Source organism: Blautia sp. Marseille-P3201T (assembly GCF_900120295.1).
Lineage (GTDB): Bacteria > Bacillota > Clostridia > Lachnospirales > Lachnospiraceae > Blautia.
This window is the reverse complement of sequence record NZ_LT635470.1, coordinates 922747-980417: the sequence shown is the minus strand read 5'-3', so window position 1 is coordinate 980417 and position 57671 is coordinate 922747. Positions and strand designations below refer to the sequence as shown.

Annotated in this window: 44 protein-coding genes (2 of these 44 only partly in view); 41 read left to right on the top strand and 3 right to left on the bottom strand. The window is 37.9% G+C overall.

What is annotated here, in order from left to right; translation table 11 throughout:
• The 6 genes in view from BQ7352_RS13185 to aspS are tightly spaced (at most 32 nt apart) and all read left to right on the top strand, a layout consistent with a single transcriptional unit that may run on beyond the window.
• Positions 1 to 358: the 3' portion of an adenine phosphoribosyltransferase gene (locus BQ7352_RS13185; RefSeq protein ID WP_072449637.1), read on the top strand. The gene continues 182 nt to the left of window position 1, outside the view; the window shows 358 of its 540 coding nt (coding positions 183–540); the start codon falls outside the window, past its left edge; the stop codon is at positions 356 to 358.
• A gap of 32 nt (positions 359 to 390) precedes the next feature.
• Entirely contained in the window at positions 391 to 2700 is a 2310-nt protein-coding gene (locus tag BQ7352_RS13180) for a RelA/SpoT family protein (protein WP_072449636.1), read from the top strand.
• Between the two features lie 9 nt (positions 2701 to 2709).
• Positions 2710 to 3342, top strand: a complete 633-nt coding sequence (locus BQ7352_RS13175; protein ID WP_072449635.1) for an MBL fold metallo-hydrolase — start codon at positions 2710 to 2712, stop codon at positions 3340 to 3342.
• Positions 3343 to 3368: 26 nt separating this feature from the next.
• Positions 3369 to 4820: a coproporphyrinogen dehydrogenase HemZ gene (hemZ, locus tag BQ7352_RS13170; RefSeq protein WP_072449634.1), complete on the top strand. Its 1452-nt coding sequence runs from the start codon at positions 3369 to 3371 to the stop codon at positions 4818 to 4820.
• A 19-nt stretch (positions 4821 to 4839) separates the two neighbouring features.
• Complete coding sequence (gene hisS / locus BQ7352_RS13165) at positions 4840 to 6099, top strand: histidine--tRNA ligase (RefSeq protein ID WP_072449633.1); 1260 nt, start codon at positions 4840 to 4842, stop codon at positions 6097 to 6099.
• Positions 6100 to 6116: 17 nt separating this feature from the next.
• Positions 6117 to 7922 (top strand): aspartate--tRNA ligase, encoded by a 1806-nt coding sequence (aspS, locus tag BQ7352_RS13160; RefSeq protein ID WP_072449632.1) that lies wholly within the window; start codon positions 6117 to 6119, stop codon positions 7920 to 7922.
• A 150-nt stretch (positions 7923 to 8072) separates the two neighbouring features.
• Here aspS and BQ7352_RS13155 read toward each other — a convergent pair whose 3' ends face one another.
• The gene (locus BQ7352_RS13155; protein WP_072449631.1) at positions 8073 to 9158 is read right to left on the bottom strand and encodes a hypothetical protein; all 1086 of its coding nucleotides are present in this window, start codon (positions 9156 to 9158) and stop codon (positions 8073 to 8075) included.
• A gap of 232 nt (positions 9159 to 9390) precedes the next feature.
• Between BQ7352_RS13155 and BQ7352_RS13150 the strand changes: the two genes are divergently transcribed.
• From BQ7352_RS13150 to BQ7352_RS13095, 13 genes are all read left to right on the top strand, one after another.
• Positions 9391 to 10704: an efflux RND transporter periplasmic adaptor subunit gene (locus BQ7352_RS13150; RefSeq protein WP_072449630.1), complete on the top strand. Its 1314-nt coding sequence runs from the start codon at positions 9391 to 9393 to the stop codon at positions 10702 to 10704.
• Positions 10705 to 10717: 13 nt separating this feature from the next.
• The gene (locus BQ7352_RS13145; protein WP_072449629.1) at positions 10718 to 12448 is read left to right on the top strand and encodes a biotin/lipoyl-binding protein; all 1731 of its coding nucleotides are present in this window, start codon (positions 10718 to 10720) and stop codon (positions 12446 to 12448) included.
• Positions 12449 to 12465: 17 nt separating this feature from the next.
• Positions 12466 to 13719, top strand: a complete 1254-nt coding sequence (locus BQ7352_RS13140; protein WP_072449628.1) for an ABC transporter permease — start codon at positions 12466 to 12468, stop codon at positions 13717 to 13719.
• A gap of 125 nt (positions 13720 to 13844) precedes the next feature.
• Positions 13845 to 14726, top strand: coding sequence for a DegV family protein (locus tag BQ7352_RS13135; protein ID WP_330390475.1), 882 nt, complete (start codon positions 13845 to 13847; stop codon positions 14724 to 14726).
• 7 nt (positions 14727 to 14733) lie between these two features.
• The gene (gene argS, locus BQ7352_RS13130) at positions 14734 to 16500 is read left to right on the top strand and encodes an arginine--tRNA ligase (RefSeq protein ID WP_072449626.1); all 1767 of its coding nucleotides are present in this window, start codon (positions 14734 to 14736) and stop codon (positions 16498 to 16500) included.
• Between the two features lie 209 nt (positions 16501 to 16709).
• Positions 16710 to 23516, top strand: coding sequence for an endo-alpha-N-acetylgalactosaminidase family protein (locus tag BQ7352_RS13125; protein WP_072449625.1), 6807 nt, complete (start codon positions 16710 to 16712; stop codon positions 23514 to 23516).
• A gap of 118 nt (positions 23517 to 23634) precedes the next feature.
• Positions 23635 to 25587 (top strand): fructose-1,6-bisphosphatase, encoded by a 1953-nt coding sequence (locus BQ7352_RS13120; RefSeq protein WP_072449624.1) that lies wholly within the window; start codon positions 23635 to 23637, stop codon positions 25585 to 25587.
• Entirely contained in the window at positions 25584 to 26414 is an 831-nt protein-coding gene (locus BQ7352_RS13115) for an alpha/beta hydrolase (protein WP_072449623.1), read from the top strand. The genes BQ7352_RS13120 and BQ7352_RS13115 overlap by 4 nt, the downstream gene beginning before the upstream one ends.
• Positions 26415 to 26569: 155 nt before the next feature.
• A complete protein-coding gene (gene rpsB, locus BQ7352_RS13110; RefSeq protein ID WP_072449870.1) occupies positions 26570 to 27310 on the top strand; it encodes a 30S ribosomal protein S2 in 741 nt (246 codons plus the stop codon).
• Between the two features lie 99 nt (positions 27311 to 27409).
• Positions 27410 to 28348: a translation elongation factor Ts gene (gene tsf, locus BQ7352_RS13105; RefSeq protein WP_072449622.1), complete on the top strand. Its 939-nt coding sequence runs from the start codon at positions 27410 to 27412 to the stop codon at positions 28346 to 28348.
• Between the two features lie 195 nt (positions 28349 to 28543).
• On the top strand, positions 28544 to 28714 hold the full coding sequence (locus BQ7352_RS14670) for an antitoxin VbhA family protein (protein ID WP_200791385.1): 171 nt from the start codon (positions 28544 to 28546) through the stop codon (positions 28712 to 28714).
• A 10-nt stretch (positions 28715 to 28724) separates the two neighbouring features.
• Positions 28725 to 29510: a Fic/DOC family protein gene (locus tag BQ7352_RS13100; protein WP_072449621.1), complete on the top strand. Its 786-nt coding sequence runs from the start codon at positions 28725 to 28727 to the stop codon at positions 29508 to 29510.
• Positions 29507 to 30415 (top strand): hypothetical protein, encoded by a 909-nt coding sequence (locus tag BQ7352_RS13095; protein WP_072449620.1) that lies wholly within the window; start codon positions 29507 to 29509, stop codon positions 30413 to 30415. Before BQ7352_RS13100 ends, BQ7352_RS13095 begins: the two co-directional genes overlap by 4 nt.
• A gap of 333 nt (positions 30416 to 30748) precedes the next feature.
• On the opposite strand, the gene BQ7352_RS13090 is transcribed toward BQ7352_RS13095, so the two are convergent.
• Positions 30749 to 31597, bottom strand: a complete 849-nt coding sequence (locus BQ7352_RS13090; RefSeq protein WP_072449619.1) for a patatin-like phospholipase family protein — start codon at positions 31595 to 31597, stop codon at positions 30749 to 30751.
• A gap of 319 nt (positions 31598 to 31916) precedes the next feature.
• On the opposite strand from BQ7352_RS13090, the gene mraZ reads away from it, so the two are divergent.
• The 13 genes from mraZ to BQ7352_RS13025 all read left to right on the top strand — a co-directional run bounded on the left by mraZ (position 31917) and on the right by BQ7352_RS13025 (position 47898).
• Complete coding sequence (mraZ, locus tag BQ7352_RS13085; RefSeq protein ID WP_072449618.1) at positions 31917 to 32348, top strand: division/cell wall cluster transcriptional repressor MraZ; 432 nt, start codon at positions 31917 to 31919, stop codon at positions 32346 to 32348.
• Between the two features lie 18 nt (positions 32349 to 32366).
• Positions 32367 to 33308 (top strand): 16S rRNA (cytosine(1402)-N(4))-methyltransferase RsmH, encoded by a 942-nt coding sequence (rsmH, locus tag BQ7352_RS13080; protein ID WP_072449617.1) that lies wholly within the window; start codon positions 32367 to 32369, stop codon positions 33306 to 33308.
• A 29-nt stretch (positions 33309 to 33337) separates the two neighbouring features.
• A complete protein-coding gene (locus BQ7352_RS13075; protein WP_072449616.1) occupies positions 33338 to 33820 on the top strand; it encodes a hypothetical protein in 483 nt (160 codons plus the stop codon).
• 12 nt (positions 33821 to 33832) lie between these two features.
• Complete coding sequence (locus BQ7352_RS13070) at positions 33833 to 35986, top strand: peptidoglycan D,D-transpeptidase FtsI family protein (protein ID WP_242948587.1); 2154 nt, start codon at positions 33833 to 33835, stop codon at positions 35984 to 35986.
• Between the two features lie 141 nt (positions 35987 to 36127).
• The gene (locus BQ7352_RS13065) at positions 36128 to 37846 is read left to right on the top strand and encodes a peptidoglycan D,D-transpeptidase FtsI family protein (protein ID WP_072449868.1); all 1719 of its coding nucleotides are present in this window, start codon (positions 36128 to 36130) and stop codon (positions 37844 to 37846) included.
• Between the two features lie 61 nt (positions 37847 to 37907).
• On the top strand, positions 37908 to 38867 hold the full coding sequence (gene mraY, locus BQ7352_RS13060; protein WP_072449615.1) for a phospho-N-acetylmuramoyl-pentapeptide-transferase: 960 nt from the start codon (positions 37908 to 37910) through the stop codon (positions 38865 to 38867).
• A 3-nt stretch (positions 38868 to 38870) separates the two neighbouring features.
• Entirely contained in the window at positions 38871 to 40244 is a 1374-nt protein-coding gene (gene murD, locus BQ7352_RS13055) for a UDP-N-acetylmuramoyl-L-alanine--D-glutamate ligase (protein WP_072449614.1), read from the top strand.
• A 200-nt stretch (positions 40245 to 40444) separates the two neighbouring features.
• Positions 40445 to 41536: an FtsW/RodA/SpoVE family cell cycle protein gene (locus BQ7352_RS13050; RefSeq protein WP_200791394.1), complete on the top strand. Its 1092-nt coding sequence runs from the start codon at positions 40445 to 40447 to the stop codon at positions 41534 to 41536.
• A 72-nt stretch (positions 41537 to 41608) separates the two neighbouring features.
• Positions 41609 to 42856 (top strand): UDP-N-acetylglucosamine 1-carboxyvinyltransferase, encoded by a 1248-nt coding sequence (gene murA, locus BQ7352_RS13045; protein ID WP_072449612.1) that lies wholly within the window; start codon positions 41609 to 41611, stop codon positions 42854 to 42856.
• An 11-nt stretch (positions 42857 to 42867) separates the two neighbouring features.
• Positions 42868 to 43797: a cell division protein FtsQ/DivIB gene (locus BQ7352_RS13040; protein WP_072449611.1), complete on the top strand. Its 930-nt coding sequence runs from the start codon at positions 42868 to 42870 to the stop codon at positions 43795 to 43797.
• Positions 43798 to 43996: 199 nt separating this feature from the next.
• Positions 43997 to 45151 (top strand): cell division protein FtsZ, encoded by a 1155-nt coding sequence (ftsZ, locus tag BQ7352_RS13035; protein WP_072449867.1) that lies wholly within the window; start codon positions 43997 to 43999, stop codon positions 45149 to 45151.
• Between the two features lie 141 nt (positions 45152 to 45292).
• The gene (ald, locus tag BQ7352_RS13030; RefSeq protein WP_072449610.1) at positions 45293 to 46405 is read left to right on the top strand and encodes an alanine dehydrogenase; all 1113 of its coding nucleotides are present in this window, start codon (positions 45293 to 45295) and stop codon (positions 46403 to 46405) included.
• Positions 46406 to 46524: 119 nt separating this feature from the next.
• The gene (locus BQ7352_RS13025; protein WP_072449609.1) at positions 46525 to 47898 is read left to right on the top strand and encodes an alanine/glycine:cation symporter family protein; all 1374 of its coding nucleotides are present in this window, start codon (positions 46525 to 46527) and stop codon (positions 47896 to 47898) included.
• Positions 47899 to 48156: 258 nt separating this feature from the next.
• Here the strand turns inward: BQ7352_RS13025 and BQ7352_RS13020 are convergent, their stop codons facing one another.
• The gene (locus tag BQ7352_RS13020) at positions 48157 to 49026 is read right to left on the bottom strand and encodes a shikimate dehydrogenase (RefSeq protein ID WP_072449608.1); all 870 of its coding nucleotides are present in this window, start codon (positions 49024 to 49026) and stop codon (positions 48157 to 48159) included.
• Between the two features lie 115 nt (positions 49027 to 49141).
• Between BQ7352_RS13020 and aroD the strand changes: the two genes are divergently transcribed.
• The 9 genes from aroD to nagE all read left to right on the top strand — a co-directional run.
• The gene (gene aroD / locus BQ7352_RS13015; protein WP_072449607.1) at positions 49142 to 49903 is read left to right on the top strand and encodes a type I 3-dehydroquinate dehydratase; all 762 of its coding nucleotides are present in this window, start codon (positions 49142 to 49144) and stop codon (positions 49901 to 49903) included.
• Positions 49904 to 50070: 167 nt separating this feature from the next.
• Positions 50071 to 50943 carry a sigma-E processing peptidase SpoIIGA gene (locus BQ7352_RS13010; RefSeq protein WP_242948586.1) on the top strand — a complete coding sequence of 291 codons (873 nt, stop codon included), beginning with the start codon at positions 50071 to 50073 and terminating at the stop codon, positions 50941 to 50943.
• 19 nt (positions 50944 to 50962) lie between these two features.
• The gene (gene sigE / locus BQ7352_RS13005) at positions 50963 to 51688 is read left to right on the top strand and encodes an RNA polymerase sporulation sigma factor SigE (protein WP_072449605.1); all 726 of its coding nucleotides are present in this window, start codon (positions 50963 to 50965) and stop codon (positions 51686 to 51688) included.
• A 263-nt stretch (positions 51689 to 51951) separates the two neighbouring features.
• Positions 51952 to 52770, top strand: coding sequence for a PRD domain-containing protein (locus tag BQ7352_RS13000; RefSeq protein ID WP_072449604.1), 819 nt, complete (start codon positions 51952 to 51954; stop codon positions 52768 to 52770).
• A gap of 49 nt (positions 52771 to 52819) precedes the next feature.
• Positions 52820 to 53077, top strand: coding sequence for an HPr family phosphocarrier protein (locus BQ7352_RS12995; protein WP_072449603.1), 258 nt, complete (start codon positions 52820 to 52822; stop codon positions 53075 to 53077).
• An 18-nt stretch (positions 53078 to 53095) separates the two neighbouring features.
• The gene (ptsP, locus tag BQ7352_RS12990) at positions 53096 to 54715 is read left to right on the top strand and encodes a phosphoenolpyruvate--protein phosphotransferase (protein WP_072449602.1); all 1620 of its coding nucleotides are present in this window, start codon (positions 53096 to 53098) and stop codon (positions 54713 to 54715) included.
• A 5-nt stretch (positions 54716 to 54720) separates the two neighbouring features.
• Positions 54721 to 55761 (top strand): hypothetical protein, encoded by a 1041-nt coding sequence (locus BQ7352_RS12985; protein WP_072449601.1) that lies wholly within the window; start codon positions 54721 to 54723, stop codon positions 55759 to 55761.
• Between the two features lie 9 nt (positions 55762 to 55770).
• Positions 55771 to 56259 (top strand): PTS sugar transporter subunit IIA, encoded by a 489-nt coding sequence (locus tag BQ7352_RS12980; protein ID WP_072449600.1) that lies wholly within the window; start codon positions 55771 to 55773, stop codon positions 56257 to 56259.
• A 120-nt stretch (positions 56260 to 56379) separates the two neighbouring features.
• On the top strand, positions 56380 to 57671 hold the 5' portion of the coding sequence (gene nagE / locus BQ7352_RS12975; protein WP_083429906.1) for an N-acetylglucosamine-specific PTS transporter subunit IIBC. 151 nt of this gene lie beyond the right edge of the window; the window shows 1292 of its 1443 coding nt (coding positions 1–1292); it begins with the start codon at positions 56380 to 56382; its stop codon lies beyond the right edge, outside the window.

The following is a 57671-nucleotide window of genomic DNA, read 5'->3' as shown; positions in this document are numbered from 1 at the left end:
AGAATCAAGAGGATTTATTTTTGGAGCTCCTATCGCGTATAATTTACATAAACCTCTTGTGTTAGTGAGAAAAAAGGGAAAACTTCCATGTGAAACCGTAGAGCAGAGTTATGATTTAGAATATGGAAGCGCTGTAATTGAAATGCATAAGGACTCGATTAAACCGGGACAAAAAGTAGTAATTATTGATGATTTAATTGCTACAGGAGGGACCGTAGAGGCAGCGGCTAAACTCATTGAAAGTCTTGGGGGAGAAGTTGTAAAATTAGTCTTCCTTATGGAACTTGCAGGATTAAAAGGCAGAGAAAGATTAAAGAAATATGACGTTCAATCTGTAATTTGTTATGAAGGAAAATAAAATCAGGTGATGGATAAGAGGTGACGTTTTTTATGGAAGAAAAAAAAGAAGCTGCCTTAAAAGCAGAAGAAATTGAAAAAATTAAAAAGGCAGATGCCAGCGTGAAAACCATGGAGGATTTCACCAGTCCGGAAGTGCTCTATAAAGAGCTTATAAGCAGTGTTCGGAAATACCATCCATCTGCTGATATTTCCATGATTGACAAGGCATTCCAAATTGCCAACAATGCACATAAAGGACAGGTCAGAAAATCCGGTGAACCTTATATTATTCATCCTTTGTGCGTAGCAATTATTCTGGCAGACTTAGAGCTTGATAAAGAGACTATTGTAGCGGGACTGCTCCATGATGTGGTAGAGGATACCGTTATGACATCAGAGGAAATCCGTGAGGAATTCAGTGCAGAGGTAGAACTTTTAGTAGATGGTGTAACAAAGTTAGGACAGCTGAGCTATTCTGCTGATAAAGTGGAAGTTCAGGCTGAAAATTTAAGAAAAATGTTTCTGGCAATGGCCAAGGATATCCGTGTTATTTTGATTAAGCTGGCAGACCGTTTGCATAATATGCGAACTCTAAAGTATATGCCGCCTCATAAGCAGAAAGAAAAAGCCAGAGAAACTATGGACATTTATGCTCCCATTGCCCAACGTCTTGGTATTTCTAAGGTGAAGATTGAACTGGATGATTTATCTCTTAAATATCTGAAACCGGAAGTATATTATGATTTGGTAGAAAAGATAAATCTGAAAAAGAGTGAGCGTCAGGCATTTATTGACCAGATTGTAGGGGATGTGCGAAGTCATATTGAAAAGGCATCTATCAATGCTCAGATAGACGGAAGAATTAAGCATTTCTTCAGTATTTATAAGAAAATGGTAAATCAGGACAAAACACTGGATCAGATTTACGATTTATTTGCTGTACGAATTATTGTGGATACGGTGCGCGACTGTTATGCGGCGCTTGGTATTATCCATGAAATGTATAAACCAATTCCGGGACGGTTTAAAGATTATATTGCTATGCCTAAACCGAATATGTATCAGTCTTTGCATACAACTTTAATCGGACCAAGCGGACAGCCCTTTGAAATTCAGATAAGAACTTTTGAAATGCACAGAACAGCAGAGTATGGTATTGCCGCCCACTGGAAGTATAAAGAGGTTTCTAATAACGGAAAAGTCAGTGTTACACAATCAGAAGAAGAGAAGATGAGCTGGCTGCGCCAGATTTTGGAATGGCAGCGCGACATGTCTGATAATAAAGAGTTTTTAAGTCTTTTAAAAAGTGATTTGGATTTGTTTTCTGAAAGTGTATATTGTTTTACACCGGCAGGAGATGTAAAAACTTTGCCAAATGGCTCTACACCAATTGATTTTGCTTATAATGTTCACAGTGCAGTAGGAAATAAAATGGTAGGCGCCAGAGTAAACGGAAAGCTGGTTCCAATTGAATATGTGATTAAAAATGGTGACCGTGTAGAAATTATTACTTCTCAGAATTCCAAAGGCCCCAGCCGTGACTGGTTAAAAGTAGTGAAGAGTACACAGGCGAAAAATAAAATTAATCAGTGGTTTAAGCAGGAATTAAAAGAAGATAATATTTTAAAGGGTAAGGAAATGCTTATCCAGTATGCGAAAGTAAAGGCAATTTCTCTTGGAGAAATTCAGAAACCTAAATATCAGGAAGCTGTGATGAAGAAATATGGTTTCCGTGACTGGGAATCTGTTCTGGCTGCATTAGGACATGGCGGTCTGAAAGAAGGACAGATTATCAATAAGCTTCTGGAGGTTTATAATAAAGATCATAAAGCAGAGCTTACAGATGAAAAGGTATTGGAAGCAACAGCAGAGCATAAGGACAAACTGCACATCGGCAAATCGAAAGGCGGTATTGTCGTTAAGGGAATTCACGATGTGGCAGTACGTTTCTCAAAATGCTGTAATCCTATTCCCGGAGATGAAATTGTAGGATATGTTACCAGAGGACGAGGGGTAACCATTCATCGTACAGACTGCATCAATGTAATGAACATGTCGGCAGAGGACAGAAATCGTCTGATTGATGCAGAATGGCAGGTACCTGCTCATGAAAGCGCAGAGCGATATATGGCAGATATCAATGTATTCGCTTACAATCGTACGGGGTTAATTGTAGATATTTCTAAGATATTTACGGAGAGAAAAATTGACATTCTCGCTTTAAATACAAGGACTAATAAACAGGGAATGGCAACGATTAATATCTGCTTTGATGTAAGAAGTAAAGAAGAATTAAACAGTTTAATTGAAAAAATCAGACAGGTAGAGAGCGTGAAAGACATTGAGCGTACAGCCGGTTAAGGAGAATTTATGAAAAAAATGATGCTGAGAGGGATTGTAGTAGGTCCTGTACAGACAAATTGTTACTTTTTAAAAAATGAACAAACACAGGAAGTCTTAATCGTAGATCCAGGTGCAGAGCAGGAAAGGATTATTTATGCTTTGGAAAAGTTACAGGGGAAACCTGTTGGTATTTTACTGACACATGGTCATTACGACCATGTGTGTGCGGTAAATGAATTGAAAAAGCATTATCATATTCCGGTGTATGCGGCCAGAGAGGAAGAGATGCTTTTAGCTGATGCCAATCAAAATTTATCTGCAGCATGGTCAGGGGTTCCGTATAAAGTAAAAGCCGATTTCTGGCTGGAAGACGGAGAAGAAATTCAGGCTGCCGGATTTGAAATTACAACAATTCTCACACCGGGGCATACAATTGGTTCCTGCTGTTATTGGATTAAAGAAGAAGAAACTTGTTTCAGTGGAGATACTGTATTTTACGGAAACTGCGGCAGATGTGACCTTCCTACAGGAAGTATGAGCCAAATGCGTAAAAGTTTGAACAAAATTTTCAACATACTGCCGGAAAAAACAGTTATTTATCCGGGGCATGGGGAAGCTACGGATGCAGAGTTTGAAAAGAAAAATAATCCTTACTTATAAGAAAATATAGAAAGAGGAAGAACCTTATGATTGGAATTTCCTTTAATAAAAGAGAATTTGAATATGATGCCTACACTCTGGTAAAGGCCTTTTATCCGAAAGAGGATATCGAAATGTATTATACAGAGGAAGTAGAAGAGGAAAAAAGTTATGAGAAACTGATTTCTATTCTTTACGGAGAAAAGATACTTATTCGACTGTGCTTTGGTGATAAAGTGCGGGAAGGAGAGCAGGTATTTGATGAAAACGAAGACAGAAAAATCAGAAAAAATAAATTAAAACAGGTGTTGTATCAGCTTCTTGTAGAAGAAACCGGTCATACCCTTCCGTGGGGGAATTTGACAGGTATTCGTCCGACCAAGATTGCCATGGGACTTATTGAGTCAGGTATGAGTAATGCAGAAGCCGCAGATTATATGAGAAAAACATACTATACCAGTGATGAAAAGACAGCACTTTCGATTGCGATAGCTAACAGAGAAAGAGAAATTTTAAAAAACATAGATTATGAGAATGGATACAGCTTATATGTGGGAATTCCGTTTTGTCCAAGTATATGCCTGTATTGTTCTTTTAGTTCTTCGCCTTTAGAGAGGTGGCGTGATAAAGTTGATGATTATTTAGATGCACTGCTAAAAGAACTTGATTTTATTTCGGAAATCATGAAAGATAAGACTTTAGATACCATATATATAGGCGGAGGAACACCTACAACTCTTGAACCGGAGCAGCTTCGAAGATTATTGGGACATATTCAGGAGAAATTCCCTGTTGAACAGGTGAAAGAATATACCATTGAGGCAGGAAGACCGGACAGTATTACCAGAGAAAAGCTGGAAGCAATCAGAGAATACCCTGTTACCAGAATTTCTGTAAATCCTCAGACTATGAATGCAGAAACCTTAAAGATTATCGGAAGAAATCATACTGTGGAGGATACACGACACGCCTTCGCGCTGGCGAGGGAATGTGGATTTGATAATATTAATATGGATTTAATTGTAGGTCTTCCGGGAGAACATAAGGAAGACGTAGAGAATACGTTAAAAGAAATTGAGAAACTTGATCCTGACAGTCTTACCATACATTCGCTGGCTGTGAAACGAGCAGCAAGGCTTCGTATGTTTAAGGATCAATATGAAGAAATGGGATTTGAAAACAATCAGGAAATCATGGAAATGGCGATGGAATATGCCAGAAGCTGCCAGATGGGACCATATTATTTGTATCGGCAGAAAAATATGTGTGGAAATCTGGAAAATGTAGGCTATGCAAAAGTTGACAAAGCAGGAATTTACAATATACTTATAATGGAAGAGAAACAGACCATTATAGCTGCCGGAGCAGGGGCATCTACAAAGCTTGTTTCCGAAAAAGGACAGCGTATTGAACGTATAGAAAACGTGAAAGACGTTACCAATTATATTAATCGTATTGATGAAATGATCGCAAGAAAAAGAGATGGAATTGTAATATAAAAGATAGGAGAAGATGTGTATGAAGTTAAAGAAAAAACCGGTAACCGGTATGAAAGATATTTTACCTCAGGAAATGGAAATTCGTGATTATGTTATTGGGTTGATTAAAGATACTTATAAGCAGTTTGGTTTTACATCTATGGAGGCTCCTTGTGTAGAACATATTGAAAACCTTACAAGCAAACAGGGCGGAGATAACGAAAAACTGATTTTCCGTATTTTAAAAAGAGGTGAAAAACTGAAAATTGACGAAGCAAAGGAAGAAAATGATTTAGTAGACAGTGGATTACGCTATGATTTGACCGTTCCTCTTTGTCGTTTTTATTCTAACAATGCAAATGAACTGCCTCAGCCATTCAAAGCTCTTCATATTGGAAATGTATTCCGCGCAGATCGCCCTCAGAGAGGTCGTTTTCGTCAGTTTATGCAATGTGATATTGATATTTTAGGTGATCCTACATTTTTAGCAGAGATTGATGTTATTCTGGCTACATCTACTTTAGTAGGAAAACTTGATTTTGACAGTTTTACAATCCGTATTAATGACAGAAGAATTTTAAAAGCAATGGCAGCATACAGCGGATTTCCGGAAGAGTCCTTTACTCAGGTGTTTATTATTCTGGATAAAATGGATAAAATCGGCATGGATGGTGTGGCACAAGAATTAGAAGAGTCCGGTTTTGCAAAAGAAAGTGTAGAAAAATACATGGACTTATTTAAAGCAATGGGAAATGGCATTGATGGTGTTGCTTACTGTAAAGAGAAACTGGAAGGCTTTCTAGATGCAAAAGTAGCAGACGATTTAACAACGATTATTGAGAGTGTTATGCAGGCAAAAACAGCTAACTTTACTTTAGAGTTTGATCCTACTTTAGTGCGTGGAATGTCTTATTATACAGGACCAATTTTTGAAATTTCTATTGACGGTTTTGCAGGAAGCGTTGGCGGCGGCGGACGTTACGATGAAATGATTGGCAAATTTACAGGAACACCTACACCGGCAACAGGATTTTCTATTGGATTTGAACGTATTGTTATGTTGCTTATGGAAAGAGGATTTCAGGTTCCAGGAGCAAAAGAAAAGAAAGTCTATATGCTTGATAAGAAGCTTTCCAATGAAAAACTTCTTGAAGTAATGAAAAAAGCAGCTGAGGAACGCAGCGCCGGTCAGAGTGTTAATATTGCTTATGCAAAGAAAAATAAAAAATTCCAAAAAGAACAGTTGGAAAAAGAAGGATATGCTGTCATTACAGAAGTTTATAATGACACCGTATTATAAGAAGGAGAATTTATATCATGGCAGAATCAATGAAGGGGCTTAAGAGAAGCCACAGATGTACAGAAGTGACAAAGGCAGAGATTGGAAGTACTGTAACTTTAATGGGATGGGTACAGAAAAGCCGTAACAAAGGTGGAATTGTATTTGTAGATTTACGTGACCGTTCCGGTATCATGCAGATTATCTTTGAAAATGGAGATATTGACGAACAGGGATTTGAAAAAGCAGGACGTTTAAGAAGTGAATTTGTAATTGCTGTAAAAGGTCATGTGGAAGCACGTTCCGGTGCAGTGAACCCAAACCTTCCAACAGGAGAAATTGAGGTAAGAGCAACAGAACTGCGTATTTTATCTGAAGCAGAAACACCTCCATTCCCAATTGAAGAAAACAGCAAGACAAGAGATGAAGTTCGCTTAAAATATCGTTATCTGGATTTGAGAAGACCGGATTTACAGAGAAATATGATGCTTCGCTCACAAGTTTCTACATTGGTGCGCCAGTTCCTTGCAAAAGAAGGATTTCTTGAAATTGAAACACCAACTTTGATTAAGAGTACACCGGAAGGAGCAAGAGATTATCTTGTACCAAGCCGTGTACATCCGGGAAGCTTTTATGCGCTTCCTCAGTCACCACAGATTTTTAAACAGCTTTTAATGTGTTCTGGATATGATCGTTATTTCCAGATTGCAAGATGCTACAGGGATGAAGACTTACGTGCAGACCGTCAGCCGGAATTTACACAGATTGATATGGAATTATCCTTTGTAGATGTGGAAGATGTTTTAGATGTCAATGAAAGAATGTTAGCGTTCTTATTTAAAGAAGTATTAGGTGTAGAAGTACAGCTTCCAATTGAAAGAATGACATGGATTGATGCCATGAACCGCTTTGGCTCTGACAAACCGGATTTACGTTTTGGAATGGAACTTACAGATGTATCTGAAGTAGTGAAAGACTGTGAATTTGCGGTATTTAAAGGCGCTTTGGAAAATGGAGGAAGTGTTCGCGGTATCAATGCAAAAGGTCAGGGAGCTATGCCTCGTAAGAAAATTGACAAATTGGTAGAATTTGCAAAAGGTTATGGCGCAAAAGGCCTTGCGTATATTGCCATTGGTGAAGACGGAACAGTGAAATCTTCCTTTGCGAAATTTATGAAAGAGGAAGAAATGCAGAACTTAATTGCTGCCATGAAGGGTGAAAATGGGGATTTATTACTTTTCGCAGCAGATAAGACAAAACTGGTATGGGATGTGCTTGGAGCGCTTCGTCTGGAATTAGCAAAACAGATGGATTTATTAGACAAAAATGAATATCGTTTTGTGTGGATTACAGAGTTCCCACTTTTAGAGTGGTCTGAGGAAGACCAGAGATTTACAGCTATGCATCACCCGTTTACAATGCCAATGGAAGAAGACTTACAGTACATTGATACAGATCCGGGCAGAGTTCGTGCAAAAGCTTATGATATTGTATTAAACGGAAATGAAATCGGCGGAGGTTCTGTACGAATTTTCCAGGACGATGTTCAGGAAAAAATGTTTGAAGCTTTAGGATTTACAAAAGAAGAAGCACAGAAACAGTTTGGCTTCCTTCTGGATGCTTTCAAATATGGAGTACCGCCTCATGCAGGTCTGGCTTACGGATTGGATCGTTTGGTTATGCTTATGGCAAAGGTAGACTCTATTCGTGACGTTATTGCTTTTCCAAAAGTAAAAGATGCTTCCTGTCTCATGTCAGAAGCACCGGACATCGTAGATGAAAAACAGTTAGAAGAACTGGGAATTGCCATTGTGGCACAAAAAGAAGAAACAACAGAAGAATAGAAAAGCTATAAAAATTAAGAGGAGTTATTGGATAAGAAATCATTCAAAATATTTATACCTTTCAGCGAATTTGTCGAGCACGCTTTGAGATTACAAGCTCAAAGTGAGCGCAGACTGAGTGCAAAAGGTATAAATATTCTGGAGATGTGTTTAATCCAATAACTCCTTTTGTACGTTTCCGAATATAGCTTCGGCAATTTCTTCATTCATTTCTATTTTCCAGTTGACGCCGTCATTTATTAAAGGAATTTCCACATCATGGGAGACGGTGTTGTGATTATTTTCAATACAGAATAAGAGCAATTCCTGCTCTTTTTGCCTTCTGCCTTCAGAACCGGCAGAGAGAGCGTCTGAAGTTTTTACCCATTTTGATAATTCTTCTTTATAAGTTTCCATAATACTGTGAAAATTTGCACTTACAATTGATACTGTGACTACAGCCGTAGTATCTTCTTTCTTTTCATCTAATATTTTAAAGTCAAAGCAGGTGTTGATTTGCTGCGCAATGGCATGGGCAATGGAATTATTGTATGTATCTTCTGTGTCCAGAAGGGTATCTAAGGAAAGATAAATTTTCAGCTGTTCTGCATCAAATTGTTGGATGGTGCTAAAATGTGTCTTTACAATCTCTTTTGGACTTAATAAGTTACAGTCTGTTATATAAGATAAAAAATTTCCGGTTAAAAGTTCTTGAAGTTCTGGAGTGTGAAGCACTGTCCAAGTTTCTTTTTCTTTTGCCAGAGAAAGAATGGCAGTCACTTCTTTCGTCTTATAATTGTTCTTCTGCAAAAGTTTTTCTAACAGCAGATAAGAGTCATGAATGGAAAACTCCACCGCAGTAGGAGCAGCATCTTGTTCAATATGTTTTTTCAGGGAAGCTTTGCTAAAATCTTTTGCCAGTTTTTTTGTATCGAGGATAGAAAGTTTGACTTTTGCGGAAGCATTGTTTTTTGTTACCGTAATTTTTTCAGTCTTGTACTGGAAATTTTTATAAAATAAAGTAAAGATAGACGCAATATCTTCTTCCAGTTCCTCTGTATCACCATCATAAGGAAGAAGATCTTTGGCAGTGATACAATTTTGAATGGTTTTTATATCTGTGCTTTTTAATTGATTGAGTTCTTTTTCAACAGCATGCTGTACTGCTTTTTCTTCTTTGCTTAGACAGCCGGATAAAAGAAAAACAAAAAAGCAAAAGGAAAGAGCCAGAAATAGTTTTTGTGTTTGCTTATTCATAATTTTCTCCGATTTTCATTTTATATACAGAGAGTAGTTTAACAAAGACAGGGAGAAGTTGCAATATATTCTGTAATACATTGCAACAAAGTTGCAAGAAAAATGTAAAGAACACTGTAAAAATTAAGAAAAAATTCTGGGACAGACGATAAGTTTTCTGATATACTGATGTCATACAATATACTAAGAGGGTGGCTGTAAAATAAAAGTTGAAGAAGGGAAAGTGTAAAGTATGCAGAAAAAACAAAAAATTATAATTGGAGTTTGTACCGTATTATGTGTAGGAATAATTGGGGCAGGAGTTTTTTTTGCTCGTAATAAGGAGAAAGGGAATAAAGAGGAGATTGCTTATGTTATGAGTGTTTCTTCTATGAACAATATGGCAGGAACACAGAAACTGGCAGGAGTTGTGGAGTCTCAGAAGACTTTAGATATTCAAAAGGATACAGAAAGAGAAGTAAAAGAAGTTCTGGTAAAAACAGGAGATGAAGTTGATGTAGGTACTCCTTTGTTTACTTATGATACTGAGAAACTGGATACAGAGCTGCAGCAGGCAAATCTGGATCTGGAAAGAGCCGGTAATGATATTGAAAACCAAAAGGCGCAGGTTGCTCAGTTGGAGAAAGAAAAGAAAAATGCATCTGAGAAAGATAAGCTTTCTTATACTACACAGATACAGTCGGCGCAGATGGATTTAAAGAAAAGCGAATATGAGAAAAAAGCAAAAGAAGTGGAAATTAACCGATTAAAAAATCAGATTGAAAATTCCACAGTTACAAGTGAAATGAAAGGTGTAGTGAAATCTGTTAATAATTCTGCAAATGGTGAGAGTATGAACCCTTACGATGGCTCTCAACAGGCATTTATGACAATTTTAGCTACGGGAGAGTATCGGATTAAAGGAAAAGTAAATGAACAGAATATTACTCAAATTGTAGAGGGTGCACCTGCAATTATTCGTTCCAGAGTTGATAAAGACGCTGTTTGGAGAGGAACCTATACAGCAGTTGATACGAAAAATCCTAATAATAACAGCAACGAAGGCATGATGTTTGGCAGTGGTCAGGACCAGCAGATGACTTCCACTTCTTATCCTTTTTATGTGGATTTAGAGTCTTCAGAAGGGCTGCTTTTAGGTCAACACGTATATATTGAACAGGATATGGGATTAGAGGAAAGAGAAGCAGGAATTTGGCTGGACGAGGCATTTATTGCAGATGTGGACAAAAAACCTTATGTATGGGTAGAGTCCAGGAAAGGCACACTGGAGAAAAAGACAGTGGTGCTGGGTACTTATGATGAGAATATGATGCAGTATAAAATTGAGAGTGGATTGAAATCTTCTGATTATGTGGCTTATCCCCAGGATTTCTTTAAAGAAGGAGTAAAGACTACTCATGAAATGCCGGAAAATATGATGGGAATGCCTGAGGGAGATGGCGCAATACCGGAAGGCGATATGGAAATGCCGGAAGGAGAGATGATACCAGAAGAAGGTCAGGAGCCGGAAGCTTCTGTGTCCGAAGGTGAAGCAGCTGTGGAGTAAAGGAGGCGGAAAAATGCGAATAAATAAAAAAACAGCAAAGATTGCCGCAATCAGCACAGCAGGCGTTCTTCTTATGGGAGGCGGTATCTGGTTTGCAGCAGGGAAATTGAAAAAAGCAGAGATAAAAGTTTATTCTATGGAAGAGTTATCTCAGCAGATGTGGGGCGAAAGTAACAGTTTGGAAGGAGCAGTCTCTTCTAACGTATCGCAGGAAGTACGCCTGATGGATAAACAATTAGTTTCTCAAGTTCATGTACAGGAAGGGCAGGAAGTCAAGGAAGGGGATCCTTTACTGACTTATGATATGACATTGGTAAGTATTGACTTAGAGATGGAAAAATTAAATAAAGAGCAGATGAAGGTAAAGAAAACAGGTCTGGAAAATGAACTGAAAAACCTGAAGGATGATAAGAAAAATATGGCTTTTGGAAATAAACAATACAAAATTGAATTCCTTACTAATATTGAGGAGGAAGAGCCAAAGCCGGAGGAACCAAAGCCGGAGGAACCAAAGCCGGAAGAGCCGGAAACACCTCCAGAACAGGCACGGCCGTCAGGGGTATATAAAAGATTGTATCGAGATATAACGATTGACAAGACTGAATTTCCCAATGATGATGCCATTATAGAAAATGCAATTCCTTATTCCGGGAAAGGAACCAAAGAGGATCCTTATGTATATGTGTGTCAGAAAGGTGTTCTTATACAAGGAGAATTTTTAAATCAGCTGGCAGGTTTTGATGCCTCTGGAGCAAGAGTGAGAGATCCTTACTATTGTAAGCTGGAAGTCCGCAGTGAAAATAGTTTTGACGGTACTTTGCAAGCAGCCATGATATTAGATGGAAGTGCCATAGAAGCAGCTGTAGAACCAAGCACCTGGTTTCGTACCCGACTGGGTAAAAATGAGTGGGAGGAAATGCTTCCGGAAGAGGATGTTCCACAGGGAGAATTGCTGCCTGAACTTCCGGATGGAACAGGAGATGAAGTTCCAAATGATGAAATTATTGGAGGATATTCCAAGGAAGAATTAGAAAAAGCAATTAAAGATAAAGAAAAAGAAATTAAATCCATAGAGCTGGATATCAAAGAGGCAGATTTAAAAATAAAGAAAGTAGAGCAGGAATTACAGGGAGAAACAGTATCTAGCACGGTAAATGGTATTGTGAAAAAAGTAGGAGATCCTGCCAAGGGAGAAGTAGACGGAGAGCCTTTTATTGTAGTAGAAAGTAACGAGGGTGTTTATATTAAAGGCGTGGTGAGTGAAGCACTGCTGGAGAAGGTGCAGCCAGGTCAGCTTGTGACAGGCATGGCTTATGAGTCAGGTACTTTTTTTGAGGCAGAAGTAAAAGAAGTTTCTCCTTATCCGGCCAGTGGATATCAAAATTATGGGGGAAGAGAGTTGACGTATTATCCTTTTACTGCATTTATAGCAGATAGTACAGGGTTAAAAGATAATGAAATGGTTAATATGGAGCTGCCTGCAGAAGAAGGAAGTATGTCAGGAATGTTTATTGGCAAAGAGTACATTCGAAGTAAAGATGGAGAAGACTTTGTTTATAAAGAAGGGAAGAACGGAAAACTGGAAAAACAGCCGGTGCGTACAGGGCAGACTTTTTATGGTTCTGTAGTAGAAATTAAAGATGGTTTGACCATGGAGGATCATATCGCATTCCCTTATGGCAAAAAGGTAAAAGAAGGAGCAAAAGTAAAAAGAGCTTCTTTGGCAGAAGAAAATATGTTTTAGGAAAGGAAAGCAGCATAATGATTGAAAATATTAGATTGTCTTTTCAGGGAATTTGGGCTCATAAAATGCGTTCCTTTTTGACTATGTTGGGAATTATTATTGGTATTGCATCTTTAATATCCATTGTGTCTACAATTAAAGGAACAAATGAACAGATTAAGAAAAACCTCATTGGTGAAGGTGATAATGTGGTAGACGTTTATCTTAGCCAGGGAGGGAATGAATACGAAATGGAATATCAGGGGGTACCTGAAGGGGTACCTGTGATTACAAAAGAACAGAAAGAAAAAATTACAGAATTAGATGAAGTGACAAAAGTAACTTGCTATCAATCTCGAAAATATGCTGATAGTGTTTATTATCAGGATAAAACCATGAATGGCGGAAGTGTTTTTGGGATTGACGAAGATTATCTGGATACTTGCGGATATCAGATTATACGAGGACGAGGTTTTTCTGAAAGCGACTATGGAAAATTTCAGAAGGTAGTTCTTATTGATGAAATCACTTCCAGTAATTTCTTTGAAAAAGGTCAGGAAGTAGGTAAAGTAATAGAAATCAAAGGTGAACCATTTACTGTAGTAGGTGTTATTAAAAAAACAGAAGAATTTGAACCTGTGATTAATAACAGGGAAGAATACTATACTTACTATAATGAAAGCAGCGGAATGATATTGATGCCGGACAGTGTATGGCCTGTTGTGTATCAGTATGATGAACCACAGCTTGTATCAGTGAAAGCAACTTCTCCGGAAAGTATGAGTTCGGCAGGTAAGAAAACAGCAGAAATTTTAAATGAAAGTATTGTTTCTTCAAGTGGGGATATTCAATATAAAGCCCGTGACATGATGGAGAAAGCAAAGGGATTGCAACAGATTAGCGAAAGTACAAATCGTCAGTTGCTGTGGATTGCCAGTATTTCTCTCTTGGTAGGGGGTATTGGTGTTATGAATATTATGCTGGTATCTGTAACAGAAAGAACCGGGGAAATTGGTTTGAAAAAAGCCATAGGTGCGAATAAGCGAAGAATTTTAGGACAATTTCTTACAGAAGCAGCGGTACTTACCAGTATAGGTGGAATTCTAGGTGTTTTTGCAGGAATTGTTTTGGCAGCGGTTATTGCTAAAATGTCAGGAGCTCCTATGGTCATCAGTGTGCCGGCTGCAGCACTGGCAGTTATTTTCTCAACGATTATTGGATTGATTTTTGGTTTATTGCCATCTGTAAAAGCTGCAAATTTAAGCCCAATTGAAGCTTTAAGAAGAATGTAAAGTAAGAATGGAGCTGTTGTTTTATAAAACGACAGCTCTATTTTTGGAGAAAAAATGATTGTATTTGAATGGGCTGTATGGTATCATTAAAAACAATGACCTAAATTTAGGAAAAGGAGCTGAGAATGATGGGGAAAAAGAAAATTGCAATTATTACAGACAGCAATAGCGGTATTACTCAGAAAGAAGCACAGCAGCTTGGAATTACAGTTCTGGCAATGCCATTTTATATTGATGAACAGTTGTTTTTAGAGGATATTACCTTAACGCAGGAAGAATTTTATAAACGGTTGGCAGAAGATGCAAGTATTTCAACTTCTCAGCCCTCACCTGCAGATGTTATGGAAACATGGGAAAATCTTTTAGGAGAATATGACGAGATTGTACATATTCCTATGTCAAGTGGATTAAGTAATTCTTGCCAGACAGCTTTTGTACTGGCTAAGGAGTTTCATGATAGAGTACAGGTAGTAGATAATCAACGTATATCCGTTACCCAGCGCCAGTCAGTATTGGATGCTATGGAACTGGTAAAGGCGGGAAAAGATGCAAAACAAATAAAAGAAATTTTGGAAAAAGAGGCAGGAGAGTCCAGTATTTATATTACCCTGGAAACTTTAAAATACCTGAAAAAAGGAGGAAGAATTACACCGGCAGCAGCAGCTCTTGGTACGGTATTAAACTTAAAACCGGTGCTTCAAATTCAGGGGGACAAGTTAGATGCCTTTTCTAAGGCAAGAGGGAAGAAACAGGCAAAACGTACCATGCTCCAGGCTATGAAAGCAGATTTGGAAGGCAGATTTAAAGAATACGTGGATAAAGATTTACTTTGTCTTCAGGCAGCATATGCGGGAAATGAAGAGGAAGCTATGGAGTGGAAAAAGGAATTAGAAAGTCAATTTCCGGGAATGCCGGTGTATATGGCTCCGTTGTCTTTAAGCGTGGCATGCCATATCGGTCAGGGAGCTTTGGCAATAGCAGCATCAAAAAAAGTGGAAGTGGAGTAATAGACAGATGAAGAAAATTATAGAAAAAATTGAAGAAGTAGTAAAAGAAGCATTTACAGCTTCAGAATATGACGAAAAATTTGCAAAAGTGACAGTGTCTAATCGTCCTGACTTATGCGAATATCAGTGTAATGGCGCTATGGCAGCAGCAAAGACATATAAAAAAGCACCGATTATGATTGCCAATAGTGTAGTAGAAAGTTTAAAGAACAACGAAATGTTCGAAAGCGTAGAAGCGGTTAATCCGGGATTTATTAATATTAAATTGAATAAACAGTTTTTAGCAGATTACTTAAATGATATGCTGGCAGATGAAAAACTTTCTGTGGAGGAAGCAAAAAATCCAAAGACAATTGTTATTGATTATGGCGGTCCGAATGTGGCAAAGCCGCTTCATGTTGGTCATTTGCGCTCTGCAATTATTGGCGAAAGTATTAAGAGAATGGGACGCTTTTTAGGCCATAAAGTTATTGGGGATGTTCATTTAGGTGACTGGGGACTGCAGATGGGCTTAATTATTACAGAACTTTCCAAAAGACAGCCGGATTTAGTGTATTTTGATGAAAATTATGAAGGAGAATATCCAAAGGAGGCTCCCTTTACAGTAAGTGAGCTGGAGGAAATTTATCCTACAGCCAGCGGAAAATCCAAAGAAGATGAAGCATATAAAAATGAAGCACTGGAAGCAACTCTTCAGCTTCAGAAGGGAAGAAGAGGCTATCGTGCTTTGTGGCAGCACATTATGGAAGTTTCCGTAACAGATTTAAAGAAAAATTATGCAAAATTAAAAGTCGATTTTGATTTGTGGAAAGGTGAAGCCGATGCAGATGCCTATATTCCTGCTATGGTAGATTATTTAAAAGAAAATGGCTATGCATATTTAGATCAGGGCGCTCTTGTAGTAGATGTAAAAGAAGAAACAGACACAAAGGAAATTCCACCTTGTATGATTTTAAAATCAGATGGTGCTTCTCTGTATAATACAACAGATTTAGCTACTATTGTACAGCGTATGGAGGATTATAAGCCGGATGAAATTATTTATGTAGTAGATAAACGTCAGGAGCTGCATTTTGTTCAGGTATTCCGCTGTGCAAAGAAAGCAAAACTGGTAGATGAAAATACACAGTTATCCTTTGTTGGTTTTGGTACAATGAATGGAAAAGACGGAAAGCCGTTTAAGACAAGAGAAGGCGGTGTTATGCGATTAGAACGCCTGATTGCAGAAATTAACGAGGAAATGTTCAAGAAAATCACAGAAAACCGCAGTGTAAAAGATGAAAATGCAGAAAAAACAGCGCAGATGGTTGGCTTATCTGCGATTAAATACGGAGATTTGTCCAATCAGGCATCTAAGGATTATGTATTTGATATTGAGCGATTTACTTCCTTTGAAGGAAATACAGGTCCGTATATCTTGTATACGATTGTTCGTATTAAATCTATTTTAAGCCGTTATGCAGAAAGCGGAAAAAGCATAGATACGAAAATGATGAAAGCGGCAGCCAATGACAGCGAAAAGGCATTGATGTTAGAATTATCCCGCTTTAATTCAATTATTGCACCTGCATTTGAGGAAAAAGCACCTCATAGAATTTGCTCTTATATTTATGACCTGGCAAATGCTTTTAACAGTTTTTATCATGAAACAAAGATTTTATCAGAAGAAGACGAAGAAAAGAAAGCATCTTGGATTTCTTTGTTGACTTTAACGGAAAAAGTGCTGGAAACATGTATTGATTTATTAGGATTTGACGCACCAGACAGAATGTAAGGAACTCCCGCAAAGGAATATATAGACCTTTGCGGGTTTTTTTGTTATTTTGAACAATAGGATTTGTTTAGTTTGTATAATTGTTCGAAAAATGTGTACAAATAGAAAAAAATAAAAATAAATAATTGCGAAATGTCAAATATTATAGTATGATTACACAAAATATTTGTGCAGAGTGCATGAATGTTTGCTCTAGAAAGGAGAAAATCATGAAGAAAAGAAATATGAAGGTATTCAGTTTACTTTTGGCAGCCAGCATGACAGTTCCGCAGTTAGCAGATTATTCACAGCTTTCCGGACTTACCGTAGTACATGCGGCAGTTAACGATGAGGCTTCTCAAAAGGCAGTAACTGAAACATGGCATCACTTTAAAGCGGGGGCAACAAATGATAATGGACAAAAACCTGCTGTGTTGAAAAATACCAACGAAAATGCAATTGATCCTAAAGGAGGAGAAATCAGTCTTGTATTAAAAACTTCACAGGACGCTGCATTAAACAGATTACAGATTTGCCCATACTGGGTAGATGGAAATAACTTTTTAAGTGCAGCAGGGTTTGATGCAAGCAGCAAATGGTTCTTCGAGTATAAAGCAACGGATTTGCCAGGTAATTATCCGGAACTTGGTGTTTCTGAATGGAAAGCAAATGAAGAAGTTCCCATTGTAATTTCCTGGAAAGAAAATGTATATACCATTACAATTAACGGACAGAAATGTGCAGAACAGACTGTTCCGACAGAGACACTGGAAGCATTAAAAGGTGGAAGTTTTGCAATTAAGGCAGGTACTTTTGGTGAACAGGTAACAGATATTTATTTTAAAGATGTGCAGATTAAAAACAGTGCCGGAGAAGTAGTTGTAGAAAAAGGAGCTGACACATGGGTATTGGCTTCTGAAGAAAATGGTGAAACTTTCGAAGAAGGTAAAGAAGTTACAACAGTATCTTTAACAGGTAAAGTTGTAGACAAAGATAAAAATCCGGTTACAGGAGCCACAGTTACTGTTGGGGACAAGAGTACAACAACCGGTGAAGGCGGTACTTGGACAATAGAGGGTGTTGAAGCCGGAGAAGTTGAAATTGCAGTAAGTAAAGAGGGATATAAAAATTCAACAACAACAGTTACAGTAGCAAAAGAAGATTTAGTAATTGAGGATATTATTTTATCTACAGGAGAAGCGGTAGATTTTGAAGAAACAGCAGATGAAACCATTTCTTCTGATGAGATGAAAGTATCCATAGACAGTAAGTTTCCGAGAGTTGCAGGGTATGAAATCTTAAAAGGCAATGGAAAAGGCAAGAAAATGTATGGTCAGACAGAAAAGCTGGATACCATTGTGCTTAATCAGACAAAGGCTGACGATAAAACCGGTATTGCAGTAAAACCAGAAGTTACTTCCCAAAAAGACGGGGAAAACAAAATGGTTTACACTATGAAGGTGAATGATGATAAAAACAACATTCATGCAACTATTAAGGCAGAACTGGTAGTAGAAAAAAATACACTTGCCTTTAACATTAAATCTGTAGAAAGAGAAAAGGACTCAGAATTAGTAAAAACCATCAATATTCCAAACCACAATCTGGTATCCGTAAGAACCACACAGGCAGGTGCAAAATTTGATGGCGCAAATATGTCTAATGATACAAAGAAGAGCGGAGATACACATCAGAATGTTGCAGATATGAAAGCAGGCAAAACAGGATATATGTATGCTTTTGTATCATCTTCTGATTTAAGCGCAGGTCTTTGGAGTAATTCTGAAAATAATGTAAATGCTGACTGGCAGAGAGTTGTTGCCAACGCGGCAGAAAAAGATGGATATCATGAAACAGGTTTAAGCAGTAATTATTGGACATGGCAAAAAGGGAAAGGGTATAGAGAAGAAAGCAAAGATTATGAGCTTCCTTCCACAAAAGTTGCTATTACAGCAGATGAAAACAGTGATAAAAAAGTAGACTGGCAGGATGGAGCCATTGCATATCGTGATATTATGAATAACCCCAAAGGAAGTGAATTAGTACCTGACAGAACTGCCATCCGTATTGCAATGAACTTTTCCAGTCAGGCACAGAACCCATTCCTGATGACATTGGATAATGTTAAGAAAGTATACTTAAATACAGATGGTCTGGGACAGAGCGTTCTGTTAAAAGGCTATGGAAGTGAAGGACATGACTCCGGACACTTAAATTATGCAGATATTGGTACTCGAATTGGCGGCGCAGAAGACATGACAACTCTTATGAAAGAGGGTGCAAAATACGGAGCTACTTTCGGTATCCATGTAAATGCCAGTGAAACTTATCCAGAGTCTATTTACTTTGAAGAAAACAGACTGAAAAAAGATGACAGTGGAAAATATTCCTATGGTTGGAACTGGCTGGATCAGGGAATTAACATTAATGCGGATTATGACTTAAGAAACGGTCGTGAACAACGTTTCTTAGACTTGAAGAAGAAATTGGATGCGGCAGATCCAGATGGAAAGAATGATCTTGACTTTATCTATGTAGATGTATGGGGGAATGGTCAGTCCGGTGACAATGGAACATGGGCAAGCCGTCAGCTGGCAAAAGAAATCACAGAAACTTGCGACTGGAGATTAGCAGGTGAATGGGGACATGCAAATGAGTATGATTCTACTTTTCAGCATTGGGCAGCAGACCTTACCTATGGTGGAGCGACAAACAAAGGTATTAACAGTGCGATTACAAGATTTATCCGTAACCATCAGAAAGACTCCTGGGTTGGTGATTATCCAAGCTATGGCGGAGCAGCTGTAAATCCACTACTCGGCGGATATGACATGAAAGACTTTGAAGGATGGCAGGGAAGAAACGACTACAAAGGATATATTGAAAATCTCTTTGATGATGATGTATCTACAAAGTTCCTTCAGCATTATGAAGTTATGCAGTGGGTAGAGGGACAGCCTACAACTGTAGGAGGAGCACAGTGGACACCTGAAATGAAGGTTGTTCTTCAAGACAAGGAAAGAAAACAGACTGTTACAGTTGAAAGACAGTCTAATAATGGAAGCGATGTAGGATACAGCCTGAGAACTATGAAGTTTGATGATGGAAATGGCGAAAGAGTCATTATGGACGGCGAAAAATACTTAATTCCATGGTACTGGGATGCAAATGGTAAATCTTTAGGAGACAATTATAAGCTGTATCATTGGAACCAGGCAGGCGGAACTTCTACATGGACACTTCCGGCAGGATGGTCTAATGCAAAAGTATATGAACTTACAGAAAATGGTAAGAAAGAAGTTACAAATGCAACTGTATCCGGCGGTAAAATTACGATTAATGCAGAAGCAAAAACACCTTATGTTCTTTATAAAACAGAAGCAAAAAATCCGACAAATGCAGAGTTGAAATGGAGTGAGGGAACTCATCTTGTAGATACAGGATTTAACAGCGCTTCTTTAGAACAGTGGAAGATTACAGGTGAAAAAGATGCTGCACAGATTATTCACAGTGCAGGCTTTAACCCAATGCTGCGTCTGAACAATCAGTCTGATGAAGTGGTTCTGGAGCAGAAAGCCAAAGGTCTTGAAGCAGGAAAACAGTATGTAGCAATGGTAGGAGTTGATAACAGAAGTGATGCAAAAGCTTATCTGGAAGTTACATCTGGAGATAAAACAGCATCGAACTATACAACAAAATCTATTGCGAAGAACTACAGCCAGGCAGATGCTCATAATACAAATGAAAGTAATGCCACAATTGAAGGTCAGGGAAGTTACTTCCAGAACATGTATGTATTCTTCACAGCAGATGAAAACGGAGAAGCAACAATCCGATTGAAACGTGACAAAGGAGAAGGAGAAGTTTATTTTGATGACTTGAGAATTGTTCAGAATGACTCTGAAAACTTCCCATCTGAAGATAAATTCGTACAGAACTTTGAAACAGTTCCGCAGGGATTATGGCCATTCGTAGTAGGAGGAGCAGAAGGCGTTACAGATAACCGTACTCACTTATCTGAAAAGAATAAAAAGGATCCAAAATATACATCTGCAGGCTGGTATACAAAGAAACTGGATGATGTATTAGAAGGTGACTGGTCCTTAAAAACAAACGGCTTGACTCAGAGAGAAAAGCTGATTTATCAGACAATTCCACAGAACTTCCGTTTCGAAGAAGGCGTTACATATAATGTAAGTTTTGATTATCAGTGTGGTTCTGAGGGAACTTATGCATTGGCAGTAGGTAACGGAGATGTGGAAAATAAAGATGTAGAATACACACCATTAGAGTCCTCTATTCCAGATGGACAGAAAGCAGAAACAAAACACTGTAAATTCCGTATTACAGGTGCAAAAGGGGGACAGAGCTGGTTTGGTATCCAGTCTACAAGTACAGCTCCTGATCTTCAAAAGACTTCAGGTGGTGATGCAGACTTTGGTGGATATAAAGATTTCGTTTTAGATAATCTTGTAATTGAGAAATCAAAAGCTCAGAAAGCAAAACTGGAAACTTTAGTATCTGAAAATGAAGGACGTTATGAAGCGAATTACAGCGCTGAAACATGGAAAACATTTACAGAAGCTATGAAAGCAGCCAATGAAGCATTAGATAATTTTGATGCTGAGCAGGCAATTGTAGATAAAGCATACGAAAACTTAGATAAGGCGATTAAAGGTCTGGAAGTAATCGGTGCAACAATGTCCGGTACTATTACAGATGCAGAAAAACGACCAATTGAAAACATTACTGTAAGCGTGAAGATGAAGGATAAAACAATTAAGACTGTTACAAACAGCCGTGGTCAGTATGTCCTTCCAGGTGTTTTATTCGGCGAATGGACAGTAACAGCGGACAGTCCTGTTTATGCAAAAGCAACAGCAGATATTAAGGTTACAAAAGATAAGCTTGAATTTGCACAGGACTTCCAGTTAAAAGATACACAGTCTTCTGTAGAAGGTCATGTAACAGCAGCAGGTAAGAAAGTAGAAGGTGCAGTCGTATCTCTTACAGGAAAGAGCCAGCCGGAAGCAATCCAAACAGATGCAAATGGCGCATATCATTTTGACAAACTTTTAGCAGGAACTTATACCTTAAAGGTAGAAAAAGAAGGATATGATGTATATACAACAGAAATTACTGTGACAAAAGAAAAAGGATTTGTTCAGAACATTATGTTGCAGCCGGTATCTACTGCAGACTATGAAAATGATTATAGCGATGGCAAAAAAACATGGGATAACCTTGCAGGAAATACCTCAAGTACAACGATTAGCGTAGCTGAAGAAGCAACAAAGATTAAATTCCCGGGCGGTGGTCATGCTAACGTTTATGAAACAGCAGCGCCAACCTTCAAAAATGGTATGGTTGAAATGGATATTACACCGGAAAAGAGCGGCGTTCGCTTAGGAGTTCTTCTTCGTGCAAACGATATGAATAATCGTGTATATATTGGTGTGGGTGATGCAGAAGACAAGTGGTTTGCAGAATACTGGGGTAATGGTGGAAATTCATGGTCTGACATGTATTCCGGTCCAAAAGCATCAGCAGGTAAAACCTTACATCTGAAAGCAGAAATTATTGATAATACAATTTCTTTATGGGTAAATGATGAAGAAGTTATTAAAGGATTGAAAATGGATGGAATGCCAACGGCAGCAGGTGCTGTAGGTCTGAATACCAGAAATTCTAACAATGTAACTGTAGATAATGTAAAAGTAACTTCCTATGATATGCCGGAAGGTGATGTGGAAACTGTTTCCGGTCATGTAGCTGATAAAGACGGAAATCCAGTAGAAGGTGCTTCTGTAAATATTAAGAGTGCAGAAAAAGCAGAAGAGGCAGCTATTGACAAAACTACAAAGACAGACGCTCTTGGAAACTATAAGTTTAAAAATATTCCATTAGGAAATTATACTTTGACGGTGACACAGGGCGAAGAAACAAAGTCTGTACCTGTTGTAGTTACAGCTACCAATGATTATATTGTAGCTCCGGAAATTCATCTGGGAACAGAAAAAAATCCACAGGTTGATAAGAGTAACTTAAATGCGGCGATTGCAGAGGCAGAATTGAAATTAACAGGTGAAGCAGATTATACAGCAGACAGTTGGACTGTATTTAAAACTGCATTGGAAGAAGCCAAAGCAGTTGCAGCAGATAACACTGCAACCTTTAATCAGGTAAATGATGCAGAAGCAAAATTAACACAGGCTATGAACGGCTTAGTAAAAATTCCGACAAGAGATAAGTTAAAAGCAGCAATTGATGCAGCAAACGATAAGAACAAAGAAGATTATACAGCGGATAGCTGGGCTGTATTTGCAGAGGCATTAGCAAATGCAAATGAAGCTTATGATAATCCAGAGGTAACAGAACAGCAGCTGCAGGATGCTTTAAATGCACTGTTAAATGCTTCAGAAAATTTAAAACCTGTTGGAGAAAACCCAGAAAAACCATCAAAAGATGAGTTAAAAGCTACAATTGCAGAAGCAGAGAAGATACTGGGAGATAAAGATAAGTATACAGCAGAAAGCTGGAGAGCATTTACGGATGCACTTCTGAAAGCACGGGCGGTAGATGCTAATGCAAAAGCAACAGCAGAGGAAATTGCAGTTGCTGTGACAGAATTGAAAAATGCACAGAAAAATTTGGTAGAAGTACAGCCGCCAGTTCCTGAAAATGTAACAAAAGAAGAACTGCAGCAGATGCTGGATAAAGCATCTGCACTGAAAAAAGAAGACTATACAGCAGAAAGCTGGAATGTGTTTGCAGAAGCTATGAAACAGGCACAGGCAGTACTCAACAAGGAAGAGGCAACACAGGAAGAAATCAATGCAGCAGCAAAAACTTTGGCAGAAGCACAGGGTAAACTTGTAAAAGTTGATAAAACAAAACCAAGCAAGCCAAGTAAACCAAGCACAAGTAAGCCTACGAAGACAGCAGATACAGCTCCAATTCTTCCAATGGCAGGAACAGCAATGGCAGGTTTGGGAATTTTTGCAATGCTTCGCAGAAGAAGAAAAGAAGATAAATAATTCCTGCAAAATGTGGAGTGAGATTTTAAAATCTCGCTCCCTTTTTTTGGGTTTTATGTTAGAATGAAAGCAGCAGAAACAAAATGGGGAAAATTCCAAATATATTGGGGGAAAGAAAATGGAAAAAATGAAATTAAAGTATCTGGAAAAAATGGCAGAGCTGTATCCGACAATAGCAGAAGCATCTACAGAAATTATTAATTTACAGGCCATTTTAAATCTTCCGAAAGGAACGGAACATTTTATTACAGATATACATGGAGAATATGAAGCTTTTTCTCATGTATTAAAAAATGGTTCCGGCTCCATAAGAAGAAAAATTGATACAGTTTTTGGACACACTATGAACAGACAGGAAAAGAAAAGTCTTGCTACGTTAATTTATTATCCAAAAGAGAAGATAGAATTAATTAAAAAGCAGGAAACCGATATGGAAGAGTGGTATAAAATAACGCTTTATCGTTTGATTGAAGTGTGTAAAAAGGCTGCGTCAAAATATACACGTTCCAAGGTGAGAAAAGCACTTCCAAAAGATTTTGCCTATGTTATTGATGAACTGATTACAGAGCGGTGGGATGTTACTGACAAAGAGTCTTATTATGAACAGATTATATGTACGATTATTGAGATTGGTCGTGCAGAAGAGTTTATTATTGCTTTATCAGAACTTATCCAGAGACTGGTAGTAGATCATCTTCATATTCTGGGAGATATTTACGACCGAGGACCTGCACCTCATCGAATTATGGATAAACTGGAAACCTATCATTCTTTAGATATTCAGTGGGGAAATCATGATATTTTGTGGATGGGAGCGGCTGCCGGACAGGAGTGTTGTATAGCAACAGTAATTCGAATTTGTGCCCGTTATGGAAACCTGGATATTTTAGAAGATGGATATGGGATAAATCTGTTGCCGCTGGCAACATTTGCCCTGACATATTATAAAGAAGATCCATGTCAATGTTTTAAAATAAAAGGAAATCATCGTTTAAATCCCGTAGAACAGGATTTAAATATGAAAATGCATAAAGCAATTTCTATCATTCAGTTTAAATTAGAAGGTCAGCTTCTCATGCGAAGAAAAGAGTTTGGCATGGCAGACAGGGCGCTTTTAGACGATATTGATTATTCTGAAGGAACAATTCGTCTAAATGGAAAAGAATATAAACTTTTGGATAGTTATTTCCCAACAATCGACGGGGAAAATCCCTACGAATTATCAAGAGAAGAGAAGGAAGTAGTGGAAAGATTGACCGCAGCATTTGTGAGCTGTGAAAAGCTGCAAAGACATATGCAATTTTTGCTGAAAAAGGGAAGTATGTACAAGATCTTCAATGGAAACCTGCTGTATCATGGATGTATTCCCATGAACGAAGATGGCAGTTTCAAAGAAGTGCAGATTTATGAGAAAACTTATAAAGGAAAAGGCCTTTATGAGGTATTGGAAAGCTATGTTCGCAAAGCTTTTATGTCAAGAAACGGAAGGGAAAAAGAAAGAGGAAAAGATATGCTTTGGTATATCTGGATCAGCCCTAATTCTCCTCTGTTTGGGAAAAGCAAGATGGCAACTTTTGAACGTTATTTTTTAGAAGAAAAAGAGACTCATAAAGAGATAAAAAATCCTTACTATAATTTTTTGGAAAGCAATGAGGCAGCAGAGAAAATTTTTGCAGAATTTCAGGTACAGGGAGAAGAAAGACATATTGTAAACGGACATGTTCCGGTGCATCATACATCAGGGGAAAGTCCGATTAAGTGTAATGGGAAAATTCTTGTAATTGACGGAGGTTTTTCCAGAGCATATCAAAAAGAAACCGGCATAGCAGGATATACTTTAATTTATAATTCGTGGGGGATGATTTTGGCAGCTCATGAACCTTTTACCTCTACAGAGGATGCTATTACGAAAGAAAGTGATATTCTTTCCGATAGTATTCTGGTAAAAAGGGTGTCAGAGAGAAAAAACGTGGGAGCAACCGATACAGGTATAAAATTAAGAGAAAGGATAGCAGAACTTACAGAGCTCTTAGAAGCATATAGAAATGGACTGTTGGTAGAAAAATTATGATTTGCAAAAATATTAAAATTCAAGTAGCGGGTTCCGCTAAAGATACACATTTAGAAACTTATATTTTAGGAGATGTGATGGATGGAGCAAGAAATCGGAAGTCACCGCTTGTGCTTATTTGCCCGGGAGGCGGCTATGCCATGACATCTAACAGAGAAGCAGAGCCTATTGCACTGCAGTTTAACAGTATGGGATATCAGGCGGCAGTTTTACGGTATTCCTGTGCTCCGGCAATTTATCCGACTGCTCTTTGGGAAGTTGCTGAAAGTGTAAAACTGATTAAAGAGAACGCAGAAGAGTGGAATGTAGATACGGACAGAATTATTATTATGGGATTTTCAGCAGGCGGACATCTGGCAGCAAGTTATGGTGTATTCTGGAATGAGCCATGGCTTGCAGAGAAAATGCATTGCGATAAGGAATTATTAAGGCCTAATGGGTTGATTTTGTGTTATCCTGTAATCAGTTCAAAAGAAGAAATTGCACATAAAGACAGTATAAAAAATCTGTTAGGTGATTTTTACGAAGAATTAAAAGAGAAGATGTCTTTGGAAGATTGGGCTGGAAATCAGGTCCCAAAAACTTTTCTGTGGCATACTTTTACAGACAATGTAGTTCCTTTTTGGAATTCTTTCCGTTTTGCAGAAGCATTGGGAAGAGCAGGCGTTCCGATGGAATATCATTTATATCCAGAAGGGGGACATGGTTTATCTTTAGCAAAAGAACAGACAGCTAATATAGAAGGAAAAGGAGTAGAAGAGGGATGCCAGAGCTGGTTTTCTCTTCTGCAGTCCTGGCTTCTTCGCAATTTTGGACTTTATTCGTAAAAAAGCCTTGCAATTATAGAAAAATTTGTGATATAATATCCGCGTTGCTAAATGCAATGTAGAAAATAACCACGCCTGTGAATTCAACGGGGGGTGCTTAAAAAGTCCCGGAGGAGCAGAAGCAGGTGGAAGACAAAACCAAAGGAGAGAAAAAAATGAGCGTTATTTCAATGAAACAGTTACTTGAAGCAGGTGTTCATTTCGGACATCAGACAAGAAGATGGAACCCTAAAATGGCACCATACATCTACACAGAAAGAAATGGTATCTACATCATCGACTTACAGAAATCTGTAGGAATGGTTGACGATGCATACAAAGCAATCGCTGACATCGCTGCAGAAGGCGGCACAATCCTGTTCGTAGGAACAAAGAAACAGGCTCAGGATGCTATCAAAACAGAAGCTGAAAGATGTGGAATGTTCTATGTAAATGAAAGATGGTTAGGCGGTATGCTTACTAACTTCAAGACAATCCAGAGCAGAATTGCAAGATTAAAAGAAATCGAAGCTATGGAAGCTGATGGAACATTTGATGTTCTGCCTAAGAAAGAAGTAATCAACCTGAAAAAAGAACTGGAAAAATTACAGAAAAACCTTGGCGGAATTAAAGAAATGAAAAAACTTCCAGATGCTATCTTTATCGTAGATCCTAAGAAAGAAAGAATCTGTGTACAGGAAGCTCATACATTAGGTATTCCGTTAATTGGTATCGCTGATACAAACTGTGATCCAGAAGAATTAGATTATGTAATCCCAGGAAACGATGATGCTATCAGAGCTGTTAAATTAATCGTTTCTAAAATGGCTGACGCTGTTATCGAAGCAAACCAGGGCGAAGCTACTGATGCTGAAGAAATCTTCGTAGAAGAAACAGAAGAAGTTGTAGAAGAGTAATCTTTATTCAAAAAGGAATAAATGAAGCTGTCGTATAAAATCTGGTTTTATATGACAGCCTCATTCCGTATAAAAGGTATTATACAGGAGGAATTTAAAATGGCTATTACAGCAGGAATGGTAAAAGAATTAAGAGAAATGACAGGCGCTGGTATGATGGACTGTAAGAAAGCTCTTACAGCAACAGAAGGCGATATGGATAAAGCAGTTGAATTTTTAAGAGAAAAAGGTCTTGCAACAGCTCAGAAAAAAGCTGGACGTATTGCAGCAGAAGGTCTTTGCCAGACTTTAGTTTCCGCAGATGAAAAACACGCAGTTGTTGTTGAAGTAAATGCAGAAACAGACTTCGTTGCTAAGAACGATGTATTCCAGGGATATGTGGCTCAGGTTGCAGAAGCAGCTATGGAAACAGAAGCAGCTACAACAGAAGAATTCCTTGCTTCTCCATGGAAATTTGATACAACAAAAACTGTAAATGAAGCTTTAGCAGCACAGATCGCTGTTATCGGTGAAAACATGAACATCAGAAGATTTGCGAAAGCATCTGAAGAAAACGGATTTATCGCTTCCTATACACACATGGGCGGTAAAATCGGCGTTTTAGTTGATGTTGAAACAGACGTTGTAAATGATGCAGTAAGAGAAATGGCTAGAAACGTAGCAATGCAGATTGCTGCTTTAAAACCACAGTATACAAACAGCTCTGAAGTAAGTGAAGAATATATTGCACATGAAAAAGAAATTCTTCTTGCTCAGATTATGAACGACCCAAAAGAGTCCCAGAAACCGGAAAAAGTTATTCAGGGAATGATTAGCGGACGTATCAACAAAGAATTAAAAGAAATCTGTCTGTTAGATCAGGTTTATGTAAAAGCTGAAGACGGAAAACAGAACGTAGCTAAATATGTAGAAGAAGTTGCAAAAGCTAACGGTGCTAAAATTACTGTAAAAGGATTTGTTCGTTTTGAGACAGGCGAAGGAATTGAAAAGAAACAGGAAGATTTCGCTGCTGAAGTTGCTGCACAGATGGGAAACTAATCTGAACTTCATGTCAAATATTTAAGAACCACCCCTTGTAAATAATACATTTACAAGGGGTTTTTGCATAAAATGACACTAGAAGAAAAGTGCAAAAAATTCAGTAATAATTAGGTATAGCAATCGTATGGATTTTACCAATAAAATATGATATAATGATGAAAATAAAGATAGTATGGAAAGGAGTGCGGTATTATGTTAGTAAGTGCAGATAAAAAATGGGAGTATGCTCTCGGAATGATTAAAGTAGATGGCTTAGAACCGTCTCCGGAGTTCAAAAATTTAATTGCAAAAGAAAAGCGTGGAGAAATGACCACAGATGATATAAAGAAAGTTTTAGATAAAAAATATAAAATGAAGAAATAGAGGTGTTCTTATGAAGGATCCTTATGTGTATCCGCATACGAATATTTTGAAAAATTTAGCAAATATACAAGACGAGAAAGAATTATCTTGTATGGAAGCAGAATATACCAGTGTACGACTTGCAGAACTTGTAACAAAGGAATTTGCAAGTCGTTTTGATTTTGCAGCGCTTTGTGATGTTCATTATTATATTTTTCAAGATGTCTATGAATGGGCAGGAAAGGTAAGAGTCATTAATATTGAAAAATCGGAACCGGCGTTAGGGGGCATTTCCATAGAATATTCAGATTGCTTTGATATCGAAAAAGATACAAAAATTATTTTAGATAGAATGGAGCATTGCATTTGGGATAAAATATCAATTGAGGAGGCGGCAGTGACATTTTCAAGATACTTGGCTGAACTTTGGAAAGTACACCCATATCGAGAAGGAAACACACGTACAGTCATTACATTTTGCAGTCAGTTTATAGAGAGCAAAGGACTTTATATAGATAGTGATTTGTTCAAAGATAATGCACAATATGTGAGAACAGCTTTAGTTGCTGCAAGTGCAACATTTTCAGATTTAGGAGATAAGAGAAAGCCTGAGTATTTAGAGAAGATAGTTTTGGATGCTTTGGAAAGAGGTCAGGAGATGAAACAAAGAGTTTCAGATGTAATAAAAGAAGCCGGATTTATAGTGACGGAAAGCCAAATTCGTAAAATTGTATATTGGAACCGTTTAGAGAGATACGAACACAAAAAAGCAGATGTTAGATTATACTTATCGCAAAATGAGGAAATGAAAAAATGACTTATATAAAAAATCAAATATTACAGAACAATGCTCTTGAGGCATGGGCAATGTCAATTAGATATTGTGACTATATTTTAGAGGGAAAGGCAACCTTGGAATATCGTAAACATTTTGTATCGGCACTTCATAATGCTGTGGAATTATTTTTGAAACAGTTAATGCTAAATAATGTAGATTATCGTGTGATACAATTAAAAAATGGATGCAATTCAGATGGATTTCCAGCGAGAGACTTTTACAATTCTACAAATTTAAATGATTATTTTAGTAGTTTGGATAAAGAAACTATGAAAAAATTTTTTTCAATAGAATTTAATAAAATGATTGATATCACAAAAGAGTTATTTAGGGAATATTATGAAGAAAATAGTGGGATATCTGTAAAAGACGATTTGACATTACTGAATAAGTTGAGAAATAATGAGACGCACTTTTTTATTGATAAAGATACATTCCTTACAGAGAACGAATTTCAGCAACTTCATAATTTTATGATAACATTTTATGATATTCTGCATTTTTATTCACTATTACCATTTTGGGGAAGTGGTGAAAGATGGGAGTATACAAAATTACAATTTGATAGACAGGTACTGAATGATTTTATATATAAGGAAGCTGTGAGAAATGCGAAATTTGTTAAGCAGCTTAAAGAACAATTAGAATGTGAAATTTTCCTGAATAGTGAAGAGGAGTCTGCATACGATATTGCAGATAGCATTGCCTGTGTTTTTAATGAGTATCAGGGAAATAAGTTTGACGACTTATGGGTATATGTTGAAATGATGCTTGAATATAAAATATTGACTTATCATGATGAAGTAGAAGAATACGAAATAGAAGGACAATATGGAATGGGAAAAGAATGTAACATATATCGCCAATATTATATAAATGTTTAAATTTAGAGTTATATATTGTTTGTAATAGATTTTGATAGAGGAGCGTACAAGATTTTGGTATAAGTATTAAAAAACTTACTAGTAGTCACAAAGGACATAACATTACCGGAGAAACAGAAAGTTCTTCTGTAATGTTATTGGCCCTCTGGCATAGAGACATATTTTGGATGTTCTGTGTCTTGAGTTTTCAGAGTTGTCATAGCCGGTTCTGCGATACCTTTTTTTAATTATGCGTTATTACAATGCTTGCTTTATCACGGTAAAGTATAATGGCAAATATAACTTTCGTATTAAATAGACAACAAGAGAATTCAATAAAAAATAAGAAGAAATTCAAACTTTCAAATACACATCCAACGCATCCATTTTTTTCGTAGCATCTTCCTGCCCCAAATCATACATTTCCTGAATTTTCTCCAAATCTCTTTCAATACGTTTGATATCTACAAATCTGGAGGGTTTCAGCACAAAGATTTTCCCCGCAGCTTCCAAATCCTTTACCATATCCAACTGCTGATTATATATTCGATAGCGATTATTGATTGCTTCTGTCAGATACGGATATTTCCGATAATAAATTTTTGGAAAGAGTGCATTACTTTTCTTTTTTCGGTAGTCCTCCGGTCTTGTAAGAACCACAATATTTTTATTGCATCCCATATCCATAAGCTTCTCAATAGGAATACTGTCAGATATGCCGCCGTCTAAGTAACTCTTACCGTGTACAATCACAGGCTTTGACAAAAACGGCATAGAACCGGATGCACGCAGATATTCTATCTGGTCTTCCTTTTTCAAATCATCAATTTTTATATATTCTGCTTTGCCGGTTGTCATATTCGTTACTACTGCGTAAAAATCTTCTTTTCCGTTTTGATAGGTTTCAAAATCAACAGGGTCTAAGTCGTTGACAATTTTATTAAAACAGAAATCCTTATTCATAATATTTCCTGTGGTAATCAGTGAGTGAAACCCCATGTAATTTTTGCTGGAGGCAAATCTTTTATTATATCTCAAAACCCGTCCCATTTGTTTTGATTTGTAATTCATTCCAAATAAAGCTCCGGCAGAAACGCCGATTATAGTGTCTATGGAAATGTGATTTTGCATAAATACATCCAGTACACCGGCGGTGTACAATCCTCTCATAGCCCCACCTTCCAGCAGTAATCCGGTTGTCATAGTTGTTCAGCTCCTTCTTGCTTCTTTTGATTTCTAATTTTATACTTTTAAGAATTGTAAAGCAATAGTTTTAAAACCTTAAATGGAAAAAATTAGGATTTTATACGAAAAATCCTCTAAAATTAAGTGAAAAAAACGAAAAAGAATATATGTTTCCCCTTGCATAATTTATAGGATTAGTATAGAATGGACGTATAAGTGGTAGAAAGTGGTGAAAAGTGGTGCTAAATGGGTGGCTGGTGGCAGAAGTACCTGTTAGGTGCCATGGAGAATTGTAAAGGGGAGATTTACAGTTCTCACGAAAGAAGGTGACGTTCATATGTTCATGGGAGAGTATAGTCATACAATTGATGCAAAAGGAAGAATGATTATTCCGGCTAAGTTCAGAGAAGAGCTGGGAGAAGAATTCGTACTTACCAAAGGATTAGATGGTTGTTTGTCTATCTACCCCAATGATGAATGGAAAGCCTTTGAAGAAAAGCTGAAAGCTTTACCACTTAATGATAAAAATGCAAGAGCCTTCTTACGTTTCTTTGTAGCCAGTGCTACCATGTGTGAATTGGACAAGCAGGGGAGAATACTTGTACCGGGAACGTTGCGAGAATTTGCTGGTCTGAACAAAGATGTGGTATTAACTGGAAATCTTACAAGAATCGAAGTCTGGAGTAAGGAGAAGTGGTTGGAAAACAGCAATTACGAAGACATGGATGCCATTGCAGAAGGTATGCAGAGTATGGGTATTGTTATCTAAGTATGCTAGGAGAGAAAAATGGAATTTAAACACCAATCCGTATTACTGGAAGAAACCATAGAGAACTTGAAGGTAAAACCTGACGGAATTTATGTTGATGGAACACTGGGAGGCGGCGGACATTCTTATGCGATATGTCAGCAGTTATCTGCCAAGGGGAGCTTGATAGGTATAGATCAAGATGAAGCAGCAATAAATGCTGCGGGAAATAGGTTACAGGAGTTTAAAGAACAGGTAACGATTATCCGCAGCAATTATTGCAACATGAAAAGAGAATTACAAAAGATAGGAATTACATCAGTTGATGGAATTGTTTTAGATTTAGGGGTATCTTCTTATCAGTTGGACAATAGTGAGCGCGGCTTTACTTACAGAGAAGATGTCCCCCTTGATATGCGTATGGATCAGAGAAATCCTCGTACAGCTAAGAATATTGTGAATGAGTACAGTGAAAATGAACTTTACCGCATTATCCGTGATTATGGCGAGGACAAGTTTGCAAAGAATATTGCGAAACATATATGCATGGCAAGACAGGAAAAAGAAATAGAAACAACAGGTGAATTGATTGAGATTATTAAACGTGCAATTCCCATGAAGATGAGAGCAGTAGGCGGTCATCCGGCGAAGAAAACTTTTCAGGCAATTCGAATTGAGTTAAATCAGGAATTGGACGTATTAAGAAATTCTCTGGATGATATGATTGAATTGTTAAATGATGAAGGAAGAATTTGTATTATTACCTTCCACTCTTTAGAAGATCGTATTGTAAAAACGATTTTTAAAAGAAATGAAAATCCTTGTACATGTCCTCCGGGATTTCCTGTATGTGTATGTGGGAATAAATCCAAAGGAAAAGTGATTACAAGGAAACCCATTCTTCCAAGTGAAGAAGAACTGGAAATGAATAAACGCTCAAAAAGTGCAAAACTGAGAGTGTTTGAAAGAGTAAAGCAGTAAGTAAAATGACCTGACAAGGGGAGAGTTTCATGGCAAGTACAAGGAACCGAAATGAATATAACAACAGAAAAGTGCAAAGGCGCGGAGTCTATTTTGAAGATGGAAATGCAGCCCGCCGTTTAGATGAGGTACCTAGTCAGCCAAAGAAGAAACTAAGCAGGACTGCACAAAAGAACCGGGTGAAAAGTACAAATATGGGACGGGGATATATGGTATTTCTTTCTTTGATTTGTGCTTTGGCTACAGGTGCCTGTGTGCATTATATTAAACTGACTGCAGAATTAACAGCAAAGCGCAGTGCAGTAGCAGAAATGGAACTTCAGTTAAATGAACTGAAAGCTGAAAATGATGCATATTACAGTGATGTAATGACAAACGTAGACTTAAATGAGATTAAAGACAGAGCGATTAATGAACTGGGTATGCAGTATGCAACAGAAGAACAGATTAAATATTATACACCGGGAAATAACAACTATGTGCGGCAGTATCAAGATGTACCGGAAAAATAAGCAGGTGGAAGATTGAATAAACAAGAGTCTCAAAAAAGAAAACTTACAAAAAAGATGAAATTAAAGCTGGCGGGGGTATTTGGAATAGCTCTGCTGGCTTTAGTCAGTTTATTGGTAGGAATTACCGTTATCAATGCAAAATTCGGGAATAAGTATACGCAGCAGGTACTTTCTCAGTCACAGCAGCAGTATACCAATAAAACATTACCCTTTAAACGAGGCAGTATCACAGACAGAAACGGAACCATGCTGGCAAATAGTGTAAAAGTCTATAATCTTATTTTAGACTGTAAAGAAGTAAATGGACATGAAACTTATAAAGAACCTGTAAAGGAAGCGTTGGAAACGGCTTTTGGAATTGAAAATAGTGAAATTGAAAATCTTTTGGAAAATGAAGAAACAAAGGATAGCCAGTATCAGATTTTGAAAAAAGAAATTACTATGGAAGAGAAAAAAAGCTTTGAAGAAGCCAATAAAGTGCCGGATGATGAAGAAACCAGAAAGACACTGGGAGAGGATGAAATAAAAAGGCGTCAAAATGTGAAAGGAATTTATTTTGAAGACACCTATAAACGTGTATATCCTTTAGATAGCCTGGCATGCGATGTAATCGGTTTTACAGACGCGGGAAATACTGCAACATGGGGGCTTGAGGGATATTATAACAGTACCTTAAATGGAAGTAACGGACGAAAATTTGGATATTTAGATGAAAATGCTTCTCTGGAGCAGACCATTGTAGAGGCAGTAAATGGTAAAAATCTTACAACCACACTGGATGCCACTATTCAAAGTATTGTAGAAAAGTATATTACAGCCTTTGATCGTGCCTTGTCAGCAGGACCGAATAATAAAAAAGATGCAAAGAAAAAAGGTGCAGAAAACATTGCTGTTATTGTAGAAAATCCCAATAACGGGGAAATTCTGGCTATGGCAAGTTCAGGAACTTATGATTTAAATAATCCCAGAGATTTAACAGGAAGTTATACAGACAAAGAAATTGAAGCTATGGATGATGAACAGACCAAAGATGCTTTGTTTAATATGTGGAAAAACTACTGTGTCAGCCAGAACTTTGAGCCAGGTTCTACAGTAAAACCTATTGTAGTGGCCGGGGCTTTAGAGTCAGGAGCAATTACAGAAAACAGCCGTTTTATGTGTGATGGAGGCGAAGAAATCGGCGAAGATTTTGTGCGCTGTGCTGTTTATCCGGACAGCCACGGTGCGGAAAGCCTTGGAGAAGTAATCCAAAATTCCTGTAATGACGGCATGATGGCCATTGGAAGGAAAATGGGGGCTGCAAGATTTTTAGAGTATCAGCAGCGATTTAATTTTGGAACCAGAACAGGTATTGATTTGCCTAATGAAGAAACAGGTCTTTTATTTACAGAAGATAATATGTATGAGATGGAGTTATCGACTTCAGCTTTTGGTCAGGGATTTAACTGTACAATGATACAGGAGATTTCCGCTATGGCTGCTGCCATTAACGGAGGAATTTACTATCAGCCTCATCTTGTAAAAGAGATTACAGATGAAGATGGAAAAGTGATAAAGAGTATTCAGCCTAATGTTTTAAAGCAACCAATATCTGAGGAAGTTTCTGCGGATATCCGAGAATATATGGGGATGAGTGTAACAGATGGTACCAGTAAAAAGTCTAAGGTAAACGGTTATTCTATGGGGGGAAAAACAGGAACAGCAGAAAAGCTGAATGAGAAAGAAAAAGGAAATTACCTTGTTTCTTTTATTGGATTTGCCCCGCTGGATAATCCGGAAGTGCTGATTTATGTAGTTGTGGATACCCCAAATGTAGAGGACCAGGCATCCAGTTCCTACCCACAGTTTCTGGCTCAGGCAATTTTATCAGAAGTTCTTCCTTACATGAATATTTATATGGATGAACCTACAACAGAAGAAACTGTTTTATGGGAAGGTTTTTACGGAGTGCCAAAGCTTACAGATATTGAGAAAGACGGTGTTTCTAATCCTTATGGAACAATTTTAGATCAGGGATTTGGAGATGGAGATCCTCAGGATGTAGAGAAGAATAACGAATATTCTGACGGAATTACAAATGAAGATGCCGGAATAGAAGAAGATGATCCGGAGTATGAGGATGATCCTTACGGAATGGAAGAACTGGAGGATGACATCCGAAGATAAACGTATTTTAGGATATTGATACATTTTCCCTTAACATGCAGTTGGGAGATGTATCAATATTTCTGAAATACGTTTTTTTATTTTTTCATATAGAAAAAAGAGAAAACATATAGTGTAAGGATAATGGAAAAGGGCAGAATTATGAGGAAAAACAGAACGTATCATAAAAAGAAAACAGTATTGGTCTTTGCTGTATGTATTTTTCTTTTAGCAGGTCTTATGGGGCGAATGGTGTATTTGATGGTTATTCAGTCGGATTATTATGCTAAGAAAGCAGAGCAGCTTCATGAAAGAGAACGAGACATTAAGGCTGCCAGAGGGCGTATTTTAGATTGTAAAGGAGAAATTCTGGCGGATAATAAAGCGGTCTGCACAATTTCTGTTATTCACAGTCAGATAAAGGAACCGGAAAAGGTAGTGGAAATGCTTCATAAAGAGCTGGGAATTTCTGTGGAAGAGGCTCAAAAGCGAGTGAAGACAGTTTCTTCTATAGAAAGAGTAAAAACAAATGTGAATAAAAAGACAGGAGATAAAATACGAAGCTACGGATTAGAAGGGGTAAAAGTAGATGAAGATTTTAAACGCAGCTATCCTTATAATGAACTGGCTTCAAAAGTTTTAGGGTTTACAGGAGGAGATAATCAGGGAATTATTGGATTAGAGGTTATGTATGAGGAGGTTCTAAAAGGGATTAATGGGAAAATTCTCACTACTACTGATGCCAGAGGTATTGAATTGTCAGAGCTGGGGGAGAGCCGTGTAGAACCTGTGCCGGGCTACGATTTGTGCCTGAGTCTGGACAAAAACATTCAGATGTATGCGCAGCAGGCAGCAGAAAAAGTCATGGAGCAGAAACAGGCGGATGCTGTGTCGATTTTACTTTTAAATCCTCAAAATGGAGAAATTTATGCAAATGCCAATGTGCCGGAATTTAATTTAAATGAGCCTTTTCAGCTAAATACAGATACCACAGGAATGACAGAAAAAGAGAAGCAGGATGCCTGTAATCAGATGTGGAGAAATCTGACCATTAATGATACTTACGAGCCGGGTTCTACTTTTAAGATTATAACTATGGCAGCCGGACTTTCTCAGGGAGTCGTGCATCCGGATGACCAGTTTTCCTGTCCCGGTTTTAAAGTGGTAGAGGACAGGCGAATTCATTGTCATAAAAGGACAGGACATGGGGCAGAAAATTTTGTGCAGGGAGCCATGAATTCCTGTAACCCTGTATTTATTGAAGTAGGATTGCGCCTTGGAGTTGATAATTATTATCGGTATTTTCAACAGTTTGGATTGCTGAAAAAAACTGGGATAGACCTTCCGGGAGAGGCGGCTACGATTATGCATAAAAAAGAAAATATTGGTGAAGTAGAGCTGGCAACGATTTCTTTTGGTCAGTCCTTTCAGATTACACCTGTTCAGCTGGCAACAACTGTCAGTTCCATTATTAATGGCGGAAGAAGGATTAACCCCCATTTCGGAGTAAAGGTGGTAGATGAGAAAGGAAATCTGATAAAAGAATTAAAATACAAGGAAGAACCGGGAATTGTTTCAAAAGAAGTTTCAAAAGAAGTGTGCAGCATTCTGGAAAAAGTAGTGTCAGAAGGATCAGGGAAAAACGCTGCTATTGAGGGGAGAAGTATTGGGGGAAAAACAGCAACATCCCAGACACTTCCAAGAAGCGCCAATCGTTATATTTCTTCTTTTTTAGGGTTTACGCCTGCAGAAAATCCGCAGATTTTGGGGATTTGTGTTATTCATAATCCACAGGGAGTTTATTATGGAGGAACAATTGCAGCCCCGGTTATAAAAGAAGTTTTTGAGAATATACTGCCTTATATGGGGATTGAAGGTTGATAAATAGACGAAAAAGCATTATACTAGAAAGAGCAAAAATACATATTTAAAGAGGTGTACTATGACAGATTTTAAAATGGCTTTACCGGTACTATTGGCTTTTGCCATCAGTGTAATATTAGGTCCTATTGTCATCCCATATTTGAGAAAATTAAAAATGGGACAGACGGAGCGCGTAGAAGGTGTGCAGTCTCACTTAAAGAAAGCAGGGACGCCTACTATGGGAGGGATTATTTTCCTGCTTTCTACAACAGTGACTTCCTTGTTTTATGTAAAAGATTATCCAAAGATTATCCCCGTTTTATTTTTAACACTGGGATTTGGAATTATCGGTTTTCTGGATGATTATTTAAAAGTAGTTCTGAAGCGTTCTGACGGACTGATGCCGGCACAGAAAATGGCATGTCAGATTGTGGTAACTGCAATTTTTGCTTTTTATTTAGTGAAATTTACGGATGTAAGTTTAGCAATGAAAATTCCATTTTTCCCGGGACATGAAGTAGACTTTGGAATTTTGACCATTCCTATTTTGTTTGTAGCAGTGATTGGTGCAGTAAATGGAGTAAACTTTACAGATGGGCTGGACGGACTTGCATCTTCTGTGACAATTATGGTTGCTACCTTTTTCTCTGTAGTTGCGATTGGGACAAAGAGTGGTATTGAACCTATCACTTGTGCAGTTGTAGGTGCTTTAATGGGATTTTTACTGTTTAATGTATATCCGGCGAAAATTTTTATGGGAGATACCGGTTCATTGGCGCTTGGAGGTTTTGTGGCAGGTACAGCGTATATGCTGCAGATGCCGTTATTCCTTTTAATTGTAGGTTTGATTTATGTAGTGGAAGTGCTTTCTGTAATGATACAGGTAACCTATTTTAAAGCAACACATGGAAAGCGTTTCTTTAAAATGGCTCCTATTCATCATCATTTTGAATTATGTGGATGGTCAGAGACAAGAGTTGTAGCAGTATTTTCAATTATTACAGCGATTTTATGTCTGATTGCATTGATGGGGGTATAAAAATTGCAGAAAAAGAATTTGACAGAAAAAAAAGTATTAGTGTTTGGAACCGGAATTAGCGGAATTGGCGCTGCAAAGCTTTTGGAAAAAGTACAGGCAGAAGTCATTCTCTATGATGGCAATGAAAAGCTCTGTAAAGAGGAAATCAGAAAAAAACTTCCGGCTGACAGTAAATGTGAGATTGTGCTGGGAGAACTTTCAAGAGAACTTTTAAAAAGTCTGGATTTAGTAGTAATGAGTCCGGGCGTTCCTCTGGACATTCCGGCAGTAGAGCAGATAAAAGCAGCAGGAATTCCTATCTGGGGCGAGATAGAACTGGCATATCAGATGGGTGCAGGAACTGTACTGGCAATTACAGGAACCAATGGAAAAACAACCACAACTGCTCTTTTAGGAGAGATTATGAAGGCTTATGCGAATTCAGTGTTTGTGGTGGGAAACATTGGAAATCCGTATACAGAAGCAGCTCTTTCCATGGCAGAGGACAGTTACACAGTGGCAGAAATCAGCAGTTTTCAGCTGGAGACCATTGATACCTTTGCTCCGAAGGTTTCCGCTATTTTGAACATTACGGAAGACCACTTAAACCGACATCATACAATGGAAGAATACATCCGTGTAAAGGAGCTTATTACAGCAAATCAGACTAAAAAAGATTATTGTGTTTTAAATTATGAAGATGAAGTGCTTCGTGATTTTGGTGAGAAATGTCCTGCCCAGGTAGTATTTTTTTCCAGTGAGAGAAAACTGGAGAAAGGTGCGTTTTTAGATGGGGATGCTATCTGTCTGAAAACAGATACAGAGACTCTTGAAATTGTAAAAACAGGAGAGCTGAGAATTTTAGGAAAACACAATTATGAAAATGTAATGGCAGCTTCTGCAATGGCATATTATGCAGGTGTTCCGGTGGAAGTAATCCATAAAGCGGTAATGCAGTTTCGTGCAGTAGCTCACAGAATAGAGTTTGTAGATGAAGTAAATGGTATTGCATATTATAACGACTCAAAAGGGACAAATCCGGATGCTGCAATCAAAGGTATTCAGGCAATGAACCGTCCAACGCTTTTAATCGGAGGTGGTTATGACAAAGAGTCCTCTTATGAAGAATGGATACAATCCTTTGACGGAAAAGTAAAATATCTGGTATTAATTGGGCAGACAAGAGAAAAAATTCAGGAAGCAGCCCATAAATGTGGATTTATGAATACTATTTTAGCAGATAATTTAGAAGAAGCAGTTTCAATCTGTACACAAAAAGCAGAAGAGGGAGATGCTGTTTTGCTATCACCTGCTTGTGCAAGCTGGGGACAGTTTGATAACTATGAGCAAAGAGGCGATAAATTTAAAGAATATGTATATGCTTTAAAGAAAGCATAAGAAGTTCCTGCCCATAGTTATATTTCATGAAAAGGCAGAGGCATTTGCTTCGGAAATCGTGCAGACGGTCTGCGTAAATTGATTATTAGAAGATGTTGAGGTGTTAGCAAATTGCGGCACCTCATTTCTTTTTCAGTTCTGTGTGTTGTAATTATGTCATAGATTTAAAGAAACGGGAAAAGAAAGAGGAACAAGTGACAATGGAAGAAAAGAGTAAGGAAAAAGACTTTGATAAAATCCTCTTATGTTTGATTTTGATTTTGGTAGTCGTTGGTTTAGTCTTTCTTTACAGCACCAGTGCGTATAATGGAAGGGTGAAATTTCATGACTCTGCGTATTATTTTAAGAAGCAGCTATTTGCTACGTCTTTGGGACTTATGGGCATGTATTTGGTGTCCTGTATGGATTATCATCTGTTAGTAAGGTTTGCACCTTTTTTTTATGTGATTTCTCTGCTTTTATCGCTGGCAGTCTTATTGTTCGGAGATGAATATAACGGTTCAAAACGCTGGTTATCTATTGGCCCCCTCTCTTTTCAGCCTTCGGAATTTGCAAAAGTGGCAGTGATTTTACTTTTGACGTTTATTTTAATAAGAACAGATGAAAAGAAACAGGGAATTGGGTATATGATAAGAACTATGGCAATTCTCCTGCCTATTGTGGGGTTGGTGGGAACTAATAACTTGAGTACAGCAATTATCATTCTGGGAATTGGTGTGATTTTAATTTTTGTTTCTAATCCAAGGTATCTGCCATTTATTGGAATTGGAGCAGCAGGGATTATATTTATCGGTATTTTTTTGAGTATGGCAAGTTATCGTTTGGAAAGGCTGGCAATCTGGCGAAATCCGGAAGCTTATGAAAAGGGTTTTCAGACGATTCAAGGTTTGTATGCCATTGGAAGTGGGGGGATTTTTGGGAAGGGGCTGGGAAGCAGTCTGCAAAAGCTGGGGTTTGTCCCTGAAGCACAAAATGATATGATTTTTTCAATTATATGTGAGGAAACAGGGCTGGCAGGCTCATGGTTCCTGATTTTTTTATTTGCCATTTTAATATGGAGGCTGATGGTAATTGCTACTCACGCCCGCGATTTGTGTGGTGAACTGTTGGCAGCGGGAATAATGGGGCATATTGCCATGCAGGTGATTTTAAATATTGCTGTTGTAACGAATACCATACCAAATACAGGAATTACCTTGCCTTTTGTAAGTTATGGAGGGACTTCTGTGCTGTTTTTACTGGGAGAGATGGGGCTTGCCCTGGCTGTAAGCAGGGATAGTTACAGTGGATAAAGCACAGAAATGTAACATTTGCATAGCATATAGTATCAGAGAATTTTTAATCGAAAAAGAGGAGTGTATGGCTTGAAGGGAATAAAAGTTGTGGGCGGAGTTCCTTTAAACGGCGAAGTAAAAATACAGGGTTCCAAAAATGCGGCACTGCCACTTATGGCTGCCGCACTTTTAAATAAAGGAACTACTATTTTATATGATTGCCCCCAAATTGCAGACGTTTTTGTGATGGAGGAAATTTTACGGCTTTTAGGGGCGAAAACTGTCTGGAATAATCATACATTGGAAATAAATACAGAATTTATTGACAAAACCCAGGTAGATGAGGAGCAAGGGCGAAAAATGCGCTCGTCTATTATCCTTTTGGGAAGTCTTTTAGGAAGGTTTCAAGAAGGAGCAGTGCCTCATCCCGGAGGATGCGTCATAGGAAAACGCCCCATTGATTTGCATTTGAAGGCTTTGAGAGAAATGGGAGCAGAAATTTCGGAGATACAAGGAGAAATTTTTGCAAAGACAAGGGGATTAAGAGGAAGTAGAATACATTTTCCTTTTGTCAGTGTGGGAGCAACACAAAATGCAGTCTTAGCCTCTGTACTGGCAAAAGGCGATACGATTTTGGAAGGGTGTTCCAGAGAGCCGGAAGTCTGTACGCTATGCAGATTTTTAAAAAAGGCGGGAGCGAAAATCGAAGGCATTGGAACCTCTCGATTAATGGTTACCGGAGTGGAAAAGCTTCACGATGTAGTGTTTCAGGTTCCCAAGGATAGAATTGCAGCAGGAACTTATCTTTGCGCCAGCGCTATTACAAGAGGACAGTGTGTTCTTTTAGATGCACCTGTGGAAGAAATGGAGGCAGTGCTTCTAGCCTATAAGAAAATGGGTGGACAATACACCTGTAATAGTGGTAAACTGACTCTATGCAGTTTTCATGCAGATAAACCATTGGATAATTTGCAGACGCAGGTATATCCGGGCTTTCCCACAGATTTACAATCTGTTTTTATGGCTGCTTTAACTGTGGCAAGAGGAGAAAGCAGAATTACAGAAAATATTTTTGAAGATCGTTTTAAAACGGTTCCCCAATTACAGGCAATGGGAGCCAGAATTGAAATGGAAGGAAATACAGCCAGGATTTTACCGGGGGAATTAACAGGAACAGAAGTAATAGCATCAGAACTTCGTGGTGGAGCTGCGCTTTTGGTTGCAGGGCTTGCGGCAAAGGGAGAAACTTATGTAAAAAACTGCAGCTATATAGAGCGGGGATACGAAGATATTTGCAGGGATTTATGTATGTTGGGCGCACAGATTTATAGGGACTAAAGGGGAAATATATGAGCAGGAGAAAATTATACAGAATTCTCATAGAAGGAATTGTATGCGCAATATTGATTTTTGCACTTGTTTTTTTTGTGGGATTTCGTGTGACAAAAGTAGAAGTAAAGGGAAATGAATTCTATACAGATAAAGAAATCAAAAAGATGGTTTTAGATGCACCGATTGCTAAGAATACTATATTGGCAATGATGATTAAAACAGAAGAAAAAACAAAAGATGCCCAGTTAATTGAAAAAGTCACATTAAAAAGAGAAAATATGAATACGTTGGTTGTTCAGGTAAAAGAGAAAAAACTGATTGGCTATTTTGATTATGAAGGAAAATATGCGAATTTTGACAGACAGGGAGTTGTCCAGATTTTGACAGAAGAACCCATTAAGGATGTGCCATATATTGAGGGACTTGATGTAAAGAACGTCAAACAGGGAGAAAAATTAAAGGGAGTGAATACGAAAAAGCTGAACACTATTTTAAGTGTGGGAAAAATGTTGGAAAAAACAGAGCAAAAGCCGGACAAGCTGGTTTTTAATGAAATGAAACAGTTGGTTTTGTATTATGGGGAGATTGAAGTTCGTCTGGGCAGCGATGAAAATATGGACGAAAAGATGAACCGCCTGGTAGGAATTCTTCCCCAGCTGGAAGGAATGGAAGGAATTCTCCATTTAGAAAATATTACAGAGGATACCCAGGCAGTGGTGTTTGATGATACCCAAAAAAGTGAAACAGATACTTCAGAAGAAGATGGAGAAGAAACCGATCCAGAAGAAACCAATCCGGAAGAGACAACGGAAGACACAACAGAAGACACACAAGAAGACCCGGAAGCAGATGTAAAAGAAAATACAGATGAAAACACAGATGAAAATCAACTGGAATATAGTGATGGCGCAGATGCAGCGGATACTCGCTCCGGGAAAAGAGAATAAGAAAAAAATTCTAAAAAATACAGAAAAAATTAGGGAAATATGAATTTACCAGTTGATAAATTTTAAAAAAGCATTTATTATATATCTATATGTATTGTTGATACATACCGGATTTCCGGATATTGAAGAAGTGAACAAATGTAATATACATTTCAATCCATACAAGTGAGCTAAAGGAGGAAATACAGTGTTAGAAATCATGACAAACGAGGCTGAATCATCTGCAAAAATTATTGTTGTGGGTGTAGGCGGAGCTGGAAATAATGCAGTAAACAGAATGGTAGAGGAAGCAATCGGTGGAGTTGAATTCATCGGAGTAAATACAGATAAACAGGCTTTAACTTTATGTAAAGCACCTACAGTCATCCAGATTGGAGAAAAACTTACAAAAGGACTTGGTGCAGGAGCAAAACCGGAAATCGGTGAAAAAGCAGCAGAAGAAAGTATTGAAGAAATCCGTCAGGCAATTCAGGGTGCAGATATGGTATTTGTAACTTGTGGTATGGGCGGCGGAACAGGAACAGGTGCTGCTCCGGTTGTTGCAGGTGTTGCAAAGGAAATGGGAATTTTGACAGTTGGTGTTGTTACAAAACCTTTCCGTTTTGAAGCAAAAACACGTATGAGCAATGCTCTGGCAGGTATTGAAAAATTAAAAGAGAGTGTAGATACACTGATTATTATTCCAAATGACCGCCTTTTAGAAATTGTAGACCGCCGTACAACTATGCCGGAAGCACTGAAGAAAGCAGATGAAGTACTTCAGCAGGCAGTTCAGGGTATTACAGACTTAATTAACTTACCTGCACTGATTAACCTTGACTTTGCAGACGTTCAGACAGTTATGATTGATAAAGGCGTTGCACATATCGGTATTGGTGAAGGAAAAGGCGATGACAAAGCTATGGAAGCTGTTCAGCAGGCAGTATCCAGTCCATTGCTTGAAACAACTATTGAAGGTGCATCTCACGTTATTATTAACGTATCCGGTGATATTTCTCTTATGGATGCAAACGATGCGGCAACATATGTACAGAACATGACAGGCGAAGACACAAATATTATCTTTGGTGCTCTGTATGATGACAAAGAAGCAGATTATGTAAGAATTACAGTTATCGCAACAGGTCTTGATGATGAAACAACACGCAAGGCAAGCGTAACAAGAGATAAAAATGCAGCAAAAACAGGAAAAACTGCAAGAACACAGCAGGAACAGCCGCAGGCACAGGCACAGCCAACATATCAGATGCCGACTTTTAAACAGCCGACATTCCAGCAGCCACAGACTACCTTTACAAGCAATGTTCCTAAAAAAGACATTCAGATTCCGGATTTCCTGAAAAACAGAAGATAGAACCTGATTTAGAGCTACCCCCGGGTAGCTCTTTTAAAAAATAGTAACGATTTTGTTATTTGGTTCTGTCATAATCCGAAAAATCTATGAATAGAATACGAACATAAGAAACATAAAATTTCAAAGGGGAGGTTTTTCGCTATGAAAGTTGGATGCGTAAAGGAAATTAAAAACAATGAGTATCGTGTGGGCATGACACCGGACAATGTAAAAAGCTATACCAATGCAGGACATGTTGTCTACATTGAAAAAGGTGCAGGAGAAGGTTCCGGTTTTACAGATGCAGAATATGAAGCAGCAGGGGCAGTGATGACAGATACAGCAAAAGAGGTATGGGATGCTTGTGAAATGATGATAAAGGTAAAAGAACCTTTAAAAGAAGAGTATAAGTATTTTCATAAAGATTTAATTTTGTATACTTATCTTCATCTTGCTGCGGATCGTCCTTTGACAGATGCATTGCTTGAAGCTGGGGTAAAAGGGGTTGCTTATGAAACATTGATAGAGAGAAACAGAACCATTCCTCTTTTGGCACCTATGAGCCAAATTGCAGGGCGCTTAAGTGTGCAGGAAGGCGCCAAATATTTGGAAAAGCCATTTGGAGGAAAAGGTATGCTTCTTTCCGGAGTTCCGGGAACGCCAAAGGCAAAAGTTGTAATTTTGGGAGCGGGTAATGTAGGTACAAATGCCTGCAAAATTGCAGTTGGAATGGGTGCTGATGTTACAATTTTTGATATTAACCTGGAAAGATTGGCATATTTGGATGATATTTTTGAAGCCAGAATTCAGACAATGTACAGTACAGACGCAGCAATAGAAAATGCAGTGAAAGATGCTGATTTGGTAATTGGTTGTGTATTAATTCCAGGTAAGGCAGCGCCAAAGGTTATGAAAAAAGCTTATCTGAAGGAAATGAAACCGGGAAGTGTAATTGTAGATGTGGCAGTAGACCAGGGTGGATGCTGTGAAACAACCAAAGTGACTTACCATGATAATCCGACTTTCGTAGTAGATGGTGTGGTTCATTACTGCGTGGGAAATATGCCGGGAGCTGTTCCCAGAACTTCTACTATAGCACTTACTAATGCAACTTTAAAATACGGACTCCAGATTGCAGATAAAGGTCTGGAAAATGCCTGCAAAGAAAATGATGTGATTTATTCAGGTATTAACACCTATGGAGGCAAGCTGACATGTAAAAATGTGGCAGACAGCTTTGAGGTGGGATATACGGAAATTAAAGAGCTATTTTAGAGAAAGTAGAAAATTCTGTTAAAATAGGACAAGTAAAGGGACTGTTGCATAAAAAAGTTTTATAAAAGATGTAACAGTTCCTTTTTTCGTTTTAATAAGGAAATGACGGGAGGATTTATATGGACAGCTTTATAGACATTTTAAAAGGTATCCAGTCTGTTGTATGGGGACCGATTACCCTGATTTTATTGGTGGGAACGGGATTATATTTTACAATACGTTTGGGGTTTTTACAAATTACAAGATTGCCTAGAGCTATCCGGTATATTTTCGAGAAAGAAGAAGGCGTAGAAGGAGATGACGGTGATGTATCTGCTTTTGCATCTCTTTGTACCACATTGGCAGCGACTATAGGAACCGGAAGTATTGTAGGCGTTGCAACAGCCCTTAGAACCGGAGGACCGGGGGCACTTTTTTGGATGTGGGTATCTGCTTTCGTGGGAATGACCACGAAGTATGCAGAAGGGGTACTTGCAGTAAAATACAGAACTATCGATGAAAATGGAGAAATTGCAGGCGGTCCTATGTACTACATTCAAAATGGTATGGGTAAAAAATGGATTTGGCTGGCGAAGATTTTTGCTGTTTTTGGTGTAATGACAGCACTTATGGGATGTGGAACATTCCCACAGGTAAATGCAATTACTGAGTCCGCACATTCCGCTTTCGGAATACCTATCTGGCTGATGGGAATTATAGTAACTATTGCGGTAGCAGCAGCGGTGCTGGGTGGTATTAAATCCATATCCAAAGCTGCTGAATTTATTGTACCAATTATGGCTATTTTTTATGTGCTGGGATCTGTGGCAATTATGATTATTAACGCAGATGCCATTCCGGGAGTATTTCAATCTGTTTTTGACGCAGCTTTTCATCCTAAGGCTATGATTGGAGGTGCTTCCGGAACAATTATTATTTCAGTTATGACTGCTTTACAGACAGGCGTTGCCCGGGGCGTTTATACGAATGAGGCAGGTCTGGGAAGTTCTCCGATTGTAGTTGCAGCGGCAAAGACAAATTCCTGCGTGCGTCAGGGACTTTTGTCTATGACAAGTGTATTCTTTACAACCTTGATTATTTGTACTATGACAGGGATTGTCGTGATTTCATCAGGACTTTTAGATACCACAGCTTTAGATGGAAGTTTACTTTCCAATGCAGCCTATAATCAGGGACTTCCCGGAAATATAGGTATGTATATTGTATCCATTGGACTGGTATTCTTTTCATTTACCACCATTATCGGCTGGTGCTATTATGGTGAAAGGTGCCTTTCCTATCTGGTAAAAAGCGTACACTGCTCTAAGATTTTTAAGATTGTCTATATTCTCTGTATCGCAGTAGCACCTTATCTTACATTAGAAACCGTGTGGATATTGGCTGATATTACCAATGCATTAATGGCATTTCCAAACCTGATTGCGTTACTGGCTTTAAGTCCGGTGGTAATTGCGGAAACAAAGAAATTTTTCAATAAAGAAATGAAAAAGTAAAAAAATGAAAAATAGGTACAGGCTCAATCATTCCATAACAAACACGTCCATTTTTTGGTTTTTCTCCGCCGCTTATGGATACTTTGCTCACCAAACTCGTGCTAAGGCACTCAAACAAGGTTCACAAAGTATCACTATGCTCGAAAAACTGCAAAAATGTTCCTATCGTTTGTTATGGAAGATTGAGATTGTACCTTTTACATATTTAAACGTTGTTGACAAATATTGTAGTTTTTATTTTTTGTTTGTGTAAGAAAATTAGGCTTGTTTTAAATGCTCCTTTACAAGTTCTATTGGAATTTCTTTTCCAGTCCAGATACGGAAGGCTTCAGCTCCCTGATATAAGAGCATGGAGTAACCATTAAAGGCTTTGCATCCTTCTGCTTTTGCTTTTTTCAGCAAGGTAGTTTCCCAGGGATTGTAGATAATATCTGCTACAGCTAGATGTTTATGGAAGATGGAGTTATCTTCAATAATGCAGTCTTCTGTATGAGGAGCCATACCCACGGAGGTGGCATTTACCAGAAGGGAGCTGTCTTTGACAGATGATTTTAAGTCCTGTTTATCAAATAAATTGTGAATGAAGATTTTACAGGTGGTTTCCTTTTCTAAATTTTCCTGTAAGGTTTTTATACGAGGTAAATGTGAACTATTCGGACGTGAAAAAATATGTATAGTATTTACACCATCAAGAGCGGCCTGGGCACAAATTGCCGTTGCAGCGCCTCCAATTCCCAGAAGTGTCATGGTCTGGTTTTTCATATCAATATTCTGTTCTTTTACAGATTGCATAAATCCAATGCCATCTGTGTTATGTCCAATGAAGTTTCCATTTTTATTTTCCACTGTATTAACTGCACCAATAAGCCGGGCAGCAGGGGAAAGACTGTCCAAATAAGAGAGTATCTTATTTTTATTGGGCATTGTGAGATTAAAGCCCTTTACATCCAGAATACGCAGTCCTTTTACTGCATCTTCTAAAGTTTTCTCATTAATTTGAAAACATAAATATACATAATCCAAATTGAGGTGCTGAAAACTGAAATTATGAATAAGAGGAGAAATGCTATGGTTTACCGGTTCTCCCAGAAGTCCGGTTAATTTTGTTGTTCCTGTAATAGCTGGCATGGATAATCCTCCTTAAAAATATATTATTATTTAGAAGTTTAAAGTGAAACAGTGGTGGTGTCAAGTGAAAAAGTGTGATAAAATCCTAATAAAGAAAAAATGAGGAAGTGATAGGATGAGTATTATAAAAATAAAAAATGTAGAAATCGGAGAAGGAATTCCGAAGATTTGTATTCCTTTAACAGGGAGAAGCAGAGATGAAATTGTAGAAGAAATGAAAATTGTAAAAGAATATGGACCGGATTTAATAGAGTGGCGTGCAGATTTTTTTGAGGAAAGTGATAATTTGGAAAAAGTCTGTGAAATGTTGGAAACAATAAACGACAATTTTAAACAAAATCCTGTTTTATTTACCTTCCGTACAAAAGAAGAAGGCGGAGAAAAATTCATTATGCCTGAAGATTATGTAAAGCTTTTAAAAGAAGTTTCAAAAAGAAAGCTTACAGATATTGTAGATGTACAGGTATTTTGGTATCCAATGAATTCCAAAGAACTAGTAGAGGAGTTAAAGAATATGGGGGTGACAGTACTTGCATCCAGTCATCACTTTGAAGGAACTCCTTCAAAGGAGGCAATTTCGGAGGCATTGTATACCATGGAAGAATGGGGCGCTGATTTTTTAAAAATTGCGGTAATGCCGCAGACGGAAGAAGATGTTTGTGCGCTTTTAGCAGCTACAATAGAAAGGAAGCAAAAGAGCCGAAAACCGATTATTACTATGTCTATGGGACAGAAGGGAATGTTAAGCAGAATTTGCGGAGAGTTTACCGGTTCTTGTATTACTTTTGCTGCGGGCAGGCAGTCATCAGCGCCGGGACAGATAAAAGCAGATGAAATGAGAAAAGTCCTTACAGATATTCATGAAATATTAAAATGATTAACATAAAGCAGGTAACATAAAATAAAAAATAAGGGTTGATACTGTCGAAAAGATTTTGTATATAACCATGTGTTTTTGACAAAATCAGCACCCCCTAACCTCTATAATAAGATTACTTATTCCAGATAAGTAAGAGAGTCATGCAGAGGTTTAGGGGGTGTTTTGTGTACTGCGAAGTATACGTGGATGTTTTTTTTGTAGTAAACCTTCTGCCCGGTTTCTTTGTGCTGTGCCTGACCAACCAATTTCTTACAGGAGCTGCCAATCCTGTAAGAGCGCTTTTGGGTGCAGCAGCGGGAGCTATGGGAAACTGTTTTATTCTTGTATTTTCAAGAGAATTGTTCAGTCTCCAAAACGGAATTTTTTATATTGTGACAGCTGTACTTATGGTAAGTCTTGGGTGCAGTGTCAAAGGACTGAAAAATTTGATTTTGAAAATGTGTGTATTTCTTGGATGCAACTTCCTGCTGGGAGGCTTTCTTTTTGTGTTTTCACAAAGAGCAAGGAGAGGTATTTTTACATTCGGAGGAATAACAGCGCTCTGTTATTGGATTTTATACATAGGTATAAGACTCTGTAAATACTTAAAAGGGAAAAGGGAACTTTACTGTGAGATGCTGATAGCACTAAACGGAAAAGAAATAAAAGTAAAAGGACTGTATGATACAGGAAACTGCCTTTATGACAGGGTAACAGGTACATCTGTTTGCGTCATGGTAAAAGACAGTTTTTTTCAATTATTGACGGAGAAACAACAGCAATTTCTGGAAAGCTTTTGCATTATGGAAATAGCAGAAGAGAAAAGAACAGAAGAGGAAGCAGCTTTTTTTCAAAGGTTAAATCCCAGATTTCTGCCTTATACCAGCGTAGGATGTCAAAGGGGACTGCTTCCTGTTGTAACCGTGGATAAGCTTACGATAAGAGGGCAGGAAGAAGAAAAGAAAATTCTGCATACTGCTGTTGGGATTTCATACACAAAGTTGTCTGAGAAAGGGAGATTTCAGGCAATCATAAGTCCGGAAATATGGAAAAAATAAGAGGAGGAGTTTTGTAAATATGGATATCTGTGTTGGAGGGAACGTGAAATTTTCAGGATTTAAAGGGGTTTTTCTGCCGAAGAGAAATGAATTGCACTATATTGGAGGAGCAGAAGTTTTGCCGGCGCCTCTTACAACACAAGAAGAAGGAGAAATGCTGGATGCCTTGTCCGGTGAGAGAAAAGAAGAAGCAAAAGCCTGTTTGATTGAACATAATTTAAGACTGGTAGTTTATATCGCAAAAAAATTTGATAATACAGGAGTAGGGGTTGAGGACTTGATTTCCATTGGTACCATTGGACTCATTAAAGCTATTAACACCTTTGATCCTATAAAAAAGATTAAACTGGCAACTTATGCTTCACGGTGTATTGAAAATGAAATTTTAATGTATTTGAGAAGAAATAGTAAAACGAAATTAGAGGTTTCTATAGATGAGCCGCTAAATGTGGATTGGGACGGGAATGAATTGTTGCTTTCGGATATTTTGGGAACGGATGAAGACGTGATTTATAAAGATATTGAAGACGAGGTAGAAAGAAAGCTTTTAGGAAAGGCTATTGATAAACTGACAAAGAGAGAGCAGACGATTGTGAGACTGAGGTTTGGGATTAATATGCCTGATGGAGGAGAGAAAACACAAAAAGAAGTAGCTGATTTGCTGGGAATTTCTCAATCTTACATTTCCAGATTGGAAAAGAAAATTATGAAACGATTAAAAAAAGAGATTGTCAGATATGAGTAAGGCTTTTTTGCCAGTAAGAAATTTTAAATTTGTATAAGAATTGTAAAAAATTCATAAAAAACAAAGTAAAAATTGGTTAAAAAATATAGCTTGACGATAAGCACACCATGGTATATAGTTTATATATGTTCATTATACACAATGAAACGGAGTAGTGTGTTACTGGTTAAGCAGGCATAAACGAAACTGTTTTGTTCACAGAAGGTGATTTGAAACAGGTAGTTTATGCCTTTTTTGTGTTTTTGAAAAGGGAGAACCTAAAAATGTATTGTATTTTGAGAATTTTGAACAATAATGCACTGCTTGCAAAAGTAAAGGAAGACGACAGTGAAAGAATTTTACTGGGAAAAGGCATTGGATTTGGCAAAAAGGCAGGGGATGAGTTTACAGAAATTCCGGGAGCGTCGGTGTATACACCGGTGGTTCGGGAGGAAAGAAATTCTGCCATGAATGTGGTGAATACCATTGACCCTGTTTACATTGAAGCAGCAGCTAAGATTATTGAAGAAGCAGAGCAAGTTTTTGACACGATAAAAAGAGATATTTTATTACCTTTAGCTGACCATATTGCCTTTGCAGCAAAGAGAGAACAGGAAAAGATATTTTTGTCTAATCCGTTTGTACCGGACATTAAAATTCTGTTCGGAAAAGAATATGCCGTTGCTTTAAAAAGCAGAGAAATTATTGAAAAAATGACAGGTTACAGGATTTCCGATGATGAAGCGGGATTTATTGCGCTTCATATTCATTCCGGACTTTCTGATGAACAGGTATCAGATACCTTAAAGACCACACAGATTATTGACGATTGTATTTTAATGATTGAGGAATGTTTAGGAGATAAAATTCACCAGGACTCTTTTGCTTATATTCGTTTGATGAGCCATTTATATTATATGGTAGTCAGGGCAAAGACAGGAGAAGCAGTAAATATAGAATTAAATGATTTTATTCGAAGCAAATATCCTAAGGCCGGTCAGATTTCGGAAGTAATCTGTCACTATATGGAGAAGAAGCTGGAGAAAAAACTGGATAAAGAGGAAATAGGATTTCTCGCTATACATATCCAGCGTATTATGTAAGAAAAAACTTTTTATAGAAGAACATTTTGAGCGAAAGGAGTTATTTAAAATGAAAAGTTTTGAGTACACAGTAAAAGATGAATTGGGAATTCATGCAAGACCTGCAGGAATGCTGGCGAAAGAAGCGAAGAAATACGAAAGTAAAATTACAATTACAAAAGAAGGAAAGACAGTGGATGTTACAAAACTGATGATGCTTATGTCTTTAGCAGTAAAATGCGGACAGACAGTAGAAATTCAGGTAGAGGGAAGCGATGAAGAAGTTGCTTTTGAAGGAATGAAAGCGTTTTTTGAAGCAAATTTATAAGGAATGGCAGGGATAGATATGAAACATCTGAATGGTAAATCTGTATATAAAGGCGTGGCACTGGGGAAAGTCTTAGTGCTGAAAAAAGAAGATTATGTTGTAAAACGAGTAAAAATAGAAAACCCGGATGAAGAGGTAAAACGTGTAGAAGCTGCAAGGGAAAAATCACAGGAACAGCTCCAAAAGCTCTATGAAAAGGCTTTAAAAGAAGTAGGAGAAGCCAGTGCAGCAATCTTTGAAGTACATCAGATGATGTTAGAGGATGATGATTACAATGAGTCCATTGAAAATATTATCCGTACGCAGGAGGTAAATGCAGAGTATGCAGTTGCTTCTACAGGTGATAATTTTTCAGAAATGTTTGCCAGCATGGACGATGATTATATGAGAGCCAGAGCTGCAGATATTAAGGATATTTCAGAACGTTTGGTAAGAAATCTTTCAGGACAAAACGGTATAGATACAGAATTTGAAGAACCTGTAATTATTGTGGCAGAGGATTTGACACCAAGTGAAACAGTTCAGATGGATAAAGATAAAATTCTTGCCTTTGTTACTGTACATGGTTCTACAAATTCGCATACAGCTATTCTTGCCCGTATGATGAATATTCCTGCTTTGATTGGTGTGGATATGAATTTAGACGAAATTCAGTCCGGTACTTGTGCTGTAGTAGATGGTTTTGATGGGGCATTTATTTTAGAACCGGACGAAAAGACAAAGGAAGAAACAAAAGCTAAAATTGCATCAGAGGAAGAAAAGAAAAATCTGCTGCTGAAGCTGAAAGGAAAAGAAAATATTACAAAAAGCGGTAAGAAAATCAATATTTATGCCAATATCGGAAGTGTAGGAGATATGGGCTATGTTTTGGAAAATGATGCAGGAGGAATTGGGCTTTTCAGAAGTGAGTTTCTCTATATTGGAAGAAATGAGCTTCCTACAGAAGAGGAACAGTTTCAGGCTTATAAGCAGGCAGTTCAGAATATGGCAGGCAAGAAAGTAATTATCCGTACGTTGGACATTGGTGCTGATAAGCAGGCGGATTATCTTAATTTAGACAAAGAAGAAAATCCGGCATTAGGATACCGTGCAATTCGTATCTGTCTGTCACAGCCGGAAATTTTTAAGGTACAGTTAAGAGCGCTTTTCAGAGCTTCCGTATATGGAACGCTTTCCATTATGTATCCAATGATTACTTCTGTAGAAGAAGTAATGAGAATTAAAGAAATCGTAAAAGAGGTAAAGGCAGAGCTTAATGCTTCCGATATTCCATACAAAGATGTAGAAGAAGGAATTATGATTGAAACACCGGCAGCAGTTATGATTAGTGATGAGTTGGCTGAATTAGTGGATTTCTTCAGTATTGGAACAAATGATCTGACACAGTATACTCTTGCAATTGACCGTCAGAATGAAAAGCTTGAGGAATTTTATAATCCTCACCACAAGGCAATTTTAAAAATGATAAAAATGGTGGTAGACAATGCACATGCTGCAGGAAAATGGGCAGGGATTTGCGGAGAATTAGGCGCGGATACAGAACTCACAGAAACTTTTGTAAATATGGGAGTGGATGAACTTTCCGTAGCACCATCCATGATTTTAAAGCTTAGAAAGATTGTTCGAGAAATGGAATAGAGAAAATGAATTACATAAAAAAGCATAAAAAAGCAGCTTTGCTTATTGGGGTTATGATAATTTTTCTTGTGGCATTTTTTGCATGGCAGAGGAAAATTACATTATCCAATACCCTGTCCGGGAAACTGGAGGACAGCCCCAGAAAGGAAACCGCAGTAGAAAGTGAGTTTTATTCCAAACAGCTTACTCAGAAAGAGTATGAGGTATACCTCTTTTTAAAAGAAAATATAGAGAATTTAAAAGGTGGTGTACTGACTCTTCCCGAACCGGTAAATGGAAAAGAATACCAGAGAATTGTTACAGCACTGGAGTGTGAAGGGAAAAATTCCTTTTACGGTTTTGTAGAAATACCCATGACAGAAGATGAAGTTTATATCCAATATGAGGATAAAAATTTAAACCGAATTACAGAAAATGAAATTTCTAAGGTGATTTTATTCTTATCTTGTGCAGAAGGAATTGAAATTCAGGCAGCTTTTGCACAGGACGGAACGATTTCTAATCTGAATGAAATCAGAGAGGGACTGGCAGTTAATAACGAAAGCAAGGTTGATGAAATTAATAGGAAACTGCAAAATACGGAGCAGATTTTGGATGAAATTATGGCAGGATTGCCCGAGGGCAGTGGAGAAAAAAGTACTGTGGATTATTTCCTTAATTGGCTGAAGGAGAATATGACTCCCACAGACAGTATGGAAGTGGCAGGAGAAAAAGTGTCCCATATAGGAGAAATGTTGGACAAATATTACATCAGCAATCATGCGGCAGCAGTTCTGGATGGGAAGGCAACAGCTTTGGGATATGCAAAAATTTTAACAGAGCTTTGTAACAGAGCCGGCATGGAATCCCACATTGTAGCAGGAACCTGGCAGGGAGGCTGGGTGCAGGATGAAAGTTATGTATTTTGCGCAGTTTCTATGAATGGACAGACAGTCTATGTAGATGCCAGTGGTATAAAATCCAGTTCCCTTGCAGGAGAACGTTATCTCACAGAGGAAGAAGCTTTTAATCATTTAAAGACAGCAGATTATTTTTCATATAAGTAGGAGGAGAATATGTTTAATTTTTTTAAGAAAAAACAGGACAATGCTTTTTATCTTGGAGCGCCTGTAAAAGGAAAAGCAGTTGATTTAAAGGAAGTAAATGATCCCACCTTCAGTACAGGAATGCTGGGGCAGGGGGTAGCAATTATTCCTTCCGAAGGTAAAATTTATGCACCGGCTGACGGAGAAATTGCAATGGTATTCGATACACTTCATGCAGTAAGTATGACAGCAGATAATGGAGTGGAAATTTTAGTTCATATTGGGCTTGATACTGTGGAATTAAAAGGAAAAGGCTTTGAAGGCCATGTAAAAGCAGGGGATAAAGTAAAAAAAGGCGACCTGCTTTTGACTGTAGATTTAGATGCCGTAAAAGAGGCTGGCTATGATACCATAACACCGATGCTGGTATGTAATACAGATGATTATGCAGCGGTAGAGGGGATTTTTGGCAAAGATGTAATGCCAAAAGATGATGTGGTAAGCATCAAAATGAAATAATAACAAGGTATTTTACACCGGTTTTCCGGTCTAAAATAAAATGATGGCGGCACGTTCTAAGCGGGTTTCCATTGTATGGTAAAAGGGATTAAAACAGGAAAAAGAAGGAGGATTTTTATTATGATGAGATATCTTCAAAGATTAGGAAAATCCCTGATGCTTCCGGTTGCATGTCTTCCGGTTGCAGCTATTTTACAGGGTATCGGATATTGGATTGACCCTACAGGCTGGGGGGCAAACAATGTAATTGCTGCTTTCTTATTAAAGGGCGGCGGATGTTTAATTGACCAGATGCCAATTTTGTTTGCGATTGGTGTTGCTGTTGGTATGTCTGATGACAATGACGGTACAGCAGGTCTTGCAGGTCTTGTTTCCTGGATTATGACAACAACTCTGCTTTCTACAAATGTTGTAGCTATGCTCACAAAAGTAGCAGTAGAGGAAGTAGATCCTGCATTTGCTAAAACACAGACACAGTTCATCGGTATTTTATGTGGTCTTATTGCAGCAGCATGCTATAATAAGTTTAAAAACACAAAATTACCAGATGCATTTTCATTCTTCAGCGGTAAGAGATGTGTTGCCATTGTTACAGCAGGTGCATCTCTGATTTCCAGTTTAATACTGTTCTTTGTATGGCCAATCGTTTATAATGCATTAATCGCACTTGGTGAATTTATTATGAAATTAGGTCCAGTGGGAGCAGGTATTTACGGTTTCTTCAACCGTCTGTTAATTCCATTTGGTCTGCACCATGCATTGAACTCTGTATTCTGGTTTGATGTTGCCGGTATCAGTGATATTGGTAAATTCTGGGGACAGATTGAAGGCGGTATCTTAGGTGAAACAGGTATGTATATGTCCGGTTTCTTCCCTGTAATGATGTTTGGTCTTCCGGCAGCAGCTCTGGCTATGTACCACACAGCAAAAACAACAAAGAAAAAAGTTGCAGCAGGTCTTTTAATGTCTGCAGCAATCGCTTCATTCTTCAATGGTGTTACAGAACCTCTGGAATTCTCCTTCATGTTCCTTGCACCTGTATTATATGTAATCCATGCTTTATTAACAGGTATTTCTATGGCAGTTGTAGCAGCCCTTCCTGTGCGTGCAGGATTTAACTTCAGTGCAGGTCTTGTAGACTGGATTTTGAGTTACAAAGCTCCATTTGCACAGAACCCACTGTGGTTAATTCCAATCGGTCTGGTTGTTGGTGCTATCTACTATGTAGTATTCAGATTTGTAATCGTAAAATTCGATATGAAGACACCTGGTAGAGAAGATGATGATATTGATGAAACAAAAGTAGAGCTTGCAAACAATGACTTCACAGGTATTGCAAAAATTGTTCTGGAAGGTGTTGGCGGTGCTGCTAACGTTACATCTATTGACAACTGTATTACAAGACTTCGTCT

What these genes read in the sequence shown, in the direction of transcription:
- BQ7352_RS13180 (WP_072449636.1), top strand. Translation starts at nt 391, where the DNA reads ATGGAAGAAAAAAAAGAAGCTGCCTTAAAAGCAGAAGAAATTGAAAAA.
- BQ7352_RS13175 (WP_072449635.1), top strand. Translation starts at nt 2,710, where the DNA reads ATGAAAAAAATGATGCTGAGAGGGATTGTAGTAGGTCCTGTACAGACA.
- hemZ (WP_072449634.1), top strand. Translation starts at nt 3,369, where the DNA reads ATGATTGGAATTTCCTTTAATAAAAGAGAATTTGAATATGATGCCTAC.
- hisS (WP_072449633.1), top strand. Translation starts at nt 4,840, where the DNA reads ATGAAGTTAAAGAAAAAACCGGTAACCGGTATGAAAGATATTTTACCT.
- aspS (WP_072449632.1), top strand. Translation starts at nt 6,117, where the DNA reads ATGGCAGAATCAATGAAGGGGCTTAAGAGAAGCCACAGATGTACAGAA.
- BQ7352_RS13155 (WP_072449631.1), bottom strand. Translation starts at nt 9,158, where the DNA reads ATGAATAAGCAAACACAAAAACTATTTCTGGCTCTTTCCTTTTGCTTT.
- BQ7352_RS13150 (WP_072449630.1), top strand. Translation starts at nt 9,391, where the DNA reads ATGCAGAAAAAACAAAAAATTATAATTGGAGTTTGTACCGTATTATGT.
- BQ7352_RS13145 (WP_072449629.1), top strand. Translation starts at nt 10,718, where the DNA reads ATGCGAATAAATAAAAAAACAGCAAAGATTGCCGCAATCAGCACAGCA.
- BQ7352_RS13140 (WP_072449628.1), top strand. Translation starts at nt 12,466, where the DNA reads ATGATTGAAAATATTAGATTGTCTTTTCAGGGAATTTGGGCTCATAAA.
- BQ7352_RS13135 (WP_330390475.1), top strand. Translation starts at nt 13,845, where the DNA reads ATGATGGGGAAAAAGAAAATTGCAATTATTACAGACAGCAATAGCGGT.
- argS (WP_072449626.1), top strand. Translation starts at nt 14,734, where the DNA reads ATGAAGAAAATTATAGAAAAAATTGAAGAAGTAGTAAAAGAAGCATTT.
- BQ7352_RS13125 (WP_072449625.1), top strand. Translation starts at nt 16,710, where the DNA reads ATGAAGAAAAGAAATATGAAGGTATTCAGTTTACTTTTGGCAGCCAGC.
- BQ7352_RS13120 (WP_072449624.1), top strand. Translation starts at nt 23,635, where the DNA reads ATGGAAAAAATGAAATTAAAGTATCTGGAAAAAATGGCAGAGCTGTAT.
- BQ7352_RS13115 (WP_072449623.1), top strand. Translation starts at nt 25,584, where the DNA reads ATGATTTGCAAAAATATTAAAATTCAAGTAGCGGGTTCCGCTAAAGAT.
- rpsB (WP_072449870.1), top strand. Translation starts at nt 26,570, where the DNA reads ATGAGCGTTATTTCAATGAAACAGTTACTTGAAGCAGGTGTTCATTTC.
- tsf (WP_072449622.1), top strand. Translation starts at nt 27,410, where the DNA reads ATGGCTATTACAGCAGGAATGGTAAAAGAATTAAGAGAAATGACAGGC.
- BQ7352_RS14670 (WP_200791385.1), top strand. Translation starts at nt 28,544, where the DNA reads ATGTTAGTAAGTGCAGATAAAAAATGGGAGTATGCTCTCGGAATGATT.
- BQ7352_RS13100 (WP_072449621.1), top strand. Translation starts at nt 28,725, where the DNA reads ATGAAGGATCCTTATGTGTATCCGCATACGAATATTTTGAAAAATTTA.
- BQ7352_RS13095 (WP_072449620.1), top strand. Translation starts at nt 29,507, where the DNA reads ATGACTTATATAAAAAATCAAATATTACAGAACAATGCTCTTGAGGCA.
- BQ7352_RS13090 (WP_072449619.1), bottom strand. Translation starts at nt 31,597, where the DNA reads ATGACAACCGGATTACTGCTGGAAGGTGGGGCTATGAGAGGATTGTAC.
- mraZ (WP_072449618.1), top strand. Translation starts at nt 31,917, where the DNA reads ATGTTCATGGGAGAGTATAGTCATACAATTGATGCAAAAGGAAGAATG.
- rsmH (WP_072449617.1), top strand. Translation starts at nt 32,367, where the DNA reads ATGGAATTTAAACACCAATCCGTATTACTGGAAGAAACCATAGAGAAC.
- BQ7352_RS13075 (WP_072449616.1), top strand. Translation starts at nt 33,338, where the DNA reads ATGGCAAGTACAAGGAACCGAAATGAATATAACAACAGAAAAGTGCAA.
- BQ7352_RS13065 (WP_072449868.1), top strand. Translation starts at nt 36,128, where the DNA reads ATGAGGAAAAACAGAACGTATCATAAAAAGAAAACAGTATTGGTCTTT.
- mraY (WP_072449615.1), top strand. Translation starts at nt 37,908, where the DNA reads ATGACAGATTTTAAAATGGCTTTACCGGTACTATTGGCTTTTGCCATC.
- BQ7352_RS13050 (WP_200791394.1), top strand. Translation starts at nt 40,445, where the DNA reads ATGGAAGAAAAGAGTAAGGAAAAAGACTTTGATAAAATCCTCTTATGT.
- BQ7352_RS13040 (WP_072449611.1), top strand. Translation starts at nt 42,868, where the DNA reads ATGAGCAGGAGAAAATTATACAGAATTCTCATAGAAGGAATTGTATGC.
- ftsZ (WP_072449867.1), top strand. Translation starts at nt 43,997, where the DNA reads ATGACAAACGAGGCTGAATCATCTGCAAAAATTATTGTTGTGGGTGTA.
- ald (WP_072449610.1), top strand. Translation starts at nt 45,293, where the DNA reads ATGAAAGTTGGATGCGTAAAGGAAATTAAAAACAATGAGTATCGTGTG.
- BQ7352_RS13025 (WP_072449609.1), top strand. Translation starts at nt 46,525, where the DNA reads ATGGACAGCTTTATAGACATTTTAAAAGGTATCCAGTCTGTTGTATGG.
- BQ7352_RS13020 (WP_072449608.1), bottom strand. Translation starts at nt 49,026, where the DNA reads ATGCCAGCTATTACAGGAACAACAAAATTAACCGGACTTCTGGGAGAA.
- aroD (WP_072449607.1), top strand. Translation starts at nt 49,142, where the DNA reads ATGAGTATTATAAAAATAAAAAATGTAGAAATCGGAGAAGGAATTCCG.
- sigE (WP_072449605.1), top strand. Translation starts at nt 50,963, where the DNA reads ATGGATATCTGTGTTGGAGGGAACGTGAAATTTTCAGGATTTAAAGGG.
- BQ7352_RS13000 (WP_072449604.1), top strand. Translation starts at nt 51,952, where the DNA reads ATGTATTGTATTTTGAGAATTTTGAACAATAATGCACTGCTTGCAAAA.
- BQ7352_RS12995 (WP_072449603.1), top strand. Translation starts at nt 52,820, where the DNA reads ATGAAAAGTTTTGAGTACACAGTAAAAGATGAATTGGGAATTCATGCA.
- ptsP (WP_072449602.1), top strand. Translation starts at nt 53,096, where the DNA reads ATGAAACATCTGAATGGTAAATCTGTATATAAAGGCGTGGCACTGGGG.
- BQ7352_RS12985 (WP_072449601.1), top strand. Translation starts at nt 54,721, where the DNA reads ATGAATTACATAAAAAAGCATAAAAAAGCAGCTTTGCTTATTGGGGTT.
- BQ7352_RS12980 (WP_072449600.1), top strand. Translation starts at nt 55,771, where the DNA reads ATGTTTAATTTTTTTAAGAAAAAACAGGACAATGCTTTTTATCTTGGA.